Source organism: Acinetobacter sp. WC-743 (assembly GCF_000335555.1).
Classification (GTDB): Bacteria; Pseudomonadota; Gammaproteobacteria; order Pseudomonadales; family Moraxellaceae; genus Acinetobacter; species Acinetobacter bereziniae.
The window spans coordinates 1-57,671 of sequence record NZ_AMFQ01000139.1; the positions used below are offsets into that span (position 1 = coordinate 1).

Below are 57,671 nucleotides of genomic sequence, written 5' to 3' on the forward strand. Positions count from 1 at the left end.
GTGGTTATATCACGCTGAAAACAACCAAGTGACTTTGGGTATGATTGTCGATTTATCTTATGAAAATCCACATATGTATCCATTTGCTGAAATGCAACGTTGGAAAACACATCCACTGATCAAGCAATATCTTGAAGGTGGTAAGCGTATTTCTTATGGCGCACGTGCTGTTGTAAAAGGTGGTCTAAACTCACTGCCAAAATTGACTTTCCCAGGTGGATGCCTGATTGGTGATGATGCGGGTTTCTTAAACTTTGCTAAAATCAAAGGCTCTCATACCGCAATGAAATCAGGTATGTTGTGTGGTGAGGCTGTATTTGAAGCAATCCAAGCAGGTCATGCAAAAGGTGGTGATTTAGCCATTGCTCGTATGACTGAGGGTGAAGACTTCTTTGCGAAAGAGTTGACGGCATATACAGACAAATTCAACAACAGTTGGTTAAAAGAAGAGTTACATCGTTCTCGTAACTTTGGCCCTGCAATGCATAAATTCGGTTTATGGATGGGGGGTGCATTTAACTTTATCGACCAAAACATCTTTAAAGTTCCATTTACTTTACACGATCTTGTGCCTGACTTTAGTGCCTTGAAAACTGTAGATGCTTCTACCTTTAAACCGAACTATCCAAAACCAGATGGTAAATTGAATTTTGACCGTTTGTCTTCTGTATTCGTTTCTAACACGGTACATGAAGAGAATCAGCCAGCGCATTTAAAACTGACTGACCCAACGATTCCTGTAAATGTCAACTTACCAAAATGGGATGAGCCTGCTCAGCGTTACTGCCCTGCTGGTGTATATGAAATCATGGAAAATGATGATGGTTCTAAGCGCTTCCAGATTAATGCTGCAAACTGCGTTCACTGTAAGACGTGTGATATTAAAGACCCTTCTCAGAACATCACATGGGTAACACCGGAAGGTGGTGGTGGACCTAACTATCCCAATATGTAATTTGGATGGCTGGTCTAGAGCTTTAGGGTTCTTTTACCCCAATTTGTTGAGTGCATAAGCGCTTCATTTTTAATTATTTAGGTAAGCTTAGTTCCTGAGGGAGCTAAGCTTGAAATGAATCTAATTCGAATTGATTCCTCGTTTTTTAAAAATTATAGAACAATAAAATATTTAACAAACCTCTCCATCCGAGATCATCTCCTTGAGCAAAAGAATTTGCATTGCCACCAATAAATGGATCATTTTTACTTAATAAATATTCAGCTGCTACAGAAAAATGACTTTTATCTGCTTGGATACCAAAGATATTTCTGTTCGATCTTTCAAATTCACGAGGTTGTTTTTGCAGTGCACTATAAGTGAGATAAGGTGTGAGTGACCAACCATAAAGCACATCTTTCATCGGATAATTTACATCAAAAGTATAGAAACTTGCTTCATTGGCTAAATTGTAGGAACTATCAAAAGACCCGACCACTGCATAATCTCTCCCTAAACTGTCCAGATGAGTCACCTTGTTTCTACCGAGAGTTAATGTGACATTGGCATTTTTATAATTGATTTTACTAAACGCAGACCATGCATTGCGGTGTCCAGTCTGTGAATCATTTTTATTTTCAATGTTAGAATACCAATACGAAGATCCTAATTTTAAATTTAGATCAGGTTGATTCGATAAAGGAATTTCTTTTATCAAACGTGCAAGAAGCATTTTTTTTTCTTTTACATAGGGCTGATTTTTCTGATCTGGTTTAACATAATTTGCTGAATAATGGGCTGAATCTAAACTTTTACCTGTATAATTCCCTGCATCACGGGTAAAAAATGCCCCGTCAAATTTGGTTGTCGAATTGATATTTGAAGAATAGCGAATACCAAGATTATGCACATCTTCTAAGCCTGCATTAATGACCATTCCTCCAAACCAACTGGTTGACCAGCCCCGACCTGGACCAAATGGAATTTCCTGAATACCAAAGGTTATCGTATTGTCTTCACTTAACTTATAGCCGAGATTTGCATCTACTAAAGACGAGAAATCACATAATGTGTTGAATTGATAACAACGATATTCTAGCGCGCCGAAAATATTTTTAGCCTCATATTTGATGGCTAATTTTGCGGCATCAAATTTCAAATTATGTTCACGATCATCTGTGTAATCTTTATCCATGATGTTTGCTCTCAGCCATCCTGAAATAGTCACTTCGCCCAAATCCGAATGTGCATCGCCAAAACGTAAATTCTCAGCGAAAAGGTCGGGTGAAAATGTAGATAAAGCACCACCAAGAAAAATATAAATTTTCCATTTTAACATTCTAAAAATCCTTTAATATCAGTGCTAGGCTCTAAATATATTGCTTTTAAATGAACGTAGCGTTTGATTGAAACTATTTTTGTTTTTCGCCTATGCAATGCATCGCGACTTTTTTATTGCTTTTGATTTGTAGCCAAAGATGTAGCCTGAGCTTTTTTCAAATCTACGTATTCTTCCCAATAGGTCGCATTTTTAATGTCGACTTTTCTTGGGTCAAAGACAGGGTCTTTGCCTGACTTACGTTGAATATCATAGTCTTTTAATACTTTAAGCAATGGCTTAGTTAATAAGATCAAAGCAATTAGATTTACATATGCCATACTTCCAAAAGTAATATCGCCCAACGCCCACATCGTTTCAGTGCTTGCAATACTGCCCATAAATAGAGCCGCTAAACTTGCAATTTTAGCAATGGTTTTAAAGATCGGATATTTATTCTGACGATCAAAATATGCAATTCCAGACTCAGCGACATAGTAATATGTCATCAGTGTCGTAAAGGCAAAAACTAAAATCGCTAAAGAAATTAACCACGCTCCCCCTTGCTGAAAGACTGTCTGTAATGCCAGAGAAGTCCATTCTGCACCGGCAGGAATCCCTGGAACATATTCGACTAAGGGGGCGCTACTGCCTGGAGGGGAAACGTTATACATTCCTGTAATGAGGATCATTAAACCTGAACTGGTTAAAATCAATGCTGTCTCGAAGAAAATTGAAAATGCCTGAATTAGACCTTGTTTGACTGGATGAGAGGTCATGGCAGCAGCAGATGCAAAAGTAGATTCACCCGCGCCAGCTGCACTTGCAAAGACAGCGCGACGAACTCCCCAATTTACAGCTTGTCCAATAATGGCGCCAAATACAGCATCCATACCCAGTGCGCTTTTTACGATTAAAACAAAAGTTTCAGGAATTTTGTCATAGTGAAAAATCAAAAGAATAACGGTTGCCAGTACATACATTGCAGACATTGTTGGGACAATCTTCTCAGCAGCGCGAGCTATGCGTTTGACACCACCCCAAATGATTAAGCCAATGCCTAAAGTGACAACAATTCCTGAAACATAAGGTGGTATTTGAAAGGTAGCTTTAAATGTCGTCGCAATGGTATTCATTTGAATACCAGGCATCATCACTGTATAAGAGATAATAAGTACCCCAGCTGCAACAGCTGCGAATGGTTTAAGCTTTAAGCCACGATCTATATAAAAATGCACACCACCATAGTATTGATCACCTTCTTTGAATTTGTAGAGCTGGGCAATGGTCGATTCACAAAATGCTAATGCACCAGCAAGAAAGCCCATCACAATCATCCAAAAGATTGCACCAGGACCGCCCATGCCAACTGCTAAGGCAACGCCTGCAATATTACCAACACCAATACGACCTGCTAATGCCATAAAAAGTGCTTGTCGTGGGGAAATTCCTGAATGATCTTCTTTCTTCTCACGAATCACATGAAACATTTCACGAAAATATCGGAATTGCACTCCTCGTGTGATCAGCGTGAAATATAGCCCTACGCTGAGTGCGAGATATACCAATGTATTACTCCATAGATAGCCTACTATGGTATTTATCAGTTGTTCCATAACTGTTACCTCATCCTTTCTATTTTTTATAAATTAAATAGGTTTTGTTTTTTCAAGATGCAGAAATCCCTACATAATTTATGTATATTGATTTGTTTTACAGGTCGTGATATTGATGTTTTTTGAATATCTGACGTGTAAATCGCTAAATGTTTATAATCAGTGTTCTATTGCGAATTAATTTATTGTATTGCGTGTTTTTAATTCTGTTTGCAAAATGAATATTCAAATCAGCGTATGTTAGGCTTTCATATCCTTACATTCAGAATTTCCTTTGTTACGACCATCTAAATACAATAAATTCTGTTTCATAGTTATTCCTTTCAAGATTGATACAAGCATTCAATAAACACATTATTTGGACTAAATCCGTGGCTTGAAACTCAGCATAGATTTAGCGGCTTTAGATGCTTATACACAGTTATTTTATAGTCAAAATAAATATTGTGTACAATATTGCATACATTAAAAATATATTCATATCTCTAAATTGTCAACTATAAAAGTCACAAAACGACCAATAAATATTTTAAATAAGATGATGATTTAAAAATAAAAAAAGCCCAAAAAATCATAAAAATGACTTTCTAAGGCTTATTAAAAAATAAACTCAAAATTGTATTTTGTTTAATTTGATACACTAATTTGATCGATTAAATTTTCTTTCATATGCTCAATAAAACGATCTCTAAATAATAAAGTATGGTGATGTGCTTCCTGTTCTGCTTTGTCCATATCTTTATTGGTAATTGCTGCAATTAGCTCTATATGATCTCTTTCCAAATGACTGTAATTTTCTGATTTGGCTAAATGATCAAAGTGTAGATAAAACAGCCTTTGTCCTTCTTCCAATAAACGCTCATAATATTCTATTAAAAATGGATTTCTCCCCGCACGCGCAATGTCCATATGAAGTTGCTTATTTTGTTCAAGCATGAGGCGATAGTCGCCATCACGAGCAGCCTGAACATAAATTGCGTCAGTTTGTTTAATTTTTTCAATATCTTCGATCGTACAATTTGCTGCTGCCAATCGAGATACTGCGCGTTGTAATAAATCTAAGGCGCTGATGTATTTAGAAAAGTCCTGAAGGTTGAATGGTCGAACTATGGTGGTTCGATTCGCCAACGTCATGGCTAAACCTTCAGCAACTAAACGCGCCAGCGCATCACGTACAGGTGAACGGGAAACTGCAAAGCGTTCAGCCAAAGAAATTTCATCCAACTGAGTATTTGGTTTCAACTGTAAAGTTAAAATCTCCTCGCGGAGTTGATCATAAACATATTTCCCGTTGTGCCTTTTTTTCGATCCATCCGTTTCTTTTTTTACTACACTATTCATAGGCTCGGTCTTACCCAATTTTAAATTCAACCTATTATATAATACCTTGCCCCCATGTATCACTTACCATAAAACCTTCTGCTAAAGGATCTGTTGGATCAACAGCCAATTGATGAAAGCCAAATAGCCATGCGCGACCTGTAACGTTTGGAATAATGGCTGGATATTCCCCAATTGTAGTATTTCTGACATATTTCACTTTAAACTGTCCGCCAATAATGGATTGTGAAATTAATTCATCCCCCAGTTGCACAAGCCCTCTTTTCACCATCGTTGCTAAATTAGCGGAGCTACCTGTACCACAGGGTGAACGATCAACTCTTCCAGGGGGTAAAGTTGTACAGGTCTGAACAGTTTTCTCATCTAAGCGATTTCGGAACATCACATAGGTAATTTCATTGATATCCGGATATATAGGATGTTGCACTTTAAAATTGTTATTCATCAACTTTCTCAGTGTTATGCCCAATACCGCAAGTTTGTGTGCATTTTCAGGAGAAATCGTCAAGTTGACTTGATCAACATCAATGAGCGCATAATAAACACCACCAAAAGCAATATCGAATTGAATTTTTCCCAACCCATCAACCTCGATTTCAGCATCCAATTGTTCAACAAACGCTGGCATCATCTCTAAGCTAACGCTTTCACAGCGCCCATTTTTACAAGAAGCCTTTGCAGTCACAAGTCCAGCAGCAGTATCTAAAACAACAGAGGTAATCGGTTCTTGCATACTGATGATACCCATTTCCAATAATGCGGTCGTGACACAAATACAATTACTTCCAGACATAGGATGTGTTTTGTCTGCTTGAAAAATCGCAAAAGCAGCATCTGCATGAGCGACTGTGGGTGGGAGTAATAAATTGACTGAAATTTGTAAACATCCACGCGGTTCTTGAATGACAAAACGTCTTAAGCTGTCATCCACTTCATTGAGATAGTTTACTTTTTCTGCCATCGTTAGACCCGGAATATTGAGTACACCACCCGTAATCACTTTCCCTACTTCGCCTTCACAATGCACATCGACAAGTTGTATCATTTTTTGCCAACGCATAATTCATTTCCTTATTCAATATACCAAGCCCACGGTTCAGCGCTGTCATAGCGTGTAATTTGTTTCACTTCTAAATAGTTTTCTAATCCCCAAACACCAAGTTCACGTCCGATCCCACTTTGTTTATACCCCCCCCAAGGTGCTTCGCTAAATGTGGGTTGAGAACAGTTGATCCAAACGATGCCGGCTCTGAGTTTTCGTGCGACACGATCACAACGAAGCAAATCTTTCGACATGACGGCGCCAGCTAAGCCAAATATCGAATCATTTGCAGATCGAATCGCTTCCTCCTCAGTAAGAAATGAACGAATGCAAACCACTGGACCAAAAATCTCTTGTGTCCATAAAGCATGATTTTCAGGTACATCAATAAAAATAGTAGGTTCGATGAAATAACCGCTTGAATGTGAATCAGGTCTTTTTCCTCCAGTTAAGAGATGAATGTTATCGTCTACTCCTTGCTGAATGGCATCTATAACATGTTGATATTGCTTCTTATTGACCAATGGTCCTAGTTTGATTCCTGTTTCAAAGCCATTGCCAATCTTTATCTTTTTAGTTTCCTCTACTAAACGTTTTAATAATTTTGGATAAATTTCATCTTGAACTAAAACACGAGAGGTCGCTGAACAGACTTGTCCTTGATTCCAAAAAATACCAAACATGATCCATTCTACAGCTGCCTCTATATCACTATCTTCAAAAACAATAAATGCAGATTTTCCGCCCAGTTCTAAACTTATATTTTTAATATTTGTAGCAGCAGCACGCATAATTTGCTTGCCCACTGGCACACTTCCAGTAAAGGCAATCTTATCAATTTTAGGGTGTTCCGTGAGGTAAGGACCAATTTCATGCCCATAGCCCGTTAATATATTGAGAACTCCTTTCGGTAATCCTACTTTTTCAACAATACGACCAAGTTCAATTGCTGTGAGTGATGTCACTTCAGAGGGTTTTAAAATCACAGTACAGCCTGCTGCCAATGCTGGAGCAATTTTCCACGCTGCCATCAATAATGGATAATTCCATGGAATGATTGCGCACACTACACCTACAGGTTCTTTGACCGTTACACAACTAAAACGCTCATCACTCAACGCTATTTCAGTTTGTGCATGCTCATCAAATTGCTCTGCTAAATTTGCATAAAACTCAAAACAGCCTGCTGCGTCAGCGATGTCCCACTCCGCTTCTGCGTAAGGTTTACCATTATCTCTGACTTCAAGTGTCGCGATTCTTTTTAAATCTTGGTGTATTTCTTGGGCGATTAATCTCAGATATTGTGCTCTTTGTTTGCCAGACAATTGTGACCAATCAGTGTGATCAAAAGCTTCTCTTGCAGCTTTTACAGCCAGTTCAGCGTCACTTATTGAAGCACGAGCAATCCGTGCAATTTCCTCTTCAGTACTTGGATCTATACTGCTAAAAGTTTCGCCCTTGAGCGGTTTAACCCATTGCCCATTGATAAAAAGTTGATCGTAATACATATCTTTTTTCCTAAAGTTCAATTATGAAAATCGGGTTGCTTTAAATGGTTCTAAGTTAAAGGTTGATGACTGTTGTAATAATAAGTCTGTCACTAAACGCCCTGTTGTTGCCGCTAATGTTAAACCCAATTGACCATGACCAAAAGCCAAAGCAACATTTGAAAAACGTGGACTGATATCAATGATAGGTTTGGTGTCAGGCAAAAAAGGTCGATAGCCAACACCATATTCAACACCCTCTAAACCTAATTCAGGGACAAGCTGTTTTGCCTTATTTAAAATAATCTCAGCACGTTTCATATTTGGTTTAGATCCACTCGCTGCAAATTCAATGGTTCCACCAATTTGTAAACCTCTGGTCATTGGAGAAAAGCAAAAACCACCAGAGGCATAAATAATCGAGTGCTTAATTTCTACTTTTGGTTGTGGTAATACCACTTGATAACCAGCAATACCGAGCAGTGGCGGATTTATACCCAATTGTCTGGAAAACAAGCGAGAATCAACTCCAGCAGCGATGACAACATAATCAGTATCTAAAATTTGTGTATTACTGAGCTTAACTTGCTTGATTAGATGATTATTTTCTTTTAATTCAATTGCTTCAGCTTGAATTCTTTGACCTCCTTTGGCAATAAAGCAATTGCTTAGCGCAACAATAAATCCTTTGGTATCTTTAACAGCAGTCCAGTCATTAAACAAAAGTCCATGTTTAAACTTTCCAGCAAAAGTAGGCTCCAAATCTGTAATTTCTTTTTCGTTTAAAATTTGATGTTTAAAACCAAAATGTTGTCTCAGTTCCAAATATTCTTTTTCATGTTCAATGTCTTGTACATCATCAAAAAACTCAAGCACTGGTCGACGACCTAATAGATTTTGATCAGCACAATCCTTTAAAAGCACAGCATAATCGTCATAAACATGCTGAGTCAATGATGCGAGTGAACTGGCAATTTCTTCAATTCTAGATGTTCGAGCACAGCTTAAAAATTGTAAAAACCAAGGGATAATTTGTGGAAACGCAGATGGGCGAAGTGCAAGAGGACCTTGTTGGTCAAGTAACCAGTACGGAATTTTTTTCAAAATACCTTTTTTTGAAAGTGGAATAATTTCACTGACCGCCATTTGCCCACAGCTCCATTTGGCTGTACTTTCGCCTGCCTCAGATGGATCGATAACCGTCACATTAAGCCCTTTCTTTTGTAAAAAAAGTGCGCAGCATATACCTACGATTCCACCACCAATCACCACTGCTGTTTTGGTATTTTCTTTCATAGATCACATTCCATTGATGAGCATGAAACTTTTTATATATCTAAAAGCTATAAGCATTTCATTTTTTCATTTGAAGTACATTCCAATAGTATTTTGATTGAAGCTATTCGATTTGGTTTAGAGATTTATTTCATCTGATCAAATGCGTGTTTAAATTCCGCCTTTTCAGTATCTGTTAATGGTAATAATGGCATTCGGGCATTTCCCACTTCAAATCCAGCCAGCTCACAACCATATTTTACTTTTTGAATAAATTTTCCTGATTCCATGAGGGACATAATCGGGAACAATTGTCGCATAACATCTTGAGCTCCACGAATGTCGCCAGTGTTGTATTTATTCATCATTGTCGTGACTTTATCAGGGAAACAATTTGCTGGGCCACAAATCCAACTCGAAGCACCCCACAAGAAAAAATCTAAAGCTTGGTCATCAGAACCACATGAAAGTTGGTAGTGATCTTTATATTTTTCACCAATTTCAATCGCACGTAGCAAATTACCACTACTCTCTTTAATACCTATAACACGCGGATGGTCTTTAAATGCCTCGAGTACCAGATAACCAATCTCTACATTGGTCCGTATCGGATAGTTATATAAAATCAAATTAATTTGAGGGAAAGTCTCTAAAATTGTATTGTAATGGGCAATCAATTCTTCTTGTGATGGTAAAGCATAATATGGCGGTGCAATCAGTAAGTTGGTGTATCCCATCTCCACTGCCTGTTGAACCTGTTCTAATACTTCACGTGTACATGACCCATTCGCGCCTGCGATCAGAACACCTTTATCTTTTACGGTTTCTTTGACAACTTTTAAGATTTGACGACGTTCATGATTAGTCAGTGCATAATACTCACCTGTTGAGCCTAGTATGACAAAACCTTGCACCCCTGCATCTAATTGATATTCGAGCATATCAACCAAGATTTTATAATTGACTTGGTTGGTGTCATCAAATGGGGTGATCAGTGCAGGAAGGATACCTTGTAGCATATTAAAATTCTCCAATAAAAATATTTTCGTCCCATTCATTCAAATTTTCACTGAACAATAATTCTATATATCAATGGTTAAGTTGAAATTATTGCTGAATGATTTTAAATCACAACTAATTGTGTACAATATTGCATACATTAAACATTATATTTAATTATTTGAGATGTCAATGCTTAGAAAAAACTCAAAAACAAAGAAAATATTTAATATTTTTCAAATATTTAAACTTATTTTTATTATCATTTTAGAAAATATCTTTTTTTATTTTTTCTAATTTTTTTAGCATGACTAAAAATTCAGATGGATTGACAGTTGATTAAAGTCAATATACATTGCATACAATAATGTATACAGAATTAGAATTACTAGCTTATATCAAGGAAAAAAGAAATGACTCAGTTTAATCATAAGACAGTGCTTGTGACTGGCGCAGGTGGAGGTATAGGCTCTGCGACTGCACAGCGTTTCGCACAAATGGGCGCAACAGTGATTGTGGCAGATATTATTAATACTGCTGCGGAGAAAACTGCTCAAGCGATCAATCTTCAAGGAGGAAAAGCTGAAGTTGTAGCTTTTGATTTAACCTCAAAAGATGCTTGCCAACAAGCCATTGATAAAATTGAAAAACGTTACCAACATATTGATATATTGGTGAATAATGCTGGTCTCATGCGTAGAGGTGAATTACTTCATCTCAGCGAAAAGGATTGGCTTTTAAGTCTGGATGTTAATCTCAACGCCTTATTTTATTTATGCCAAGCAGCATTACCTAAAATGATCGCATCTGGTGGCGGATCTATTGTAAATACTGCATCCCAATGGGGAGTCACCCCTGCTTCTGGTCATATTGCTTATAATGTCAGTAAAGCGGCGGTAGTTGCTTTTACCAAAAGTCTTGCACGAGATTATGCGCCACAAAAAATAAGGGTAAATGCGGTTTGTCCTGGTGAAATACATACACCTATGCTGGAAAAAGGGATTGCTGAGAAAGGTAAAACGATTAGCGATTTGGAAAAGTTAATCCCATTCGGTCGTATAGGTCGACCAGAAGAAGTCGCTGCATTGATCACCTTTCTCGCATCTTCTGATGCCGAATTCATTTGTGGTGCATGTGTTGAAATCACGGGTGCTCAAGCTGTGACATAGGATAAAACCATGGATAAGAATTTAACATCAATTCAAGATTTGCAAGATAAGGTCATTTTTGTCACTGGAAGTTTACGCGGGATTGGTTTGGAGACTGCACGACTTTTATTACAAAGAGGTGCAAAAGTTATTATGCATGCACGTAGTTCTGTGATGTTTTTTAATGATATGGCAAATCAATTTGGCAATAATGTGTCTTGGGTTATTGGTGATTTGAGTAATTTGAATTGTATAGAACAAATTTGGCAAAACGTTCTTGAATGTTATGGATATGTTGATGTTTTAGTCAATAATGCAGGAGCTTGGCTAGCCTCAGAGATTACGACGACAAAAACGTGGCAAGAAGGTTGGGCAAATAATATTGCTATCAATCTTACAACGCCAGCAGAATTATGCAGACTGGCATTGCTGCATTTTAAGCAACGTCATGGAGGGATCATTATAAATATAACCAGTCGTTCAGCCCATCGTGGAGATGATGCAAATCATTTAGCATATGGCGCGGCAAAAGGTGGTTTACTGGCTTTAACAAAAGGAATTGCACGTGGCTACGGGCATGACAATATTCTTGCTTATGCGATTGCTCCTGGATGGGTTGCAACAGATTTAGCTAAAGGGGAAATTGAAGATACTGTGCTAAAAAATTTGCCTTTAGGTGAAATTACGCCTGCGAGTGATGTTGCCGAAATGATTGCTTTCCTTGCAACAGGACGCTCCCGTCATAGTACTGGTGCGACAATTGACATTACAGGCGCTGATTACGTCCGTTAAAAATTTAATAGAATAAGCGAGCATAAATTCAATAAAATGAATTGTGTATCTAATTCGTAGATGAGATTATTCAGCCTTATAAACTTATTGATAAGGCTGAACTAAGATCATACAACTGAATTAAACTGACCGAGCGATATCATATTTGTGCCAAAACGTTGTAAATGTTCATCATTGACTCTTTACACGATATGAACAGACCAAATCACCTAATTAAATCCATGTTAAAAATAAGACTGTGTAGGGATATTACAATATTTTCAATCATTTAGTGTTCATTTTTTAACAAAGATTCTGCTTTTTCATTTATAAATATAAAAAAATAAATTCGTTATTTGCCCTATTCAAGACAGAATAAAATAAACTGAATATCTTTGATAAAAGCGTGACTTATCAATAAATAACTGACTTTATAGTTCATATATAAATAATAAGGATAATGATTCATATAATTTAATGAGAATCATTATTGATAATTAATATTTCACATGTTAACTTTTGTAACGCTTTAATCTGAGTCATAGAGCTTGAAGCAAAAGGAAGACAGAAAATCTGATCGCGCGCATTTTTTATTATGGAATTTATCTTATGTACAACCCCTCTCCCTTGCGACATGCATTCAAAGTACATCCTCTTGTACTTTCTATGGCTTTAACTATTCCGACACTTGTTTATGCTGAAGAAAATACTGAAACAGTCGCTTTACCAACCATCAAAGTAGAAGCGGAAAGCCTGCACCCTTCGGTCACAGAAGGCACTCAAAGTTACACTGCCAAAAGTACAAGTACAGCCACTAAATTAAATTTGTCGCTTCGTGAAACACCTCAATCAGTCAAAGTCTTAACACGAGAATATTTGGATGACCGAAATATTGATTCATTTCAGGATTTAATGAATACAATTACAGGTGTCTCCACTTCTCGTACCGATGAACGTCAATCCGTTTATGCACGTGGCTTTCAGGTGGATTACTACTTAATCGACGGGATGCCGAGTACCACTAACTTAGGTGCTGGTGACCTTGATTTGGATATTTACGATCGCGTTGAAGTGATTAAAGGTGCAAATGGACTGACTACAGGTGCTGGTAATCCTGCAATGGGACTCAATATGATACGTAAACATGCCAATGCCAAAGAGTTGACAGGTAATCTGAGCACATCATTTGGATCTTGGGATTCATGGAGTAGTTCTGCGGACATTTCAACTCCGCTCAATGAAGATGGCTCACTGCGTGGACGTATGTTTGTCAAACATTCAGATGAAAAGTCCTTTATGGATGATTATGAAAAAGAACGTAATGTATTTTACGGTGCGATTGATTATGACTTAACTGATAAAACCAGTATGTCACTGGGAGCAACCTATCAAGAGTTGCAACGCGATGGGATTCGCTGGGGAGGTACTCCAGCATTTTATTCGGATGGAAGTCGCACTAACTTTGATCGAAGCTTGACTGTAAGTGCGCCTTGGACTTTTTGGGATGTCAATACTACGGCTGTATTTGCCAATTTAAAGCAAAATTTATTCAACGATGTCAATTTAAATGTGGCGTATACCTTCCGTAAAGAAGATACTAATACCCAACTGCTTTATACAGGTGGGCAAGTCGATAAAGCAACCAATACCAGCCCTTTGAAAAACAAACCAGATCCTAAGACTGGTAAAATAACTGATAATGTTTCAGTCTACGGCTCTGAAGCGACAAATGAAGAAAACAATATTGATCTTTTCATCAATGCACCTTTTACATTGTTCAATCGTCCACAAGAAATTATTATCGGTGGCTCATGGAACAAAAATGAAAAAACCAAGGATATTTTTGGCGGCTCAAATGCAAATAATGAAATTGAAAAATATTTAGGTGGACCACTTAATTATAATAATATGACACAGCCCCTACTCCGATCAGTAGTATTAAATGGGGTCAATGTACTGAATGAAACCACCCAAAGCTCAGCATATATTTCTGGTAAATTTCAAATTCTTGATCCTTTAAAAGTGATTGCAGGGACGCGTTTATCAAATTGGAAATATGAATCTGCAAATGGTGTAGGCAACCGTGAATTTAACAATGAGATAACACCTTATATTGGTGCTATTTATGATTTTGCCAAAGATCACTCTGTTTATGTCAGCTATACAGACATTTTTAAACCACAAAGCCGTAAAGATGTGAATGATCAATACTTAGACCCAGCACAAGGTAAGAACTACGAAGCTGGTTTAAAAAGTGAATGGTTTGGGGGACGTTTAAATACCGCTTTATCACTATTTCGAATTCAACAATCGAATTTTGCTGAAGCAATAACAGGACAATTTATTGTACGTAATGGTCAGCTTACAAATGAACAAGCTTATCGTGGTGTAGATGGCGTTGAAAGCAAAGGTTTTGAGTTCGAAGCAGATGGTGAAATTAATGATCATTGGGGAATAAACTTTGGTATTGCTAATTTTGAAGCAAAAGATGCTAAAGGCGTCAAAGTAAACACTACAAATTCACGTACGACATCTAATCTATTTGTAAAATATAAATTAGATCAGTGGAGCGCTGGACTTGGCTTAAATTACAAAAGCAAATACTACACTGGTACTGGAAGCACACGTATAGATCAAGATGCTTTTGTACTTGCGGGTGCAATGCTGGGCTATCAAGTCGATAAAAATATTAAACTTCAGTTGAATGTTGAAAATATTTTTGACAAAAAATATTATGAAGGTATTGGTGCTAATTCTATGAACTGGGGAACACCAAGAAATGCAACGCTAAGTGTTCGTTATAATTTCTAATCCCACTCATATTTAATTTTCTTTTTAAAAACCTTCTAATCGTTTAGAGGGTTTTTTATCATTTTAAATGACTTAATAGTTATGTATAGACTCTTTAAAAGCCACTATATAGTCAATTTGTTGAAAACCCCATTCAGTAAATCATCTGATCTATACTTTAGAGTGATTGAAAAAGTTGTTGTAGCGTTTGGATAAACCAAGTTCGTGCATCCAAATCATCTCGATGATTGTACCAATTTACGCTGACATTAAAGGGTTTGACTGAAAATGGTAATTCAAAAATATTTACATCACTATTTCGCTCATACACTTTTGCAGCACGTGAAGGCAAAGTCACCAATAATTCAGAACTGTTCACCACATCTTGCAATACACTAAAATGTGGGAGTTCTAGCATAATTTTTCTTTTTAACCCCAATTCTTTAAGCTTCTGATCAATTTCAATATGCCCTGTCGAAGATTTAATAGCCGCGTGTTTTTCTTGTAAGTATTGTTCTAAACTCAGTTGCTCCCTAATCCGTGGATGGTTTTTGTCAGCAATGCACATATAGCGTTCTTCAAATAAGTTGCGAGATTCTATTTTTGGCATGACGGTATAGCTGCTATTAAATACAGCCGCATCTAAAAAACCCTCAACTAGCCATTCCTCGACTTTATCAGACTGAATTTCTTCAATTTCTATTTTAATAAATGGTGCTTCTTGTACCAGATGTTGAATCAATGATGGTAATAAACAAATTTCGCCTAAGTCTGATAGCCCTAAACGAAAAGCTCGCGTTGATGTTTTGGGATCAAATCGTTGTGAAGCGATAATTGCCATTTCAATATCAGAAATCGCCTGCCTAAAACTGGGATATAAACTTTGCGCAAGTTTGGTGGGTTTTACGCCAAATTTATCTCGCTCAAAGAGTGGATCGTTTAAAGATTTGCGTAAACGGTTCAAATTATAGGTGACTGAAGGCTGACTCAAATTCAGTCGTTCAGCCGCATGACTGATATTTTTAGTTTCAAAAATAATGACAAACACTTTGATAAGACTTAGATCAATCAATTTTAATCTCTCGATTCAATGAGGAAGGTTTTGCCTTCCCCAATCTAGCTTTAGACTTGTACCGTTTTAACCGCCAATTTTGTGTTTTTCAAACGTAGATGAATCATTGAAATACTCAGCACAGCAATCATACATGGGATTGAAAGCGCGATGAAATTATAATGAATCGGTAAATTTAAGCTTAATAACCAACCACATAAGATGGGTCCTAAAATCGCCCCCAAACGCCCTACACCCAATGCCATTCCTAAGCCCGTTGCACGGATATTTGATGAATAAAATTGTGACATATAAGCCAATAATAATATTTGCCCACCAATGGAAGCCGCACCAGCAACAGCAATACAAAAATAAAGAATAATCGTTGGTAAGTTAAAACTGAGTAATATAAATGCAGCAGCCCCACTTAAAAATAGCGTACATAATACTTTGACCAAATTAAACCGATCCGCTAAATAGCCTCCGCAAATTGCACCAAGCATTCCGCCGATGTTCAAGGCGAGCAGAAAAACCAAACTAGTCGACAGATCATAGCCTGCTTCTAGCATTAATTTCGGTAACCAGTTGCCTAAGGCATAGACCAAAACCAATGCCATAAATACACTCAACCAAAATAAAAGTGTAATCATTGCTCGATTGTCTGCAAATAAATCCTTGATTGGAGATTGAGAGGAAGATTGATTGTCTTGATCGAGACAAATTTTTGTTTGAGCTGTGTAATTAATATCGCGATTAATTTGTTTAAGAATGTCTGCTGCTTTTTCAGTTTTATTTCTGCGAACCAAATAATCAATTGACTCAGGTAATAACAGCCAAATGATAGGTACCAATAACAGTGGTATACCCCCAAGAATAAACATAATTTTCCAACCAAATTGTGGAACTAACCACATTCCCAATAAAGCTGAACACATTCCACCAACTGCATAACCACTAAACATGAGCGATATTAAAGTTGAGCGTAATTTTTTTGGTGCATATTCGGTCATCAGTGCAATGATGTTTGGCATCACGCCACCCAAGCCCAAACCTGCCAAAAATCGAAAGATTCCAAAACTTTGCGGATCACTTGCATAGCCGCAAAGTAAAGTAAAACCACTGAATAAACAGATGCATAAAATGATTAATTTTTTACGGCTAAAGCCATAGCGCTCTAATTTATCACTCAAACTTCCAAAAAGAATCGCTCCAAACATCATGCCAAATAAGGCAACACTACCTAAAAATCCTGCTGTGATACTGTCAATTTTCCATTCTGCCATCAGCTTAGGCAGCGCCACCCCATAAATCACTAAATCATAACCATCAAAAATGATGATCAATGCGCTGAGTAAAATCACTCGCCAATGAATCGCCTTTAATTTGGCATGATCAATGACTTCATTTGCATTTATCGTTTGCATAATAGACCTCCCTGGTCAGATTATTCTGTTTTATGTCTTTTTTTATTTAGCTATATATTTCACTTTGCTGTAATTGATTGGTCAATGCAGCTTGGGCTTGCTGAATATCTTGCTCAAGAGAATGCTGCCATAACCAATCAAAACGATGTGTTAAATGCTGTCCGATAGATTCAAAATCTGAATATTTCGATGAATACAATTCGTATATTTCACCTGATTCACGTGATGTGTTTTGAACTTTGACTGCACGTTCTAAGCGTATTTGCTGATATATTTCAGAAACAAACTGAATGGATTCATGTGTTAGTTCAGGGTTTTCTAATAATTTTGCAAGGATTAAAGCATCTTCAAGACCTTGCCCAGCTCCTGCACCTTGATGTGGCAACATCGCATGCGCAGCATCACCTATCAAAATCACATTATTGGTACTGTTTTTATAAGTCTCTAAAGGCTGAATTTCATGTAAAGCCCAGATTGTTGGCGAGTCAATCAGTTCCAATAAGGCTTTACAGCTTTCACTCCATTCTAAAAAATCAGCCAACATTTGTTGTTTTGAAACAGCCATTGTCCAAGGTATATTTTCAGCCAATACCGTTTGTGTACGATCTGACTTAAATGCCACAATATTGATTTCCTCACCCTGTCGAATTGGGAAAGTCAAAATGTGTTTATCTTTACCTAAAAACATTTGCGGAACATCTGCGATTTCCACATCGCGCCCTAATTTTTCAATCGCTTGTTTATAGTCTTGATACTTAATGATCCCCCGATATGCCCAAGTTCCAGAAAATTGAGGTTCACTACGTGGCAATTGATGTGAATCCAGCACATGATTTCGGACAACGGAACGAATACCATCACAACCAATTACATAATCAAAGGTTGCCTCTTGACCATCAATGAAGCACACCGTCACTTGATCTTCATCTGCTTCAATATTTTGTACACGTTTGTTGAAGTGTACATTTGATAACGGAACTAAAGGAATTAAGCTATCGAGAAAATCTGCACGATGTACTGAAGACTGTCCAACAGATGGAGCAAGAGATGCTGATAGATATTCGTCGGTATAGCCATTCCGCCATTGGAACCAAATATCGGTATAGGGCGCTTTGACCTGATCTGCAATAGATTGATATTCTTGGCTTAAACCTAACAATTGGATTGCTTTTACCGCATTTGCACCAAAAGAGATTCCTGCACCAATTTCTGAAAATTCAGCAGCAGACTCAAATAAATGTACATCTAAGTTTGTATTTTTAACCAATTGGGTCATGAGTGCTAGTCCAGCAATACCTCCACCAATGACTGCAACTCTAATTTTTTTGTCCATTTTAGCATTCCTTACTAAATTACTTAGAATTCTATAATTGGTTATTTTTTAAGATAAATCCAATTTATATTTTTTGGTTCATACTATCTATTTTTTTGATATTTAGTTCAGGCTCTGCTTTTAAATCTGCTTTTGTTTTTTATTTATTGTTAATAAAATCAATCACCTAATAAATTTCATTGGATCATGATATAAGGCTAATAATTTTGAAAAATTGCCGAATAACTTAATTTATGCGCTTAACGTAAAGCAATGAGATTTTGTATTTCTGACATGTATCACTCATTTTGAGTGATACATGTCAATCTGATGATCAGTTTAAATAAATACAAATTAGCAAAAGACACATCCTAGAAACTTACAGTCCAAGCAAGTTGCGCTGTCCGTGGTGCGCCAAGAAATAAATAATCATCGCCTAAGAAATTTCCGGCATCTCTCCAATACTGTTTATTGAAAAGATTGTCGATATTGAATCGAAGTGTATTGTCATAGCCATAAGCTCTGAAATTATAAGCTGTGCCTAGATTAAATACGGTATAACTCGGCACTTTGACTGTACCCATTTTATTGGCATATTTACTGCTGCTGTATTGCATACCTGCCAATAAGCGTAACCCCTCTATTTGTGCCACTTGATAAGAGAGATAGTTTGCAAAACGAACTGATGGCACATTTTGTGTCTGATGCCCTTGATATTCAGTAACTTGGATGTCCTTTAAACGTGAACGTGTCAGTGCCAAAGTCGAGACCAAATCCAGATTTTGACTTAAACGCCCTTGCACACCTAACTCTAATCCAAGGTTATGCTGTTGACCTTCAGCAATAAAATCTCGTTCAGTATTGGTATATTGATTGTCCTGTTTTAAATCAAACACTGCTGCCGTAAACAGCAAATCTTGCCACTGTTGTTTAACACCTAACTCATACTGAGTTGAATGTACAGGAGCTAAAGTTAGACTTGGATTGTTGGCAAACCACGGAGCTTGTCCACCATCACTTATGCCTTTGGCATAAGAAGCATAAATGTTGGTATGTTCCCAAGGATGATACATCAGCGCAAATTGGGGTAAGAAACGATTAAAATTGGTGTCTCGAATCTTATTTGACTCGACATTGTAGGCTCCCTCATTGAGATGAATCAGTTTGCCACCCAAAGAGACTGACCATTCTGGATTAAAAGCAATTAAATCAATGATATTCAATGCTGTTTGTTGACTATCTAATGATTTATAGTGTTTACCCAAATGCTTATCTGTGGGGATATAGCTTTGCGGGTCCTCACCTATATTTCCTGTAGACTCAGCCCCTTCAACTACAGGTAAATTAATTGCATCATATTGTGTATGACGTTTAGCAGTTTGAGATAATTCTAAACTTAACTGATGCTGCAAAAAACCAGTGCTGAATGCCCCATTCAATCCGATTTTAAATTGGTTGGTTAAGTAGCTATCATCTGGACTGCGAAAATCATAAATATCGTAGTTGCCATTTTGATCAAAGCTATTCCCTAAGCCCGTCGTTTGACAAATACTGCTATAACATCCCCAAGGAAATGCAGCGTAATCATCTATCACCACACGACTTTGTGATGCTGTAAAATTTGCTTTCCAATGATCATTGAACTGAAATAAATATTTTAAACTGGCATTTAAACTGTCGCTGGTTACGGGTTTACTCCAGCTTTGATAAGCAAGTAAACGATCCCATTTCACATTTTGGGGAAGTGTCGTTCCATCCAATAACTGATATCCTGCCACTGAACGTTGACGTTGTCGCTGTGATTCTAGATCAAATTCTAACTTTGAACGTTCAGAAATATTCCAATCCAGCGCCATAGAACCAAACAAGCGCTTACCATCGGCATGTTCAACGTAGGAATGAATATCTTCTGTCGCAAGATTGATGCGATAACCAAACTGTTGGGTGTCTCCAAACAATCCACCTAAATCCGTTGCCACGCGAAAACCACCATAACGGTCGGTTTCTAATGTCATTGAACGAATATCTTCAGGTCGTTTGGTGACATAATTGATCACACCACCCGGTGTTGACATTCCACTTTGAATGGCACTGATGCCCTTTAAAATCTCGACCTGAGCTTTATTCTCAAGCGCAATATTTTGTTCGCCACGGACTAAGTTGCCATTCAGTAAATAGCTTGATCCAAGATTTAGCCCAAAACCACGCATCATAAAATTAGAATAATAACCAATAGGTGCATAACCATCGCCAATAGCTGCATCGTTCTTAACCACATCAGATAGTGTTTTTGCATGCTGATCTGCTAAACGATCTGCAGTAATGGTGTGGATTGAAGCTGGAATTTTAGCAATATTAGACTGACTAAAACCTGATAAATTGATCTTGGGTTGATAATAAACCGTTTGTGCTGCTTCGGTTTGAACGTCGACTTTAATCGTTTTAAGCTGTTGTGTATTTTTTTCCGTTTCTGCATGTAGCAGTACTGGACTCAATGCCAAACATGAAAATGAACCAACTGCCAGCAACGCTTTTTGTAAACGAGAAAATGGATACCTTTTCACTGTAATTGCCTAACCCCAAGATAATTTTACAAGCTAAATTTTAGCGCATGAGTATTCACAATTTTTTCTCAATGAACAAGCATTTCTATGCCATATTTAAGAATAATTCATGCTTTTATTGTGCAAGAAATCCATAATTTATTTATGTATATTACGATAAGCTATCTTTCTGTTTGCGTTATTTTTCAGCAGTTTTTTATTAAGTACTTTAGACCTTTTACGAAAGTCATTTTAGAAATAAGGGACATGTCACTGCGCGACTAGACGCTTGAAGTCAATATCATTGAATTTTGTTATTTTTTATATTTCATAAAACTATTAGACCTCTTGCGTTAGTCAAAATTTGAGCAGCTGTGATCTTTCTTATATAGTCAATCTGTTGAAAAATTCATACAGTAGAATATCATTTCTCTTGATCAATAAAATTAAAGCGATCAATATATTGTTTGATGATATAAAGCTTGCATTGCCACGCTTTAGCTCTAAAGTTTAAATTGTTTTGCGTAGGCGATACTCTACTTTTCAGAGATGAAAAGTAACAAAAATCTTCCGTTGAGCGAGGGGTACATCCTAATACCCCCGCTCAACATGGCGACATCCATGTCGCCTCGTGATAGCAAGACTGTTTATGATTCAAAAGTACAAAATAAATGAATCATCCAAATCACTTGTATGAATAATCAGGTGGTTCGACTATATAAGGTATTGCATATAGCTAAATGACCCAAAAATCTACTTTTGCAAGAGGTCTATTATAAAATAGTTTATACTTTCGCAAGAAATATAGTGTTTTTAATTTTATTTTAATTTATGTTAAACAGTAATTAAATTTATATTTTTAGAGTAAATTAATGATAAACTATATTCGAACGTTTTATATTGAATCTAAAATTAAAAAAACAGTAGATTTGGAGCTAAACAAATACAATTACTTTAATTTAATAAAAAAATTTAAAAATGAAAATTTTATTAGCGCAAAAGAATTACTAAGATTAGATATTTTATTGGATTCATATACATATTCAGTAAAATTAAGACCTCTAGATGGCAATCTTACAAACAGTAGAACAGAACTAGAAAAATATCTGAAACTTCTTATAAAAAAAGATCTTGAAAGAAAATATATTAATTTAAGAGATGTCGGCTTTTTATCATGCTCACGAGATGAAGGCCTTTTTTCAGATTATACTAATATTTCTAGTTGGTGGCTTGCAACATTGTTTAAAGGAAAGAAAAGCTTATCAGATGAAAAACGCGAAAAATATCTAAAATTTAATCAAGAACAGATATCAGAAACTATTATAGACAAGGAAAACCCATCACCTGATAGTTTTACAGATAATCATCAGGATTTTTATAAATTTCAATGGCATAATAAGATTATGGCTAATAATGGTGGTGGCTCTCACCGTTTAGGACGCGTTATAACGCTATGTAATGAGTTTGATCATAATGAATTTTATGAGACTAATCTTCATAGCTTTTATATAGATAATTTAATTTTAGATACATTATTTGAAAAATATTGCCTTTTTATAGTTTTTAAAGATGAATCAATTATTCATTTTATAAACTTTATTTACTCAAAAAAAATTGAAGCATATACGCTTGATTTAGAAAATTTTCAAATTTTAATAATTAAAAAGGATAATACTTCTTCAAGCATATGTGCGATTTTAAATAATCAGCAGAATATTAAAGAATTTCTGGAACAATTTATGATCTGAATAGTCATTAAAAAAACGAGATATACCTAATTGTTTATTTAAGCTGATTGATGCAAAAGTTTGTTTAATCACTTCATTATGGATTTTCGAATTTCTCGTGGTGTCATTCCAAATAAAACTTTGAATTGTTCTGTAAATCTTGATTGGGATTGATAACCACATTGATTAGCAATGTGACCAATATTCAATTGAGTCGTTTGCAACAAATGTAATCCATGACTTAAACGTGTTCTACTCCGAATATCTTGAATATTCTCACCTTCATTTTTTAATTTACGTCTCAAGGTCGAACTACTCATAAAAAGATCTGCTGCAATTAACTCAGCAGTCCAATCCAAAGTTAGATTATTTGCAATCATGCGATGTATTTTTTCACTGAACCGATGGGTTTGATTGATATTGGAAACATCGCGATATCCAAGATGATAAAGAATGCTTAACAGTTCTTTTTTTCTATATTTCATCACTCCTGCTGAGGACATTATTGCGAGTTGCATATATTGTAAAAGTGCAGTTTTAAGGATTGTATTGATATCCCCCTGTAGATATTCAACAGGCTGCTGAGGGTTCATTGACAAGTCAGTAAAATCCTCTTGCTCAAAATCGATCAGCACAGCAAAATATTCCTCTTGATGGGGTATATTTCTCATATCTATACGTGAGCTATTCGATAAAAATACAAAAGTTCCTGATTGGCATGTGACCAATTCCGATGTACCTAATTGTTTCTCACCATTTAAAATAAAGATAAGCAATGGCTTTATAATTGGTACGTTACTAATCATTTGTTCTTTATGGGAACAATAAATTGAAAAGGGTAAATATTGCTGTTGATTGATCGCTGTTTTAGCTATAGCAATGAGGTCATTCATGATTGAATATTTGGAATGTAATCATGATTTTAATTACATTCCACTCCGTTCAAATTAGATTATTTAATAGCCCCCTATCTTTGATAAAGAGCTTCGATTGTACTTGATGCAAGACTATGCGCTTTAACCATGTAGCCCGTTAATGCACTTGATGCATCTTTAGGTAGATCTAGCTTCTCAGAAAGTGCGTAGACCGTAAATTGATAACGATGAATCCCATGACCTTTTGGTGGGCAAGCTCCGCCAAATCCAGTTTGTCCAAAATCATTTGTTAAATTTATGACTCCTTTAGATTCTAATTTTCCATGACCTGATGGAATCGAAGTGACTTCGGTGGGTATATTGACTGCTTGCCAATGCCACCATCCACTGCCTGAGGGAGCATCTGGATCATAAACCATAATCGCATAAGCTTTGGTTGCTTTTGGCGCCCCACTCCAAGACAGCTGTGGAGATTTGTTTTCACCTGAACACCCAAAGCCTTGGTATTCATGTTTCTTTTTCATGATTTCTCCCTGCGTGATGTCTGTACTTTTGAGCTTGAACTCATCCGCATAGGTAAAGCCTGAAAAAATACTGAGCAACGGAAATATAAATTTCACAATGTTTTTATTCATTAAGTTTATCCTGTCTAAATACAGCATCTTAATGTTTTTAATAAAATTTAATTCTCTCTAAGTTGCCATTTTTTCGCCTAAATCAATCATTCTTAATTATATTGGAAAATATATTGAAAAATATGTCGATAAGTAACTGATATGAAATTGATTACAATCAAAAATGTACTCATCAATGATGCTCTAAATGACTGCTAATCTAGCAATACTATAAAACCCATCTTTATACTGATATTATGATGGATTTCAAATATTACATTAAAACTTTGTTTTTAAATGATTTATTTCAATACAAGATATTGATTTAAATTTTGTAGGGCAAAATTGGTGACGGATAAGTTGCCGCAACTATTTTTGCGTGTGAATATGATCCAGTCAGGGATGATGCTGAGCGTTATGCCGAAAGATTAAAAAATGCAGGTATTGATGTGAAATTACATCTGTTAACTGGAATGATTCATGGAGCAATTCATATGACGGCAATCACCTCAGAAGCCCGAAAAATTTATCAAAAAATTGAGTGAGCTATAGACTAAGGCTGAACCAATACGACAAGACTTAAGCAAGTTCAAAAGGTCAGTCTCTCAATATTTTTGTTTTAAATGTTTCATACAACCCAAACAGCCTGTTATTCATCGAACAGGCTGTTTTGAACGATATAGCTATATCAATTTAAGGTGTTGTTACTTTACTTGCATCTTCAGCAAACTCTCTAAAATCAGCTTTTCGAATTTTAGCGTGAATACCTTTGGTTTTATCGACGACTTGAGACACTTCAAAATCAGTTGCAGCACTTAAGTAAGCATAAGCAATTGCTTCATCGATGCCATATTCTTTATTTAAGAAACGAATTGCTTCTCGTGTAGACTTTTTCATCGCTTCGTCAAGGTCAGGGTCTAAACCGGGTGTGATCCAAAACTCAGCATTTTCTGCTAAGGGTTGTACAATCTCTTGCCCCGGAATCTTATCCTTACCCGCTTTTAACAAAGTAAACTTTAAGGTCGCACGAGCAGAAGCCTCTAAAGCAGTTAAAGCGACTTCACCATCACCTTGCGCAAAATGACTATCGCCTGTGTAAAACAAAGCCCCTGCAACCTGAACAGGATAGTAAGCTGTAGACCCAGCGCCTAATTCATTAATATCAATATTACCACCATACATGGCAGGTGGGACTGAATGAACGGGTTCTGAAGTATTCGGTGCTACACCCATGATGCCCATGAACGGGCTCAACGGGAATCGAATTGACTTACCTGATTCAGTTTTTAATACACCTTCATATTCACCTTTGGCATTTTTTTCGATGGGGGTAAATACTGAAACATTACCATAGCGTTCAGGATGTTCGGGTGAAGCATCCGCCTGTTGCGGTTTTTTAGGAAACTCACCAACCAAAGCACCTTTGCCATGACGATTTGAAATCACCCCATAAGGCACACGAGGTTCAACTTTAATCACTTCTACTTTTAAAATATCACCGGGTTGTGCGCCTTGAATTGCAATTGGACCAGTCACGATGTGTGGTCCATCTTTATGAAAATCATGCTTTAGATGAGATTTGGTAATAGTTTTTGCTTCATCTAAAATATATTCATCTGGAACACCCTTAGACTTAAAGAATTTTTCTGCATCTCTTCCTTGATCTTCAAGCAAGCCTTCATGTGAAACCGTATCGAATGTCACGGTACTTCCTGATGGCACCGAAAGTACAGGTTTAGCATCTTTATTTGGTAGGTATCCCCACGTTATCGTATTCAAGGTCGAAGGAACATAATAGTTACCTTTATATTCACCTTCTTTAAGCTGAACGGGTTTAGTGGAAAGCTGTTTAAGAACATTAAAATTATCCGCTTTAGCGACTGAAGAACCGAGAGTGGCAAAAATAAATAAAGACAAAACCGTGTGCTTAAACATATAACAGCCCCTTAATCATTGAAAAATAAAAATATTGTGCATGTGAAGTACAGCAAGTTTCATGCCATAGCAAAAAATCACAGGATTTAGAGGTTTTCAATTGAAAATGTGCTGTTTAAAGCCACAGTGATGAACCAATAACGGGCATTTTTTAATTATTGGTAAAAAAAACAGCAACATGAATTTAGCATAAGCTGCCCATGTTGCTGAGGATTTTAAATTTTATGAGGATTTAATTTCTTTTTGTGCAAAAGACTTTGCTTTGTTTGGAAATACATCAGGCTTTAAGAATGATGATGCAATGATGGCAATCACAGCAAAACTGACGATATAAGTGATGACCAAATGTGTGCTACCACCACCGATACTTAAAAGTTTTGTCGCAATCAAAGGAGCTAAACCTCCACCTAATACACCCGCAAACTGTACAGAGATCGAAATACCACTATAACGAATTTCAGCAGGGAATTGACGCGCAAAAAGCTGAGATTGTGGTGCATACATAATTGGGAATACAACGCCAATTGCCAATACAATCGCAGTCCACACCAGCACAGGATCTTTGGTATTCAACATGGCAAAGAATGGATAGCTATACAGTGCTAAGACGCATAGACCAAACCTAAACATATTCCGTTGACCGACCTTGTCTGATAAATGTCCACACAGTGGGGTCATGACCATAATTACCCCTGCACCACAAATCGTCGCAAATAATATTTCTTGTCGTGCGATACCTAATTGTGTCGTGGTGTATGCCAAGGTAAAAGTTGAAGCAAGATAGAACCACGCATTTTCAGCCGCACGTGACAATATAATAGTCAGTAATTCCTTAGGATGATTTTTAAATACTTGCAATGCAGGGACTTTAATTTCTTCAGCCTGTTGTTTAACTTGCTCGAAATCTGGAGATTCTGGAACTTTAACTCGGATATACCAACCTACGCCCAATAACACAATACTGGCTAAAAACGGTATTCTCCAACCCCAGCTAAATAGTGCTTCTTCGGGTAACATTGAAACTAGCCCTAAAGCAATTGAAGCCAGCATTAGACCACCACCAGTACTGGCTTGTGGTAAGCTCCCCCAAAAACCCTTATTACCTTCAGGTGCATGCTCGACAGCCATCAGCACTGCTCCGCCCCATTCTCCACCCATTGCCATACCTTGGATAAAGCGCAAGATAATTAAGCAAATGGTTGCCCAATATCCAATCGACTCGAATGTAGGTAACAACCCAATCATGACGGTAGGAATACCCATTAACATTAAGGTCACCAACAACATTGATTTACGACCAATTTTGTCACCAAAATGCCCAAATACGATCCCACCCAATGGTCGTCCAATAAAACCAACAGCATAGGTTGCAAATGCCGCAAGAACACCTGTCAAAGGGTCTAAGTTGGGAAAGAATAACTTATTAAAAATCAGTGCTGCTGCTGCACCATAGATAAAAAAGTCATACCATTCAATGGTCGTCCCCACCATACTTGAAATACCTGCTAAGCGGTGTGATGACTTTTTATTATTCGGATTTGTTCCTTGTACATCCTTCATTGCTCTATTCCTTCTTAACCGTTTTTTACATCCATTGAGATATATTCCATATATCTTGTATGATCCTTGGATTCACTTAAAAAATTTCTCTGATTCTCCCTTCATTTATTTGAATGAACATATTGTTTTAGCATCAGTGTGCTTTATGGCTAACCCAGTTCAGCCAATATTTTTTCTAAAACAGGATTGCTTTTTTGCCACTTTGGTTGCTTATCTTTATCAATGATTAGGGCACGAACGCCTTCTAAAATATCACCATGCTCAAACCAAATATCCTGCAAATCTCGTTCAAGTTGCATGCATTGCTGTAAAGAAAGCCCTCGACCTAAATATTGCAGTCTTAAACTGGTCTGCTTGGCCAATAAGGAACGTTGCTGCAAGGTATTTAAAACTTGAGTTGCCCATGCTTGATGTTGTTGATCTGATTCATTGGCAAGGCTTTGTTCAATTTCATCTAAGTTCTCAAAACCAAAATGCTTACGAATATTGTCCACCCATCCACTGAGTTCACTTTCTACAGGTCGAGTGATAAATTTTGAAATGATCTGATCAATATGATCTTTGCTTAAATAATCTGTTTGGCTTAAAGCCTCTTCTAGTGCAGGAAACTGTTGACTGGGTACATGGTAATCTATCAAATCTAGATATAGGGCATCGCTACTAGTGATCTGGTCACCTGTAGTCGCCAGATACACCCCAATATCATCCAAACGTGATAAGAAATGTGTGGCTGCGACATCTGGAAAGAAACCAATCGCTGTTTCAGGCATCGCAAAACGTGATTTTTCACTGCTGACAATAATATGGCATGCCTGAGCCAAGCCAAAACCGCCCCCCAAAACATAGCCATCAAGTAATACCACAACCGTTTTTTGTGAGGCACGTATACAGTTCAGCATGGCATATTCAGCAATGAAGTACTCCTTATGACCCGCTGTGCCATTTTTAAAGTGATCATAGAGGTAACGAATATCACCACCTGCACAAAAAGCTTTTGGACTGTTGGATTTAATCAATATCGCCTGAATAGTTGTATCATCTTGCCAAGTTTCGATTTGCTGATGAATACCATTGATCATATCCAAGGTCAGCGCATTCAGACTCGATACACGATTTAATACAATGATGCCTAGAGCACCTTTTTGTTCAATGATTAAATGATTTTCGTGGTCCATGATTTAATCCTCTTATTATTGATTTTTAAATTGCGCTTGGCGCTTTTCTACAAAGGCTTGCATACCTTCTTTTTGATCTAAAGTCGCGAATATTGAATGAAAACTACGACGCTCAAAAAGTAAACCTTCGGCTAAACTCACTTCAAAAGCACGGTTAATCGACTCTTTGATCATCATTGTCGCCACTAAAGATTTTTCAGCGATCTTTTCAGCGGCTTGTAAGGTTTCAGCTAAAAGTTGATCTTTAGGGAAAATACGGGCGACTAAACCACTGTGTTCAGCTTCAATTGCCTCCATTTGTCGAGCAGTCAGACACATTTCCATCGCTTTGGCTTTACCCACCGCCAAAGTCAAGCGCTGTGTTCCGCCTATACCAGGAATAACCCCAAGCGTTACTTCAGGTAAACCAAACTTGGCATTGTCAGCACAGTAGATAAAATCACACATCAACGCCAATTCACATCCACCACCTAATGCGTAGCCACTGACTGCGGCAATTAAAGGTTTACGGCGCTGAGCAATTCGATCGGCAAGGTTAAAGAAATCATCAAAATAGATATTGGGAAAGTTTAATCCTGCCATTTCTTTAATATCAGCACCTGCTGCAAAGGCTTTTTCTGAGCCAGCCAGCACCATACAACCAATATTTTGATCTTTTTCTAAATCGTCCAAAGCTAAATTTAATTCATCAATCAACATAGAATTCAATGCATTTAATGCCTTGGGACGGTTAAGCGTAATCAAACCTACGCCGTTTTGCTTTTCCAATAAAATCGTTTCAAATTGCATATTTCAATTCCTAATCTGTAGCTACGCAGTGTCTTGTGGTACGACTTATAAACTTCGTGCAATGACCAAACGTTGGATGTCACTGGTGCCTTCATAAATTTGACAAATACGAGCATCACGATAAATACGCTCAATAGGAAAATCTTTTAAATAACCGTAACCACCAAATACTTGTAGCGCTGAAGAACAAACACGTTCAGCCATTTCTGACGAAAACAGTTTTGCCATAGATGCTTCGTTCAAACAGGGTTTACCAGCCTCTTTCAACCGTGCAGCATGGTGAACCAACTGTCGTGCAGCTTCGATTTCTGTCGCCATACTGGCTAAACGAAATGCAATCGCTTGATGTTCAAAAATAGCTTTCCCAAAGGTAATACGTTCTTTGGCATACTTGCTCGCTTCTTCTAACGCTGCACGGGCTAAACCTACTGCTTGGGCTGCGATCCCAATACGTCCGCCTTCAAGATTAGACAAGGCAATCTTTAAGCCTTCGCCCTCTTTACCCAACATCAAGCTTTGGTGTACACGAACATCTGTCAATGCAATTTGGCAAGTATCTGAAGCATGTAAACCCAGTTTTTCTTCTGTACGAATGACTTCATAGCCGGGTGTTTCACGCGGTACAATAAAGGCACTGATCCCTTTTTTACCTGCTTGAGGATCAGTTACTGCAAAGACAATAATGACACCTGCATTATGTCCAGACGTAATGAACTGTTTAGCACCGTTAATTACCCAATCATCACCATCTTTCACTGCGCGTGTTTTCAGTGCTGCGGCATCAGACCCAGTATGCGGTTCAGTCAAAGCAAATGCGCCAATCATTTCCCCTTGCGCTAAGGGCATTAAGTATTTTTGTTTTTGTTCATTCGTACCAAATTTAGCGATTGGCACACAACCCACAGAATTATGTACACTCATGATGGTTGAAGTTGCACCATCTGCTGCTGCGATTTCTTCTAATGCAAGCACATAAGCCAAATTTCCTGTATCAGAACCACCCCATTGTTCAGAAATTAACATCCCCATAAAACCCAATTGTCCCATTTGAGACAATGCTGTTTTTGGAAATACACTGTGTTTATCCCATTCTGCTGCATGCGGTTTAATTTGTTCTTGAGCGAAATTTTTCGCCATATCCTGAATCAATAATTGTTCTTCAGTAAATTGCATTTTTCATTCCTTGATCTGTTACATCACCTGCATAAAGCCTGCTCAGCTTATGCAGGATTTATACTAACCTGCATTCTTTTCTAATTGTTGTTTGGCAATCTCTTGATTACGCAATAAAAACCGTTGGATTTTGCCACTAGGTGTTTTTGGAAGCTCTATCACAAACTCCACTTGTCTTGGATAAGCATGTGCCGATAAGCGCTTTTTAACAAATTGCCCCAGTTGTTCTGCCAAACTGTCAGAAGCAATTTGATGCTCTGCTAAAATCACAAAAGCTTTGACGATTTCAGTTCTTTCCGCATCAGGAACACCGATTACAGCTGCTTCAATGACCGCATCGTGTTCAAGTAAAGCACTTTCTACATCAAAAGGACCAATTCGATAGCCTGAGGTGGTAATCACATCATCACTACGCCCAACAAAACTCATGCTGCCATCTGCATGCAGTTCAGCAGTATCACCGGTTAAATAGTAATGTTTTACAAAAGGTGATTTACGGCTTTCTTGATAGCCACCGAACCACATCATCGGTGATTGCTGGATATCCACTGCTAAAATTCCAGGTGTATCTGCTGGAAGCTCGTTGCCTTGTTCATCAAGCACAGCAACACGGTATCCTGGACTTGCAAAACCAGCAGCACCAGCACGCACCTCATGCTCCAAACCATGATGGTTACACACCACCATGCCAACCTCAGTTTGTCCATAATGATCGAAAATAGGTGCATCGAGTGCCTGTTTAAACCAGCGGAAAACTTCAGGATTTAGAGGTTCACCGGCACTACTGACTACACGAAATTTACCTTTCAGTTGCGCCATTTGGGCAGGATCTGCAGCCATCATCATACGATAAGCGGTCGGTGCGCCTGCCAAATTGGTTATTTTATAATCCTCAATAATTTGACATAAACTTTCGATGCTAAAACCGCCTTCATAAAATAAAGTTGCATGCCCCAACAGCAATGGTCCCGTAATGCCATAGTACAGACCATATGCCCAACCCGGGTCAGCAATATTCCAAAAGTTATCTTCTTCACGTAAGCCAATGGCATCTTTCATGTAATTACCGAAAGCAATTAAGGCTTTCAGTGGTACTTCTAAGGGTTTCGCAGGTCCAGTGGTTCCCGAGGTAAACATCAACAAAAATGGAGCTTGAATATTTTGCCTGACCAAATCACAGTGTTCAGACTGTTGTTCGACCTTTTGCCAAAAATCTAAATCGCCATCCATAACACCATGACCATGCTGATCAGCAACCGTCATTATTTGTGGACATTGTGCGATTTCATCCAATTTGCTTCGATTCGCTGTATCAGTTACGACCAATTTACTTTTTGCCAATTGAAGACGATGTTCAATGGCTTTGGGACCAAATGCAGTAAAAAGTGGCTGATAAACTGCACCAATTCGCCAAGCTCCCAAAATCACAACCAGCAATTCTGGTGTTCTTGGTAGTAAACCCGAAATACGATCGCCTGTTTCGACACCTTGTGATTTTAAAAAGTTTGCAAACTGACTCGACCACTTTTTCAGTTGGCTAAAGGTATACTGTTGTTTGCGTCCATCTTTGCCTTGCCAATATAAGGCAATTTTTTCGCTATCAGCATCTGCATGCCGATCGCAGCACTCATAACATGCGTTCAGTTGCTCGACTGAACCCGATAACATTGCTTTTACTGCACCGTCTAAATTAAATGAATTAGCAACTTGATGATAATTCGACATATTATTTACTCCAGTCTGGATTTATTGTTATTCATGACACGAGTGAATCTATAGCTTTCACCATCCTTTGATGGTGAAATGGCTGATATTTGGATTAAGCTTCTTTCGCTAAGTATTGTTGGATAATGCTAGAAAAATCGAGCTGGGCATTTCCTTGCATACACAGTTGCTGATACAACTGCTGAACCAAACCACCTAAAAGAACAGGTTGTTTGACTTGCCCTGCTGCTTCAATGGCTAGACCAAGATCTTTCAACATCAATTGTGTGGCAAAACCATCACTATAGCCACGCCCAGCAGGTGCATTTGCAGAAATACCCGGCCAAGGGTTACAGACTTCAGAACTCCAGCAACGACCACTTGAGCTATTGATCACCCCTGCTAAAGCTTGTGGATCAATACCGAGTTTTGCGCCAAGTGCCATGCCTTCAGCAACGGCTGCCATCGAAATGCCTAAAATAAGATTATTGCAAATTTTCGCAATTTGACCTGCACCCACTTCGCCACAGTGCACGATATTTTTGCCCATTGGTTTGAGTACAGATTGAACTTGTTCAAAGGTATTTAAGTCTGTACCGACCATAAATGTCAGTGTTCCTGCTTGTGCACCAATCGTACCGCCTGATACTGGTGCATCGCATACTTGAATCCCTTGCTCTGCGCCTACGACTGCAATGTCTTTGATGGTTTGTGGATCAATGGTACTGCTGTCTATGCATAAACTACCTTTTTTGAGTACTGCAAGTACGCCATTTTCACCCAAATAAACCTCTTTGACATGTTTTGCAGCTGGGAGCATAGTAATCACCACATCGGCTTGTTCAGCAGCAGCTTGTGGGTTGGCATGTGCAATGCCTCCTGCTTCAGTAAAATGAGCAATGGCAACTTCACTCAAATCAAAGCCATGTACCTTTAAACCAGCTTTGAGGAGATTATGAGCCATCTTACCGCCCATATTACCTAGACCAATAAATGCAATATTCATCCTTGAACTCCTCGATTAACGCAAGCTAATGGTGGTATTCACTTCACCTTTTTCTTGTGTATCTTCAAACCAACGGCTCGTAATGGTTTTGGTTTGCGTATAGAACTGCACGGCTTGCTTGCCATAAGGTCCTAAGTCTCCGAGTTTCGAACCTCGTGAACCTGTAAAGCTAAAGAACGGAACAGGTACAGGAATTGGAATATTAATGCCGACTTGTCCTATATCAATGTTGTTTTGGAAAGTGCGGGCAATCGCACCGCTTTGAGTGAACAAACCTACGCCATTTCCAAATGGATTTGCATTGACCAACTCCATAGCTTGTTCAAGCGTATCAACATGAATAATGGCAAGCACAGGTCCAAAAATTTCTTCTGTATAAATGCGCATATCGGTTGTAACTTGGTTGAAAATAGTTGCTCCCACAAAATTACCATGTTCATAGCCAGCCACTTTTACATCGCGACCATCAAGCAATAATTGAGCGCCTTGTTCAACACCACTATTGATTAAATCTATAACACGGGCTTTGGCACGTGGAGAAATAACAGGACCAATATCGGTTTGAGGTTCATGTCCTGCATTGACTTTTAAGGTCTTGGCTTTTTCGACTAATTCATCAACCCAGTTTTTGGTTTCACCCACCATCACCGCAACAGAAAGCGCCATGCATCGTTGTCCAGCAGCACCAAAAGCAGCACCGACCAAGGCATTTAAGGTTTGTTCTTTATTGGCATCTGGCATTACCACAACATGGTTTTTTGCCCCCATCATAGATTGCACACGTTTAGCATGTTGACCTGCTAAGTTATAGACATGTGTGCCCACAGCAGTTGAACCGACAAAAGAAATTGCTTTAATGTCTTGGTGTGTACATAGACGATCCACTACTTCTTTACCGCCATGAACAACATTCAATACACCTGCTGGAACGCCTGCTTGCACAGCCAACTCAACCAACATCATGGTCGATAATGGATCTTGCTCAGAAGGTTTAAGAACAAAGGTGTTACCGCACACGATTGCCATTGGAAACATCCATAAAGGAATCATGGCAGGAAAGTTGAATGGAGTGATACCTGCACATACGCCCAGTGGTTGTTGCAAGGTATAGGTGTCTACACCACGTGCCACACCTTCGATATATTCACCCATTTGTAAAGTGCCAATTGAACAAGCATGTTCAACTACTTCTAAACCACGTTGAATATCACCTTCTGCGTCTGCCAAAGTTTTGCCTTGTTCAGCAGTCAACACACGGGCAATATCTTTCATGTTGTCACGGATTAAATCCTGTAACTTGAGCATAATGCGCATGCGTGCTTGGATTGGTGTTAAACGCCAAGTTTTAAAAGCTTCTTGTGCAGCCGCAATTGCAGCATCCACTTCATCCAAAGTCGCCATAGGTACACGACCCAGAACTTCCTGTGTTGCAGGATTTAAAATATCTTGCCATTCGGTTGTATTGGATTCGGTAAATTTTCCATTAATTAATAATTTAGCCGTCGTCGAATGAATATTTGACATCGTGTTCATAACCTCTCCATAGGCACTATTTTTTGTTGTTACTTTCTTAGAAAATAGCCAAAAGCACTATTTTCATCAGCTCTGTTTCAATTCAAACTAACAAAGAAAATATAGATGACCAATAGAAATTAACGCACAATGAATGTGCAAATATGCACAAGGACGTCATGAACAATGAAAGTAGATTGGGATCACTTACAGTTTTTTTTGGTGCTGGCTCGCGCAAAAACGCTTACCAATACAGCACGGATCATTGGGGTTGAACACAGCACAGTATCTCGACGAATACAGGCTTTAGAGCTTGCTTTAGGTACACCATTATTTAGAAGAGAAGCAACGGGCTATGAACTTACACAGGAAGGTTTAGCACTTGTACCTCGTGTCGAACAGATGGAACAAGCCTTTTTGCAAATTGAAAAACCGAACTTACCTTTGCAGGGACATGTGCGAATTGGCACACCAGAGGGCTTTGGTACTGCTTTTTTAGCTCAGTTATTGGCAGAATTATCCAAGCAATATCCACTGCTCACTATTGATCTCATCCCTGTGCCTAAAATGATTAAACTTTCGCATCGTGAAGCTGATATTGTCATTTCAATTGATCGTCCTAAATCTGGTCCGTATATTATTACCCGCTTAACGGATTATTGCCTTAAAATTTATGGCAGTAAAACCTATTTAGAATGCACCCAACCTATTAAAAAACTTGAAGATTTAAAAAATCATAAATTTGTGAATTATATTGATGATTTAATTTACAGTCCTGAACTGTATTGTTTAGAACGTTTACCTTTACAACTGAATGCTAATTTTCGAAGTAGCAGTATTTTAGCCCAACAGATCGCTGTCAGTGCTGGTGCTGGATTGGCAATTTTGCCCAAATTTTTAGCGGACAATAAACCTGAACTTGAACAGGTTTTAGCAGAAGAAGTTCGCTTTATTCATACCTTTTGGATGCTGACTTTGGTTGATTTACAGCACGAACCCCGTATTAAATTGGTCTGGGATTTTTTAAGAGCACAGGCGGACAAATATCAGAATTTATTGATGGATTGACCAATCTTTCTAAATCACAAAGCTTTATTTGAACGGTGTATGACCAGCAAAGTTATTTGGTGGTCATACTTTTCAAGAACACATTGTTAGTTTGCTAGACCCACCGCTTTAGCACGTGCCTTATGCAATTTTTTATAACTGTCAATCAAACGTAAATGACGGTCTAAACCCTCTAGCTTCATGCTAGTTTCTGTCAAACCATAAAAACGAATGCTTCCCTCTAGAGAGCCAATCACTGCATCCATACGCTCATCACCAAACATACGGCGGAAATTCGCTTCATAGTCATCCAGATCCATCTCGTCATCCAGTTCGACTTCGAGCATGACATTCATACACTGATAGAACAAACCACGTTCAACGGTATTGGTGTTGTATTGAAGGAACTGTTCCACCAAATCTTTGGCTTCTTCAAACTGCTGTAAAGCAAGATAAATTAACAGTTTTAACTCAAGAATAGTGAGTTGTCCCCATACCGTATTATCATCGAATTCAATACCAATTAACGTCACGATATCGGTATAGTCATCAACCTCAACTTCTTCAAGAAGCTCAACCAAAGCTTCAAGCTGTTCATCATCCAAACGATGTAAATTTAAGATATCTTCACGAAACAACAAGGCTTTATTGGTATTGTCCCAAATTAAGTCTTCGACCAAATAAATTTCAGAATAATCTGGCACGATAATACGGCATGCAGTTGCACCTAAATGCTCATAGACCGCCATGTAAACTTCTTTACCCATTTGTTCAAGAATGCCCATCATGGTTGCAACTTCATCAGCATTGGCATTTTCACCTGTACTGCTAAAATCCCACTCGACAAAGTCATGGTCAGCTTGAGCACTAAAGAAACGCCAAGACACCACACCACTTGAATCAATAAAATGTTCAACAAAGTTATTCGGTTCAGTCACGGCATTAGAGCTAAAGGTCGGCTTAGGTAAATCATTTAAACCTTCAAAGCTTCGACCTTGTAATAACTCAGTCAAGCTACGCTCCAAAGCCACTTCAAGCTTAGGATGCGCACCAAACGATGCAAATACGCCACCTGTACGCGGATTCATTAAGGTGACACACATCACTGGAAATTCACCACCCAACGATGCATCTTTAACCAAGACTGGAAAGCCCTGTTCTTCTAGACCTTTAATACCCTCAACAATACGCGGAAACTTGGCTAAAACATCTTCAGGTACATCAGGAAGAGTAATTTCACCTTCCAGAATTTCTCGTTTAACTGCACGTTCAAAAATCTCAGATAAACATTGGACTTGCGCTTCGGCTAAAGTATTTCCAGCACTCATACCATTACTTAAATATAAGTTTTCAATCAAATTAGAAGGAAAATAAACCACTTCCTGATCAGACTGACGTACAAAAGGCAACGAACAAATCCCGCGTGCAGTATTGCCTGAGTTGGTGTCATAGAGATGCGTTCCCAACAATTCATTGTCTGGGTTATAAATCTCTAAAGTATATTCATCTAGAATTTCTTTAGGGAGTTCACCATTTGGACCTGGTTGAAACCATTTTTCATTTGGATAATGCACAAACTCAGCATTGGCAATCTCTTCCCCCCAAAACTGATCGTTGTAGAAGAAATTACAGTTTAAACGTTCAATAAATTCGCCCAAAGCAGATGCCAAAGCGCTTTCTTTGGTTGCACCTTTACCATTGGTAAAACACATAGGTGACTGTGCATCTCGAATGTGTAATGACCACACATTGGGAACAATATTTCGCCAAGAGGAAATTTCTATTTTCATACCCAAACCTGCCAGAATCTCTGACATATTGGCAATGGTTTCCTCTAAAGGTAAATCTTTACCTTCAATATAAGTTGAACTTTCTTTTGCTAAGTTTGGCATCAGCAAAGCTTGCGCATCAGCATCAATGCTTTCAACTTCTTCAATGACAAATTCAGGACCTGTTTGAATGACTTTTTTAACTGTACAACGGTCAATCGAACGTAAAATCCCTTGGCGATCTTTGTCTGAAATATCAGCAGGAAGTTCGACTTGGATTTTAAAAATTTGTTTATAACGATTTTCTGGATCAACGATATTGTTTTGAGATAAACGAATGTTATCAGTCGGGATATTTCGTGCAGCACAATAAACTTTAACAAAATAAGCTGCACATAACGCAGATGATGCCAGAAAATAATCAAAAGGACCCGGTGCAGAACCATCACCCTTATAGCGAATTGGCTGATCAGCAATAACGGTAAAATCATCGAACTTCGCTTCTTGTCGAAGATTATCGAGATAATTAACCTTGATTTCCATGTGGGCACCTAAAGAATCTTATGTGTGAACACGGACACATAAATTTAAATATTGAAAATAAGTCAAATAACACACAACAAATTGACTTAAAAAGAAACTAACATCAACGAATATTAGTCAGAATGGGCGCTATTATAGAATTATTTTATTAAATTGATAATGCTTGTCTGGCGTTAATCGAAAATCTATCTAAATCACCCTGTGTGAGCATCAAATGTTTATCTGCTCAATACTGCATAGATCAGTTGAATTTTTTATTGAATAAGAAACCAATAAGTGATTTTTTCCAAAAATATTTTTTGTAATTTCCATCTGAAAGCTAGACCTAGTGTGCCTTTTCATCGAATGTTTAAGTTATAATTACTTACATTATTTTACCTTTCATAAAATTCTGTATCAATAAGGGTCTGTTGAGTAATCGTCTATGTTTGTGACTACGCCTGTTGTTTAGGTGATATTCACACTGAATACGGAATCTAGTCATGCTATATGCTGAGGTGCATTGTTTAGCAAGCTAACAACGTTGTGACAAAAATACCACTCTCCCCGCTGTGGCTTGCGTTGTAAATAAACAACGAAAGCCTTTTATGAAAAATCAACAGCCCCTAAAATCTGAAGTTTGCTATGTCAAAAAATCTCGCTACACTGATTGGTTTCAGTGCAATTTTGCAGTGGTCATCCATCGTAGGTTTACTGAAAAAAATCAGTTTTAGTATGGGCGCAGATTTAGCAGTACTACTTATGTATAGCTTAAGCACATGTATTTTATTGCTCTTCTTTAAAATTCCAAATTTAAAACTTATTTCAAAGAAATATTTAATCTTTTCAACTTTGCTCTTTGTGATTTATGAGTTGTGTTTTTCTTATGCAATCGCTCTAGCACAAACGGCTCAACAAGCGATCGAAGTCAGTTTAGTAAATTATCTTTGGCCTGGCTTAACGGTTGCCATGTTGATTCTATTTAAAGAAATCAAATTTAATATTTTTGTTGTGGTTGGTTTAGCTATTAGTTTAAGTGGCATTGTCATGATTCAAGCTGGACAAGGCGCTTTAAACTGGACAAATATTTTATCCAATATTCAAGCCAATCCAACCAGCTATATTCTTGCTTTCCTTGGTGCATCGTTGTGGGCGTTATATTGTGTTATTACCAAAAAATACAGTGATGGACACAATCCGATTTCATTCTTTTTTGTGGCGATCAGTTGTGTACTATGGGCAAAATATTTATGGTCACATGAATTTAGCTTTAATGTAATCCAGCATTTTGAACTGTCTACCTTTGCGCTGTTAGCGATGGTGTCTTTTGTGATGGCAATGGGTTATGCTGCATGGAATATTGGAATTATCAAAGGCAATATTACTATTTTGGTGACCTTGTCTTATTTTAGTCCAGTCATTTCAACCGTGATTTCCATGACGATTTTACAAACCCGTTTACCTACAGAATTTTGGTATGGTGTGATTTTAGTGACAGCAGGTTCGCTGGTATGCTGGGTTTCAACCAACTGGCAACAACTTAAAGATAAATTCCTCGCAGTCCTTAATTAAAATATTTTTAAATTTTTTGATTTAATAATGCATACCCATTTGGCAGAACCAAATGGTTTATAAGATTATTTCTATAATTGGAAGAAAGTTTAATAAACTGACACCTAAGCTGAAAGATTTTATAAAAGATACTTAAAAGATTATAAGGCATTAAAAAAGCACCCGAAGGTGCAAAGCACAAAACATTAATAATTAAATAATATAGCGTTTACTTAAGCCCCACTCAGCGAGAATCCGACGGTACATGGTAGAAGAGCGGTCTGCTTCAAAGTGGGCTTCCATTGAAATATCTAATGGAAGTTCTTCAGGTTTTTGACTTTCGATCATGTCCTGATCTTCTGCAAAAATCTGAGCGTTGAAATCATAAACCGCCTGTAAATCTCCTGTTGTGTCGAAGTTACGTGTGAGTGGGACAAATAAACGGGTTTTGTTAGATGAAACAGGACAACATGCATTTAAAATTTTTAATACACCTTGTCGTGGAAATTCAACTTTTAACACCGCCGAAAATGGTGGATAAACATCAAAAATACGTTTCCACAAAAATCCTTCTGGTGCTAAATGTTGTAAGCCATGTGGATAATTACTCACACCGCTGACATATTCAGTGTGTAAACCATAATATGTTCGTTCAGTGGTGTATTTAGGAACGATCGGATTATTTGCATCTGCAAAAGATTGGTGATGCACCCATGCAAAATGTGCAACATCAATAAAACCTTCCAGTTGACGACCACTAGAGCCTGCAATATCAACAAATGGAGGCAATATTGCCTGATGCTCTGGATCATCCCATGTATCTAAAACAGGAAAATTTGCTAGCTGTTCATCACGGCTAAATAAACTGGTCCAGACCAAACCATACTTTAAAACCACAGGAAATTTTGTCAGGCTAAAACGCTCAGAAATTTTACTGAGTTCGGGCTGTGCTGGAATCTTGGTACATTGTCCTTTGGTGTTGTAATGCAAGCCATGATATGGGCAAATAATCTCCTCACCCTCTACCCAGCCTTTGGTTAACGGTACGCCACGGTGCGGACAAATATCTCGAACCAATTGAATTGCACCACTTTCTGTTTGGTAGAGTGCCATTTTCACATCTAACAACTGCACTTGTTGAGGTTGCATTGAAACATCTTGAATACGTGCCACTGGATACCAGTGTTGAGCAAGTATCTCCCAGTCTTTAGGTTCAAATGTACTACATTGCGGTTGGCTAAATAGTTGAAGAACTGGAATGGCGTTCATACTAAACTCACAAATTTTATATTTAACTTCATTAACCTATGCCATGATGCAGTACTGAATTTCAGTTAAGTGCTTAAGGCATACTTTAAAATTACAAATTTAGTTAAATTCTGTCTATTAGAAAGTTTAATGTCGATCATTCTAAAAATTAGAACACATTGAAAGAATATTATTTTTATTTTAGAACGAAAAATTGGCATAGAAATCGCTTAGCTTTTCACTGACCTTGTTATTTGCTTAACTGAAAGAATGAGCAAAATGTCATCCGTATCACCATGGACAGCGTTATATGCCAATAAATATGACTTTTTCTCGATTCTCTGATTATTTTATCGCTGTTGCAAAAACAGGGAGTTTAAGAAAAGCTGCGGATCAGCTGTATATTTCTGTTTCTGCAATACACCGTCAAATTGCTTTAGCTGAAGAAGAATTTGGAATCGATCTATTTGAACGCTTACCCAATGGCTTAAAGCTCACCCTTGCTGGAGAATTACTCTATGCAGATTTAATCAAATGGCAGAAAGAATTCCAACTTACCCGTAATCGTTTTGATGAAATACAAGGGCTTTCACGCGGAACCATTGACTGTGGGCTGATTACTGCGCTCAGTGATGGTTTTGTTCTCGATTCTATTCAATATATGTATGAGAACTATCCTTGGATCAATTTTAACTTTCATATTCAAGACAGTGAAAAAGTTTCAAATATGATTATGGACGCTGAGATTGATTTTGGCATTTTGTTGAATCCTAAAGGACATCACCAACTTGAGGTTTTAGCATTTGTTGAAATTCCAATCGGGTTTGTTTTACCTAAAGATCATCCACTCACTAAAACTGAAAAAATCCATTTATCAGATACCTTAAATGATCAACATTTAATTCCAAGTGCACCATTAATCATTCAGGATTATGTGCAAACACTGTATAAACATTATCAACTTGTACCGCAACACCAGTTAGAATGTAATGACATCCGAATGATAATGTCATTAATTCAGAAAAATTTAGGTATAGGTTTACTTTCTTATATCGATGCCTATCCTTATTTAGAACGAGATGAACTTTGCTTTAAACCAATTCGTGAAAAAGGTTTGTACCCACTAACACTAGCCTTATGTGTTGCACCAAAGCGACAGCTTTCTCGTGTTTCACAAGTCATGATTAAGCATTTGATTGAACAAATAGAGCGATTTAAGCTCAAATTGATTGATTATCAATAAGCGCTGTAGGGGATGAATCTGATATACATTTTCTTATAAGATACGCAGCAGTCTGAAGCACATCTTGTCGCATATTGAAGTTAACGTCCTTGTCAGCACTCAATAAAAGTTGATAAACATCTAAGATGTCATTAATCCAAATCAACTTTGAATTAAACCGATATAACCATATATCAATCCAAAGGATTACCGACAATATTATTAATAATGCCACGCATGATATGAGGACCTTGTTCGCGACGCAAATCTGCATACCATTCTTTGGTTACAGTCTCATCTTTCATATGCGTGACATCACAACGTTTTCGCGCGCGCAATACCAATTCATTGGCACGCTCATTGCGTTTATTTTGATAACGTTTTAATGCATCTTCTAAACCTAAAGTATTGATCTGCAATGCTCTTGCCAAATAGATCGCATCCTCCATGGCTTGACAACCTCCTTGACCAATATCAGGAGTGGTACTGTGTGCAGCATCGCCCATGATCACTACACGCCCTTTATAAAATTGGGTAAAAGGTTCAATATCATGAATTTCTACACGATTGGTGGTTTCTACATCTATTGCCTCAATTAGGTTTTGTACAGGGGCACACCAATGCTGAAAATATTGCTTAAATAAAGTTTTATATTGGCTTTTGTTATTGTCTAAACCTACAGGCAATGGAACATCAAAGAAAAAGTAAAAGCGATTTTCAGCAATCGGCATCAACGAAACTCGTTTTCCATCACCAACAAATGTTGTCCATTGATCTGCTTGTGCCAATTGATCAGAAATTTCAACCAAACCATTCCAGTTGACATATCCCGCATAGCGTCGTTCAACCTGCTCACCCAAAACATACTGGCGTGTCAAGGAATGTGTGCCATCAGCACCAATCACCAGTGCTGTAGTAATTTCAGTTCCATCTGCAAATGTAACCTGAACATGTTGATCGATTTGTTTTAACGCCACCATTTTTTTTCCAAGGTGAATATCGTCTCGACCAAATTCATCCATCAACATATTTTGTAAATCTGCACGCGAGACTGGATACGGACGTTGTCCAACCTCTTCAATTAATGGCAATAAACTAAATTGCGTCATTTTATCGCCAGTTAAACCATCGAAATAGGCCAAATGATCCATTTGACCACCAAGTTTGGCAATTTGTTCCGTTAAGCCCAAGTAATTTAAGCACTTCACACCATTTGACCATAACGAAATTGCTGCACCTACAGCCCTGATCTGCTCAGTTTGTTCGTAGATGGTGACCGTATGACCGAATTTTTTTAGTGCAATACCAGCGGTTAGTCCTCCCATACCTGCACCAATAATTGTAATCTCCATCTATTTCTCCTCTGATTGTTTTCTCGCACTGTTGCCTAAAATGCTAAAAACGTGCCATTTATATAAAAATCCATACATTTTCAGAGAAGAATTGGCATAGGCTGTGCATGATAAGTGTCATAAGATATTGTTTTTATGAGTGCTTATAAAATATTTGTCACTGATAACAACGCTTCTATTAATGTGAATAGTAATATGAATGGTAAATAAATATGGCAACTTTACTTGCACCAAGTTTTGAACTTCCTGCACATTTACAGCGATATACAAATTTGGCAGATCCCCGAATTGGGGCAAAAGTACTTGAATGTTCAGATGATTTTTTTGCTGAGGCTTCACGAATGTTGCAATTCGATGCGCCTGTTTTTGTCGAAGATAAATTTGATGACCACGGTAAGTGGATGGATGGTTGGGAAACCCGCCGTAAGCGTCATTCAGGTTATGATTGGGCAATTATTGAATTGGGAGTTGCAGGTAAAATCAGTGCCTTTGACATAGATACTACTTTTTTTACCGGCAACTACCCTGCATCGGCTGCTATAGAGGCATGTTATGCACCAAATGGGAACCTGAATGATGCACTGTGGCACCCCATTTTAGCCAACTCTATACTTGGACCTAGCCAACATCATCTCTTCAATGTGAAAAGTGAAGATATTTTTACACATGTTCGATTAAATATTTTCCCAGATGGCGGCATTGCACGTTTTAGGGTTTATGGTGAAGTGAGTATTCAGATTCAAGACCAAACACAAACTTTAGATTTATTGGCATTGGAAAATGGTGGGCGGGTAATAGCTTATAGTGATGCCCATTTTGGGCATCCTCGTAATTTGATCAATCCAGGACGTGGAATCAATATGGGAGATGGCTGGGAAACAAAACGCCGTCGAACCCCTGGCTTTGATTGGTGTGTTTTAGCACTCGGCAAAAATGGTTTGATTAAAAAAATTGAAATCGATACTGCACATTTTAAAGGCAATTACCCTGCTCAAGTCTCCATTCAAGCCACTTATATTGAAAATGCGACAGACCCGCAATTAATTCCACAAAGTATGTTTTGGACGTATTTATTACATCCCCAAGATATGCAAATGGATCATATCCATCTATACATCGATGAAATTTTAAAACATGAAAAAATTTCTCATATCCGCGTCAACATGATTCCAGATGGGGGCATCAGTCGGATTCGTCTATGGGGGAAAATCATTGACTGATCTCATGAACTATATCCAAATTCAACCACTCAGCAAAGATGCTTTTGCACCTTTTGGTGACGTGATTTCCTGTGAAGGCAATGATTTTTTTCCGATCAATAATGCGCTAACCGAACGATATCACGCCTTAGCTTTAGCACAGACCAATACAGGACAAGTCGGTTTAAGTATTTTTCGGAATATTCAAAAAACAACTGTTCCCTGTACAATCAAAATGCTTGAACGCCATCCTCAAGGTTCACAAGCCTTTATTCCGATACATGGTCAATCTTTTTTAATTGTCGTTGCAGCACAACTTGACCAAAATACGCCTGATCTAGCGCACATTTATGCATTTATCAGTAATGGAAAACAAGCCATTAATTATCATAAAGGAACTTGGCATCATCCATTATTGACGCTCGAAGCACCGAGTGATTTTGTCGTGGTCGATCGTATTGGAGAAGGTCATAATTGTGATATCTTTCCATTCGAAGAAAATATTGTGTTAACTTTTTAATCATCGGCTTATTGCTAAACCATTGGGTTCAGTAATAAGCCAAAGTAACATAGATTTATGCGACACAAACGCTATAAAACCATAATTTAATTATCATAAAGACCAGTATCATCGATTCCTTTTCTCAGGCTTCAATGCATTTAAATCATTAAAAATGATACTTAATCAATGCACTGACATTATTTTCATCTTTGCCTGAGATCCCATATTTATTATTCCAAACCGAATATTCAACACCTAAATATAATTTAGTATTGGGTGAAATATGTTTGCCCGCATTCCATTTCCATTGTGTGGTCCAGTTTAACTCACTGGCATGGTCATCTTCAGCAGTTGACCAATCCAGAAAACCATCAATCAAGAAATCTTCAGATGCAATTGTAAATGGCACACCAAAAACGAAAGTCAATTGATAGTCATCATCTGTATTTTTATAATTATCCGCCTTATAAAAATTTAATTGGGCATATTGAAAATATGGAATCGCCAAATCCACACCGATCCCATATAAGTAATTATTAAAACCTTCTCCACCTTCCCAAGTAGTTGCAATCAAAACATCTTTAATAGGACCAACCTCTAACTTTCGCCCTGAAATCGCCCCTAAGCTCAAGCGTGGTGAAACTTCAAAATAAGTTTCATTACCTGAAACGTCATTATTGGTGCGGTCAGCAAATGCAAAAAAATCACCATATTTCAATTTTGCCGCATATTCAAAAGTAATCGTAGACTGGTCATCTTCTCGAGCTATCAATTCATAGTTTTTACCATATAGCCCTGTAATACTAAAATCTTGCCAGATTGGAGCAGCTTGAGTGCCAAGTGCGGTACATAGCAAAGTTGTGAACGCAGCAAACTGTGTCAATTTCATTTTATAAATTCCCCACAAGAAACAAAGATAAACACCGCAATAGATAAGCAAAAACAAAGCCAATATTTTTATAATTGGTAAAAAATATATAAAAAAGCTCAAATAAATGAGCTTTAAGTCCTTGATAAAATGTATTTTATACTTTAGCTTCCCCGATAAGTGGAGTACGCAAAAGGACTGATTAATAAAGGAATATGATAATGCTGGTTAATGTCATTTATAGAAAAGTAAATCACGACTTTAGGAAAAAAAGTATCTAAATCAAAGCGATTAAAATAATCAGCAGTATAAAATACTAAATGATATTGCCCCGTTTGTATCTCACTTAAATTAAAATCTGCAACACGCCCGTCATTATTCGTTTTAGACTCAGCAATCAGTTGCTCTTGTGCATCAAATAATTTGATCACAACATCTATTGCAGGTTTTCCCAAATGTGTATCTAAAATATGGCTACTAATCATCGGATTTCCTTTATGACTCAAATTCTAATGTTCAGACAATGCCTGAGTTAAACGTAAAATTGCGATTTCACTCAACTGCTGTTTCACGATGCGTTGTTCTGTTTCAACATCATTCAACAAACGGTATTTCAATGCCTGTAAGATTTCATTGTGATCCAAACCTAAAGCACGAATCAAAAACAGAAATCCAAACTTTTTTTCATAGGACAAATTGCCTTTTAATAAAGCATCTTCTACTTCGCTGCTGTGTTTTATTGCAGATTGTTCACGATTGGAAAATTCATGTTCTTGTTCAGTCAGATTCGCTTTAGCCTTTTTTTCACCAATTCGAGGATGATTGTTTAACGCTGTTAAAATCTCATCCCAAGTCCAAGATAATGCCTGTTTTTTGGCATAATCCAAAAGGTCGTCTAAACTTGTAAATGGACGCATAGAGACAATATCTTGTGTCCAACGTGGAATCTGTACACAATGATTAAGCATTGCTTGAGCTTGTTGTTCTGAAATTTGATTAAATTCATTTAAATTCACAAGTTATACCTATCATTCAAAACGACTAAAGATTGAAGCGCTTTTTTAAAGCTTTTCTGCTCATTTTTAACATTGCGTTGATGCCTCTTGCGCTGAATGGTATTTAAACCAATGTTCTGCAATATCTCCACGCCGACAGACCCAAACCTTGTCATGTGACTGAACATAATCCAAAAAACGTTGGAGTGCTTTAAAACGTCCCGGGCGCCCTAATATACGGCAATGCATGCCGATCGAAAGCATTTTTGGCGCTGTTTCGCCTTCCGTATAAAGCACATCAAATGCATCTTTGAGATATTGATAAAACTGTTCTCCGCTATTAAAACCTGCTGGTGCACAGAATTTCATATCATTACTTTCTAAGGTATAAGGAATAATTAGATGAGGTCGGCTTTCGCCATGTGCATTGGTTAAACTCGTCCAAAATGGCAAATCATCGCCATAATAATCACAGTCATATTTAATCTGCGGAAATTCGGTCAATAATTGCCGTGTGTTGGGGCTATCTCGACCTGTATACCAACCGATTGGGGCTTGTCCAAATAATGCTTCAATCACACTGATCGCTTGATCCATATGTTGACGTTCTGTGTCTATATCGACATTTTGGTAGTTGAGCCATCGTTGCCCATGTGAAACCACATCATAATTGGCATTTTTGATCGCATTGACAATATAGGGATTGCGCGCCAATGCCATCCCGACTCCAAATATGGTCATGGGTAACTTTCGTTTTTGAAATTCATGATGAATGCGCCAAAAACCTGCCCGAGAACCATACTCGTACATTGAATCCATAGACATATGTTTATCTGGAAAGCTTGCAGCACCGACAATATCGGACAGGAACTGTTCAGAGCCAGCATCCCCATGTTCAATATGGTTTTCAGCGCCTTCTTCGTAGTTCAATACAAACTGTACTGCCAGTCGAGCTTGGTTGGGCCATTCCACTTTAGGAACTGAACCGTGATAGCCAATCAAATCCCGTGAATAAGAAGCATTTTGAATTTGATCAATAAGTGCTTGACCACGTAAATAAGTTTTATTCACTGCAACTGCCTTAAACTTTTTCAATCATCATTTTTTAGTGTGAATGATTAAGCAGTTTTTATGCCAATTTCCGTGATGCGCTATTGTATGGGTTGAGAACTTAACTGCAAATGCTTTTTATCTCCACTAAAAATATATTGGTGTTTCCCAACTTGAAAACTGTAATTGCTCTGCTGATTTTCAGCCAATTGATTCGGTACCATTTTTGAGTTATTTTCAGTGAATTCTTTGACTAAAAATTGATAAATTTTCTCAGCCATTTGTGGATCTAATAATTTATTCACGATTCTATTTTGAAGATATTGATCTAAGCGCTGAGTAAATATTTCAATTAAATCTTTATCACCTGAATTAAAAATAGTTTTAAATTCATTCAATGTAGCAACATGCTTATCGAGTATTTTTAATCCTGTTGTTTGTATGGCATTCACTTCAAATTGATCTGTACGCTCAAAAACTGCATTTAGACTTTTTTCAACATCTGTAAAATTTGGATCCTGATCAGAATATTGCCGATAAATCTCGTCAAAAAGCTGCTGATATGTATATGAAATCGAAGCATAATCAGACAATCTAAAATATTGCTTTTGGTTTAAATACACTAAATCATCTGAACATTTCTTTCCACATTGTGCTTTCTGTTGTTTGCTTATTGCATTTGTTTGAAGATACTGCTTATAAAGATGATCGGCATCATCGAGGTATTGTGGATTGTGCGTCCATTTGTATTTCACCAAACTTGCTTCGCCTGCGGCAAGATAAGTTTCATATCTCACCACTTTTCTATCCTTAGCTAAGTTTTTCTCCCATAAATCACGATATTGGTTCAAGATCTTAACGCCAGCAATGGTAAAGTCAGAAGCAGCTAAGGCACAATTTTTATTGTCTAGATAACCTAAAAAATCAGAAACAAAAATAACATCCATCTGATAAACATCTATTTTTTCTGAGTTATCACTTTTTAAAAATTCACCCAACACTTTAAGAGGCAAATAATCAATTCCCTTACATTGTGTTTGCAGTGGTTGGGCAAGTTGAGTTAAATCCGCCTTTAAGGTCACAATATCTGCATATGTGGACAGCGATATACCACCCAGTAATCCTAATAAAGCTATTTTTCTCATCATAGATTTCATGATGTTCTTCTCATATTTTATTTGTAAATAAAAAACTCGGCATTGCCTAATTGATTATTGAGTAAATCATAGCGAAATTCACGCATCAATGTTAAGCTCAATGCTTGCTTGTGTGCCATCATGATTTTTAACAGTTGTAGAAACTGACCGTGACTAAAGACCAGCAAATGTTGATCGGTGTAATGCGATTTAAGTGCATCTAAATGTTGCATAAAATCTGTCACGCGGTGATAAAAATTGGCAAAAGATTCAGCATCATCACTTGTGATTAGATTAACATCGGCACGACTCCAATAGTCATCTACCCATGGTTTACGTTCTTCTAAAGTGGTGTTTCTACAACGTCGATCTGATAAATATGAAAATTCTTGAATATTCAAAACTTCAGGCGTAATTTGATCCCGAAGTAAAACAGGTTCGGCAGTCAGTCGTGTTCGCAAAAAAGGTGAAATATAGATTTGCTTGGCTTTTGGTAGAGTATTCGCCAGATTTTGAGCCTGTTGATGTCCATATTCTGTCAAAGGAATACTGGCATGCGATTCTACTCTTCCATTAACGTTTCCTAAGCTTTGCGCATGGCGAATTAAATAAATACTCATTTAAACTTTGCTCTACTTTGTTTTATTATAAAAAGTACTTCATATTTTTTGATGTTCAGCATTTAAGCAAAAACATTCAATCAATGTTTTAAAAATAACGCTTTCTCGACCGCTCTACGGTTGACTAAACCTTGTACAGTTTTTCCACCTGCTTTAATCCATACATCGAATTGCTGAGCTGCACCAAGATATTCCAATGCATTTAATCGTTTCAATAAAGTCGAATTTTGAAAAGCATTGATTCCAATGTTATACGCCAATGATACCAATGCATCAAATTGATTTTGACTCAATGGCACTTGAACAGCACGACTCACGGCTTGTTCAAAGCGTTTCAGGTCAAATTGCATATAGCTTTTAGCTTGTTCAATGCTACATTGATCACCATATTGAACAGCTTTTCCATTCGGATAACGGGTTGTGCCATAACCAATTGTAATTACACCGACTCCATCATCATAAGCTTTCAACTTTAAGCCCTCAAAGCTACAAATCAGATCAACACTTTTGGAACTTATCCGAGTGATTTTATCTTGGGCAAAACCAATCACATTGGTATCAGAATCAAAAGCAATACCGATATTTGAATTAGAGTAATCAGCCTTAGGTTTATTCGATTTATGCTGTGTTTTGTTAAATAAGACTTGAAACCATTTGGACCAAAAGTGAGACATGGAGAAGACTCTGAAAATTGATGAGACATAGCTTTGGTCTACATTCTATACAGAGCTTTGTGCTGAAATATAGTGGTGTTTGGTTGTCATGTTTTTTTAAAACTCCTTTTTGACTAAAAAGGAGTTTTAAGCTTTTTACCCATAATGATTAAAACAGAAAATAACGCTGTGCCATCGGTAAAACTTCCGCAGGCTCACAAGTCAAATGAACTCCGTCTGCACGAACTTCATAAGTTTCAGGGTGTACATCCATGACGGGACAATAACAATTATGTTTCATGTCATTTTTACTGATATTTCGGGTATTTTTACAGGGCGAAATCAGCTTTTTCAGTTGCAACTTTTCTGCAACACCCTGATCAATCGCAACCTGAGATAGGAAAGTAATACAGGTATTATGAACACCTCTTGGATATGCGCCAAACATCGGACGATAATGAACGGGCTGTGGCGTAGGAATTGAAGCATTAATATCGCCCATTGGCGCAGCAGCAATCATTCCACCTTTAATAATCATCGATGGTTTGACCCCAAAAAATGCAGGTTTCCACAACACTAAATCTGCCAACTTTCCTTCTTCAACTGAACCTACCTCATGGCTTAAACCATGAGTAATCGCAGGGTTTATGGTATATTTTGCAATATAACGCTTTACACGATTGTTATCGTGATATTGATTATCACCCTCCAATGGTCCACGTTGTACTTTCATTTTATGCGCGGTTTGCCATGTTCTTAAAATCACTTCCCCCACACGTCCCATCGCCTGTGAATCCGATGACATCATCGAGATAGCACCGAGATCTTGCAATATATCTTCTGCGGCAATTGTTTCCCGACGAATACGGCTTTCTGCAAAAGCAACATCTTCAGCAATTGCTGGATCTAAATGATGACAGACCATCAGCATATCTAAATGCTCATCAATGGTATTGATTGTATAAGGTCGTGTTGGGTTAGTAGAAGATGGCAAAACATTCGCTTGCCCAATGGCTTTTAAAATATCAGGTGCATGTCCACCACCTGCACCTTCTGTATGATACGTGTGGATTGTACGATTTTTAAAAGCGGCTAATGTTTCTTCAAGAAAACCACCTTCATTTAAAGTATCGGTATGAATCGCAACTTGTACATCATACTCGTCTGCGACAGTTAGGCAATTATCAATTGCAGCTGGTGTAGAACCCCAGTCTTCATGAAGTTTCAGCCCAACCACACCGGCTTGAATCTGTTCTGCAATGGGTGCAGGCTGACTCAAATTCCCCTTGCCCAATAAACCGATATTCATAGGTAAGTCATCTATCGCTTGTAACATCGTCGCAATATGCCACGGACCTGGGGTTACAGTTGTGGCTGAAGTTCCTGCTGCGGGACCTGTACCACCGCCAATCATTGTAGTCGTTCCTGACATCAATGCTGTTTCGACTTGCTGCGGGCAAATCCAATGGATATGTGTGTCTATTCCCCCTGCTGTTAATATTTGCCCTTCACCTGCAATAACTTCAGTTGCCGCACCTAGTGGAATGGTAATATCTGGCTGAATATCAGGATTACCTGCTTTGCCTATCTTCCAGATTCGACCATTTTTTAAGCCAACATCTGCTTTGATAATTCCCCACCAATCGACAATCAAAGCATTGGTAATCACCGTATCAGCAACCTGATCTGCCAACAGTTGTGACTGCCCCATACCATCACGAATGACTTTACCACCACCAAATTTAACCTCTTCACCATAGGTGGTTAGGTCCTGTTCAACTTCAATAAATAGCTCAGTATCTGCTAATCGAACACGATCTCCCAGTGTAGGACCAAACATTTCAGCATATGCGCGACGTGACATTTTCATTATTCATTATCCTGTTGGTCTAATTTGCCCATGATGCGACCTGCAAAGCCATATACTTCACGTTTACCTGCAAGTGCAACGATTTCAACATCACGACTTTGCCCCGGTTCAAAGCGTACTGCCGTGCCTGCGGCAATATTCAAACGAAAGCCTTTGGCACGCTCTCGATCAAATTGCAAAGCATCATTTGCTTCATAAAAATGAAAATGCGAACCGACTTGAATCGGGCGATCGCCTAGATTTGCTACACTTATTTTTAAGACTTCTCGTCCAACATTCATTTCAATATCACTATCAGGCGTGATCATTTCACCGGGTATCATCGTCTTACTCCCAAATTTAGAATTTTATTTTATTCAATCGGTTGATGAACGGTGACTAACTTTGAGCCATCTGGAAAAGTTGCTTCAACCTGTACTTCAGCAATCATCTCTGCCACACCATCCATGACATCTTCACGACTGAGTAATGTCGTACCATAGTGCATCAGTTCGCTGACCGTCATGCCATCACGTGCCCCTTCAAGCAATGCTGCGGAAATAAAAGCAATCGATTCTGGGTAGTTCAGTTTTAATCCACGGGCTTTACGTCTTTCTGCAACTAAACCAGCGGTAAAAATCAGAAGTTTGTCTTTTTCTGTAGGGTTGAGTTCCATGATTTATTCCTAAATATCTATAAGTTAATCTTCCATTCATCGATAATTTTTTGCGCTGCATAGATTTTAGAGACTTCTAATAATGCAAATAACATTCCAATCATGCATATACAAAGGAAAATTATAATAATTAAAAGATCAGGAATCGTTTCAGGGCGGTTGATGAACATTGATGTTGATAAAACAATTGAAAATATTGTGGCGAAAAAATAATAAGATCGCTTAATTTTGTTTTCTTCTTTGATCAATCCTGTCAAATGTCTATTATATTTTTTTTGGACTTTAATTTCTTTATTTTCAATTTCAACAAAGCCCTTAGCTTTTACATATAATAAAATAAAATATTTAGGGCTATTTAATCCCATTAAAAATAGTATTTCATCATATCTAATTTTTGTTGATCCCCACAAAGATTGAAATAATTCTTCCGTTAATAATCGATCATTATGGACATCTGATGAAAGTGATTTAATAAATTTTTCTACTAAATCCGATCTTTCCTTGTGTAAGGTAAAATTATCTCTCTTTATCGTTTGAAAATATTTATAAAATGTAAACCCAAGTGCAATTATTACTAAAACTGTAGCTACAATTGGATTCTCTATAAGTGATAGTATATCTTTAATCTCATTTATCATAATGATTACGTTCGCCAAATTCTTGGAAATTCTTCATCTAAATTAAACCAAAAACGTCTTAATTTGGCACGAATTGCAGCAAAAGCATCATGGCAATGTCGAACATCATCCCCAAGATAACGAGCACAGACCACATCACCCAGTAAGGTTAAAGTGACGGGTAGATTCATTCTCATGATCAATTCTCGGATTAAGTCGATGTGTTGATCCAAGTAAAAACTCGAACGAAACTGTTCAGGGGCTACAGCCCAAAAACTCCCCATCACCGCATAATGATTCATTCCTAGACTAGAACTTAACCAACGATCATCGCCTCTAAAATGCAATGTATCTGCGACCAATAATTGTTCATTGCGTTTCAGTTTAAATTGATTTTTATAAGCACCTGTTTGAAATTTTTCTTCACGTGCCTGTCGCCCAATCACCAACATATCCCAACCAATGAAACTCGCCCGTGAATCAAGTTGAATAATGGTTTCTGAGCGCGCATTCGCACCATCAAACAACATGGTTTCTTGTGGCAACCATTCAAAAACTGCATCATTTTCTACGTGGATAAAAATATGCTGGAATGCCTGTTTGGCATTGGTTCGGTACCATTTTCCTGCGCCCGGCGTAGTGACCAATGCATGTGCGGAAGCACCCACATGAATATCAAAGGTTAAATGATCTCCGCCTGCAATACCCGCAGGCGGATGAACAATAATGGCATGACAAATTCCTGTTCTTTCTGGCCAAAGCATTTTTTGAACACGTACAGGACCATAATGCTTGCGATGACTCAGTACGGTTCGATCAGCCTGTACCTTAAAGCCCAATTCTAATTTGGCATACCACAAAGAATCATGGCATGGTTGGGTAATTAAATTTGTCATGACCATTTATACATTTTATACATCAAAGGCTTTTAAAGGTTTATTGAACATCAAGCCAATCCAATCACAGCGACTAATGCTGCCAATGTGCCAATGATCTGCTTGCCATAAGGTACATATTTTTTAATCAATGCACCAATGCCTAATCCACCTGCATAAATCAGTGCCATTGCTGTGACCATACCCAAAACTAAAAGACTGGCATGACCAGATTGACCTAATTCTGTGCCATGTGCGACTCCGTGAAAACTTGCCAATAACACAGCTACAATAGGCAAGGCTTGATTGGATTTGGTCCACAATGCGATCGCCAATAAAACCAAAGAAGCGATAATGCCATATTCAGCAACTGATGACGGAATTAGATCTTGACTGCCAATCATAAAGCCTGCGACCATTGCGATGGCAAGACCAATCAAACCAAATAATTTCCAACGCTGGTTCGCTGTCCACATCAACACGCCAAAAGCGATTGCCATCATCAAATGATCCAAACCTGTAAATGGGTGAATAAAACCAGCCCAAAAGCCTGTGTGATGATCATGCCCAGGATGAGCCAAAGCCAAAACAGGGATATATGCGATCAGTGTAATCGAACTTTTCTGAATTAAACGCATGTTAATTCTCCTTCAATTTTTATTAACTTTTTACAATATTTAATCTATGAATTAAGCTTTAAATAAGCCCTGTTTTTCAATAAAATCAATGATTTGATTTAAACCATCTTGCGTTTTCATATTCGAAAACAAGAATGGTTTTTCACCCCGCATACGCTTTGCATCTTGATCCATGACGTCAAGATTTGCCCCAACCATCGGTGCTAAATCTGTTTTATTAATAATCAATAAGTCTGATTTGGTTATTCCTGGTCCGCCTTTGCGCGGAATCTTCTCACCGCCTGCAACATCAATTACATACAAGGTTAAATCTGATAATTCTGGGCTAAATGTAGCTGCTAAATTATCACCACCACTTTCAATAATAATCAGCTCCAGTCCATCAAACTTTTCACATAGATCATCGATTGCAGCAAGATTAATGGAAGCATCTTCACGGATTGCAGTATGTGGGCAGCCCCCAGTTTCAACACCTACGATTCGGTCAGGCGACATGGCTTCATGACGTGTTAAAAAGTTGGAGTCTTCTTTGGTGTAGATATCATTGGTCACCACAGCCATATTGTATTTGTTACGCAATGCTAAACAGAGATTTAAAGTTAAGGCTGTTTTTCCCGAGCCTACAGGTCCACCTATTCCGACACGCAAAGGGCTACGTTCTGTCATGATTTTTCCTTTTTTTGTGCATGATACTGAGTTATCAAAAAGATACTTTAATCAGTATGTGTTTAACTATGATCTAAATAATCGTGAATATTGCGTTTCATGCGACATACTTAACATCGCATAGTTAGGTAAAGCACTGCTCAATTCATCATCTTCAAGTTGTAATGCTCGTTCTATTGCTTGAGGAATTAAACTGTGTAGATGCCATAAAATTCTTTGTCCACTCATTTGTCCAAGTGGAACAGTCTTTACCGTTGCAAGAACTTGGTTTTCTAAAACAGTGAAGGTGTAAGCGGTCAGTACATCATGCAAATTCAGTTTTAGACTGCCACATAAATGTGCATAGACAGGGACAAAACCAAATTGCTTTTTCACTTCAACTTTTTGCAAAAGCACATCTCGAATCCATGCATTTAAGGAAAATGCCAATTGCTGTGATTCAGCCAACAATTCTTTGGATTCACGGCTGGCTCGATAAAAATTCGCCCAGACTAAAAACTGTTCATCATTCGAATAGTGTTGCATCAAGCGTTTTAAAATCGGCAATTCAAAACGCACCAACAACATCTCTAACACTTCATTAAAATAAGCAATACTTGACACTTCATCATGAATTAAGCCTTGCTCAATTGCACTTTCTACACCTTGCGAATAGCAATAGGTACCAATAGGCAAAGCTGTAGATGACAGCGTGAGTAAGCTGAGTAATTGCGTTGCATTAGTGATGGACATGATGCAAAGCCTTAATTGGGCTTAAACGATGATCATGCTGATGTTGTGCATAAGCCCCACTTTCAGGCTCAAACGGATGTTCAACTTCATTAACAGTCAGCCCTAGCCCTATAATCATTTCAGCGAGCACATGATCTGGTTCAAAGTAAAGTGCCGTTGGGGTCAGCATTAAAGGCACATGGCGATTACCTAGATGATAAGCCGCTTTTAATAAATCAAAACTATTCGCCGCAATAACTTGCATCAACTTTTCAGGTTTTGCATCTATTCTCAGCACTTCTCCTTGTTCAGTTGCGATATAAGAGCCACTACGCAAAATACCTGTTCTTGGTAAATCTGCACCAATATCGTGCCCATTATTCAAAGTTGCACGAAAACGGCTCTTTTGCCGAGTATCAAAAGTGAGCGCTACACTTTCTACTGTCTTATCTGGGTGTATGCTTTCTAAACGTTGTGTATAAATTTTCATGCTCATCCACTTTGATTAGACATCACATTTAAAATGTTCCAAATTGATGCCAAAAATTTATTCATTCATATTGCTTTGCATTAAATTAATGCATTTATCATGCCAATTTTTGTTTTGTTTAGATCAATGACAGCATATTTAAAACTTTAACGATAAAATGAAATTCATATTTTTTATAAAATTATCCAGTATTTTGAAATGAAAAGTTAAGATTACAAAATAAAACCATAAAAAAAATATGTGTATTTCACAAAATATTGAAATAACAGATATTTAATCAAATTTAAATGCAAT

The 57,671-nt window shown here is 37.7% G+C and carries 50 protein-coding genes and 1 pseudogene; 11 read left to right on the forward strand and 40 right to left on the reverse strand.

The features are described 5' to 3' along the window. Positions 1–955, forward strand: a 955-nt coding sequence (locus ACINWC743_RS20795) for an electron transfer flavoprotein-ubiquinone oxidoreductase (protein WP_009586895.1), incomplete at its 5' end; no start/stop codon positions are given. A gap of 145 nt (positions 956–1,100) precedes the next feature. Here ACINWC743_RS20795 and ACINWC743_RS20800 read toward each other — a convergent pair. The 7 genes from ACINWC743_RS20800 to ACINWC743_RS20830 form a co-directional block, all read right to left on the reverse strand. Continuing rightward, positions 1,101–2,273, reverse strand: coding sequence for a hypothetical protein (locus ACINWC743_RS20800; protein WP_009586923.1), 1,173 nt, complete (start codon positions 2,271–2,273; stop codon positions 1,101–1,103). 113 nt (positions 2,274–2,386) lie between these two features. After that, complete coding sequence (locus tag ACINWC743_RS20805; protein ID WP_009586882.1) at positions 2,387–3,868, reverse strand: alanine/glycine:cation symporter family protein; 1,482 nt, start codon at positions 3,866–3,868, stop codon at positions 2,387–2,389. A 627-nt stretch (positions 3,869–4,495) separates the two neighbouring features. Continuing rightward, a complete protein-coding gene (locus ACINWC743_RS20810; RefSeq protein WP_009586872.1) occupies positions 4,496–5,209 on the reverse strand; it encodes a GntR family transcriptional regulator in 714 nt (237 codons plus the stop codon). A gap of 34 nt (positions 5,210–5,243) precedes the next feature. Further along, positions 5,244–6,269: a proline racemase family protein gene (locus tag ACINWC743_RS20815; RefSeq protein ID WP_009586865.1), complete on the reverse strand. Its 1,026-nt coding sequence runs from the start codon at positions 6,267–6,269 to the stop codon at positions 5,244–5,246. An 11-nt stretch (positions 6,270–6,280) separates the two neighbouring features. Beyond that, the gene (locus ACINWC743_RS20820) at positions 6,281–7,759 is read right to left on the reverse strand and encodes an aldehyde dehydrogenase family protein (protein WP_009586871.1); all 1,479 of its coding nucleotides are present in this window, start codon (positions 7,757–7,759) and stop codon (positions 6,281–6,283) included. Positions 7,760–7,780: 21 nt separating this feature from the next. After that, complete coding sequence (locus tag ACINWC743_RS20825; RefSeq protein WP_009586907.1) at positions 7,781–9,034, reverse strand: NAD(P)/FAD-dependent oxidoreductase; 1,254 nt, start codon at positions 9,032–9,034, stop codon at positions 7,781–7,783. A 125-nt stretch (positions 9,035–9,159) separates the two neighbouring features. Then, positions 9,160–10,032, reverse strand: a complete 873-nt coding sequence (locus tag ACINWC743_RS20830; RefSeq protein WP_009586911.1) for a dihydrodipicolinate synthase family protein — start codon at positions 10,030–10,032, stop codon at positions 9,160–9,162. 393 nt (positions 10,033–10,425) lie between these two features. On the opposite strand from ACINWC743_RS20830, the gene ACINWC743_RS20835 reads away from it, so the two are divergent. The 3 genes from ACINWC743_RS20835 to ACINWC743_RS20845 all read left to right on the forward strand — a co-directional run bounded on the left by ACINWC743_RS20835 (position 10,426) and on the right by ACINWC743_RS20845 (position 14,742). Then, entirely contained in the window at positions 10,426–11,181 is a 756-nt protein-coding gene (locus tag ACINWC743_RS20835) for an SDR family NAD(P)-dependent oxidoreductase (protein WP_009586929.1), read from the forward strand. 9 nt (positions 11,182–11,190) lie between these two features. Next, positions 11,191–11,952 carry an SDR family NAD(P)-dependent oxidoreductase gene (locus ACINWC743_RS20840; RefSeq protein ID WP_009586927.1) on the forward strand — a complete coding sequence of 254 codons (762 nt, stop codon included), beginning with the start codon at positions 11,191–11,193 and terminating at the stop codon, positions 11,950–11,952. A 588-nt stretch (positions 11,953–12,540) separates the two neighbouring features. Beyond that, positions 12,541–14,742 carry a TonB-dependent siderophore receptor gene (locus ACINWC743_RS20845; RefSeq protein ID WP_009586936.1) on the forward strand — a complete coding sequence of 734 codons (2,202 nt, stop codon included), beginning with the start codon at positions 12,541–12,543 and terminating at the stop codon, positions 14,740–14,742. 157 nt (positions 14,743–14,899) lie between these two features. Here the strand turns inward: ACINWC743_RS20845 and ACINWC743_RS20850 are convergent, their stop codons facing one another. From ACINWC743_RS20850 to ACINWC743_RS20865, 4 genes are all read right to left on the reverse strand, one after another. Continuing rightward, positions 14,900–15,790 carry a LysR family transcriptional regulator gene (locus ACINWC743_RS20850; protein WP_035301544.1) on the reverse strand — a complete coding sequence of 297 codons (891 nt, stop codon included), beginning with the start codon at positions 15,788–15,790 and terminating at the stop codon, positions 14,900–14,902. 53 nt (positions 15,791–15,843) lie between these two features. Then, complete coding sequence (locus tag ACINWC743_RS20855; RefSeq protein ID WP_009586909.1) at positions 15,844–17,196, reverse strand: MFS transporter; 1,353 nt, start codon at positions 17,194–17,196, stop codon at positions 15,844–15,846. A gap of 46 nt (positions 17,197–17,242) precedes the next feature. After that, complete coding sequence (gene salA / locus ACINWC743_RS20860) at positions 17,243–18,529, reverse strand: salicylate 1-monooxygenase (RefSeq protein ID WP_009586919.1); 1,287 nt, start codon at positions 18,527–18,529, stop codon at positions 17,243–17,245. 350 nt (positions 18,530–18,879) lie between these two features. After that, the gene (locus ACINWC743_RS20865; protein WP_009586914.1) at positions 18,880–21,072 is read right to left on the reverse strand and encodes a TonB-dependent siderophore receptor; all 2,193 of its coding nucleotides are present in this window, start codon (positions 21,070–21,072) and stop codon (positions 18,880–18,882) included. A gap of 851 nt (positions 21,073–21,923) precedes the next feature. Here ACINWC743_RS20865 and ACINWC743_RS20870 point away from each other — a divergent pair. After that, on the forward strand, positions 21,924–22,799 hold the full coding sequence (locus ACINWC743_RS20870) for a DUF6685 family protein (protein WP_009586891.1): 876 nt from the start codon (positions 21,924–21,926) through the stop codon (positions 22,797–22,799). 68 nt (positions 22,800–22,867) lie between these two features. Here ACINWC743_RS20870 and ACINWC743_RS20875 read toward each other — a convergent pair whose 3' ends face one another. Beyond that, on the reverse strand, positions 22,868–23,671 hold the full coding sequence (locus ACINWC743_RS20875; RefSeq protein WP_009586883.1) for a helix-turn-helix transcriptional regulator: 804 nt from the start codon (positions 23,669–23,671) through the stop codon (positions 22,868–22,870). Positions 23,672–23,745: 74 nt separating this feature from the next. Continuing rightward, a complete protein-coding gene (locus ACINWC743_RS20880; RefSeq protein WP_009586926.1) occupies positions 23,746–24,288 on the reverse strand; it encodes a YbhB/YbcL family Raf kinase inhibitor-like protein in 543 nt (180 codons plus the stop codon). A 344-nt stretch (positions 24,289–24,632) separates the two neighbouring features. Between ACINWC743_RS20880 and ACINWC743_RS24120 the strand changes: the two are divergent. Next, a pseudogene (locus ACINWC743_RS24120) lies at positions 24,633–24,812 on the forward strand (alpha/beta hydrolase); the annotation flags it as partial. A gap of 148 nt (positions 24,813–24,960) precedes the next feature. Here the strand turns inward: ACINWC743_RS24120 and ACINWC743_RS20885 are convergent. From ACINWC743_RS20885 to ACINWC743_RS20920, 8 genes are all read right to left on the reverse strand, one after another. Next, a complete protein-coding gene (locus tag ACINWC743_RS20885) occupies positions 24,961–26,202 on the reverse strand; it encodes an acetamidase/formamidase family protein (protein WP_009586894.1) in 1,242 nt (413 codons plus the stop codon). Positions 26,203–26,424: 222 nt separating this feature from the next. Then, positions 26,425–27,762, reverse strand: a complete 1,338-nt coding sequence (locus ACINWC743_RS20890; protein WP_009586912.1) for an MFS transporter — start codon at positions 27,760–27,762, stop codon at positions 26,425–26,427. A 149-nt stretch (positions 27,763–27,911) separates the two neighbouring features. Then, the gene (locus ACINWC743_RS20895; RefSeq protein WP_009586900.1) at positions 27,912–28,937 is read right to left on the reverse strand and encodes an enoyl-CoA hydratase/isomerase family protein; all 1,026 of its coding nucleotides are present in this window, start codon (positions 28,935–28,937) and stop codon (positions 27,912–27,914) included. Positions 28,938–28,952: 15 nt separating this feature from the next. Continuing rightward, positions 28,953–29,726, reverse strand: a complete 774-nt coding sequence (locus ACINWC743_RS20900) for an enoyl-CoA hydratase (protein ID WP_009586938.1) — start codon at positions 29,724–29,726, stop codon at positions 28,953–28,955. Between the two features lie 45 nt (positions 29,727–29,771). Continuing rightward, positions 29,772–30,899 (reverse strand): acyl-CoA dehydrogenase family protein, encoded by a 1,128-nt coding sequence (locus ACINWC743_RS20905; RefSeq protein ID WP_009586940.1) that lies wholly within the window; start codon positions 30,897–30,899, stop codon positions 29,772–29,774. 63 nt (positions 30,900–30,962) lie between these two features. Then, on the reverse strand, positions 30,963–32,624 hold the full coding sequence (locus tag ACINWC743_RS20910) for an AMP-binding protein (protein ID WP_009586902.1): 1,662 nt from the start codon (positions 32,622–32,624) through the stop codon (positions 30,963–30,965). A 94-nt stretch (positions 32,625–32,718) separates the two neighbouring features. Further along, positions 32,719–33,609 carry a 3-hydroxyisobutyrate dehydrogenase gene (mmsB, locus tag ACINWC743_RS20915; protein ID WP_009586866.1) on the reverse strand — a complete coding sequence of 297 codons (891 nt, stop codon included), beginning with the start codon at positions 33,607–33,609 and terminating at the stop codon, positions 32,719–32,721. 15 nt (positions 33,610–33,624) lie between these two features. Further along, positions 33,625–35,142, reverse strand: coding sequence for a CoA-acylating methylmalonate-semialdehyde dehydrogenase (locus tag ACINWC743_RS20920; RefSeq protein WP_009586931.1), 1,518 nt, complete (start codon positions 35,140–35,142; stop codon positions 33,625–33,627). A 165-nt stretch (positions 35,143–35,307) separates the two neighbouring features. On the opposite strand from ACINWC743_RS20920, the gene ACINWC743_RS20925 reads away from it, so the two are divergent. Continuing rightward, on the forward strand, positions 35,308–36,189 hold the full coding sequence (locus ACINWC743_RS20925) for a LysR family transcriptional regulator (RefSeq protein WP_005031638.1): 882 nt from the start codon (positions 35,308–35,310) through the stop codon (positions 36,187–36,189). Between the two features lie 86 nt (positions 36,190–36,275). Here the strand turns inward: ACINWC743_RS20925 and ACINWC743_RS20930 are convergent, their stop codons facing one another. Next, on the reverse strand, positions 36,276–38,480 hold the full coding sequence (locus ACINWC743_RS20930; protein WP_009586861.1) for an OsmC domain/YcaO domain-containing protein: 2,205 nt from the start codon (positions 38,478–38,480) through the stop codon (positions 36,276–36,278). A gap of 624 nt (positions 38,481–39,104) precedes the next feature. On the opposite strand from ACINWC743_RS20930, the gene yddG reads away from it, so the two are divergent. Next, positions 39,105–40,031: an aromatic amino acid DMT transporter YddG gene (yddG, locus tag ACINWC743_RS20935; protein WP_009586867.1), complete on the forward strand. Its 927-nt coding sequence runs from the start codon at positions 39,105–39,107 to the stop codon at positions 40,029–40,031. Positions 40,032–40,223: 192 nt separating this feature from the next. Here the strand turns inward: yddG and ACINWC743_RS20940 are convergent, their stop codons facing one another. Next, positions 40,224–41,279: a Rieske 2Fe-2S domain-containing protein gene (locus tag ACINWC743_RS20940; RefSeq protein WP_009586890.1), complete on the reverse strand. Its 1,056-nt coding sequence runs from the start codon at positions 41,277–41,279 to the stop codon at positions 40,224–40,226. A gap of 289 nt (positions 41,280–41,568) precedes the next feature. On the opposite strand from ACINWC743_RS20940, the gene ACINWC743_RS20945 reads away from it, so the two are divergent. Next, positions 41,569–42,501, forward strand: coding sequence for a LysR family transcriptional regulator (locus tag ACINWC743_RS20945; protein ID WP_004830702.1), 933 nt, complete (start codon positions 41,569–41,571; stop codon positions 42,499–42,501). A gap of 173 nt (positions 42,502–42,674) precedes the next feature. Here ACINWC743_RS20945 and hpxO read toward each other — a convergent pair whose 3' ends face one another. After that, complete coding sequence (gene hpxO / locus ACINWC743_RS20950; protein ID WP_009586874.1) at positions 42,675–43,832, reverse strand: FAD-dependent urate hydroxylase HpxO; 1,158 nt, start codon at positions 43,830–43,832, stop codon at positions 42,675–42,677. A gap of 212 nt (positions 43,833–44,044) precedes the next feature. Here hpxO and alc point away from each other — a divergent pair, with 212 nt between their 5' ends. Together alc and ACINWC743_RS20960 are read left to right on the forward strand one after the other, a co-directional pair. After that, entirely contained in the window at positions 44,045–45,052 is a 1,008-nt protein-coding gene (alc, locus tag ACINWC743_RS20955) for an allantoicase (RefSeq protein WP_009586863.1), read from the forward strand. A gap of 4 nt (positions 45,053–45,056) precedes the next feature. Then, complete coding sequence (locus ACINWC743_RS20960) at positions 45,057–45,551, forward strand: ureidoglycolate lyase (RefSeq protein ID WP_009586935.1); 495 nt, start codon at positions 45,057–45,059, stop codon at positions 45,549–45,551. Positions 45,552–45,699: 148 nt separating this feature from the next. On the opposite strand, the gene ACINWC743_RS20965 is transcribed toward ACINWC743_RS20960, so the two are convergent. The 16 genes from ACINWC743_RS20965 to ureE form a co-directional block, all read right to left on the reverse strand. Beyond that, entirely contained in the window at positions 45,700–46,422 is a 723-nt protein-coding gene (locus ACINWC743_RS20965) for an outer membrane protein OmpK (protein ID WP_009586877.1), read from the reverse strand. A 143-nt stretch (positions 46,423–46,565) separates the two neighbouring features. After that, entirely contained in the window at positions 46,566–46,886 is a 321-nt protein-coding gene (uraH, locus tag ACINWC743_RS20970) for a hydroxyisourate hydrolase (protein ID WP_009586892.1), read from the reverse strand. A gap of 24 nt (positions 46,887–46,910) precedes the next feature. After that, the gene (gene uraD, locus ACINWC743_RS20975; RefSeq protein WP_009586896.1) at positions 46,911–47,417 is read right to left on the reverse strand and encodes a 2-oxo-4-hydroxy-4-carboxy-5-ureidoimidazoline decarboxylase; all 507 of its coding nucleotides are present in this window, start codon (positions 47,415–47,417) and stop codon (positions 46,911–46,913) included. 66 nt (positions 47,418–47,483) lie between these two features. After that, the gene (gene puuE / locus ACINWC743_RS20980; RefSeq protein WP_009586942.1) at positions 47,484–48,467 is read right to left on the reverse strand and encodes an allantoinase PuuE; all 984 of its coding nucleotides are present in this window, start codon (positions 48,465–48,467) and stop codon (positions 47,484–47,486) included. An 80-nt stretch (positions 48,468–48,547) separates the two neighbouring features. Next, positions 48,548–49,603, reverse strand: a complete 1,056-nt coding sequence (locus ACINWC743_RS20985; RefSeq protein WP_009586908.1) for a hypothetical protein — start codon at positions 49,601–49,603, stop codon at positions 48,548–48,550. A 17-nt stretch (positions 49,604–49,620) separates the two neighbouring features. Continuing rightward, the gene (locus ACINWC743_RS20990) at positions 49,621–50,202 is read right to left on the reverse strand and encodes a histidine phosphatase family protein (protein ID WP_009586906.1); all 582 of its coding nucleotides are present in this window, start codon (positions 50,200–50,202) and stop codon (positions 49,621–49,623) included. An 80-nt stretch (positions 50,203–50,282) separates the two neighbouring features. Further along, complete coding sequence (locus ACINWC743_RS20995) at positions 50,283–50,876, reverse strand: lysozyme (RefSeq protein ID WP_009586930.1); 594 nt, start codon at positions 50,874–50,876, stop codon at positions 50,283–50,285. Positions 50,877–51,024: 148 nt separating this feature from the next. Next, positions 51,025–52,725: an urease subunit alpha gene (ureC, locus tag ACINWC743_RS21000; protein WP_009586925.1), complete on the reverse strand. Its 1,701-nt coding sequence runs from the start codon at positions 52,723–52,725 to the stop codon at positions 51,025–51,027. Continuing rightward, positions 52,725–53,048, reverse strand: coding sequence for an urease subunit beta (locus tag ACINWC743_RS21005; protein WP_009586889.1), 324 nt, complete (start codon positions 53,046–53,048; stop codon positions 52,725–52,727). Before ACINWC743_RS21005 ends, ureC begins: the two co-directional genes overlap by 1 nt. 29 nt (positions 53,049–53,077) lie before the next feature. After that, positions 53,078–53,380, reverse strand: a complete 303-nt coding sequence (gene ureA, locus ACINWC743_RS21010; RefSeq protein ID WP_004830684.1) for an urease subunit gamma — start codon at positions 53,378–53,380, stop codon at positions 53,078–53,080. 17 nt (positions 53,381–53,397) lie between these two features. Beyond that, positions 53,398–54,018, reverse strand: a complete 621-nt coding sequence (locus ACINWC743_RS21015) for a hypothetical protein (RefSeq protein ID WP_009586905.1) — start codon at positions 54,016–54,018, stop codon at positions 53,398–53,400. A gap of 5 nt (positions 54,019–54,023) precedes the next feature. After that, positions 54,024–54,893 (reverse strand): urease accessory protein UreD, encoded by an 870-nt coding sequence (locus ACINWC743_RS21020; protein ID WP_035301548.1) that lies wholly within the window; start codon positions 54,891–54,893, stop codon positions 54,024–54,026. Between the two features lie 50 nt (positions 54,894–54,943). Continuing rightward, positions 54,944–55,510 (reverse strand): HupE/UreJ family protein, encoded by a 567-nt coding sequence (locus tag ACINWC743_RS21025; protein WP_009586903.1) that lies wholly within the window; start codon positions 55,508–55,510, stop codon positions 54,944–54,946. Positions 55,511–55,561: 51 nt separating this feature from the next. Continuing rightward, on the reverse strand, positions 55,562–56,176 hold the full coding sequence (gene ureG / locus ACINWC743_RS21030; RefSeq protein ID WP_009586876.1) for an urease accessory protein UreG: 615 nt from the start codon (positions 56,174–56,176) through the stop codon (positions 55,562–55,564). A gap of 66 nt (positions 56,177–56,242) precedes the next feature. Further along, positions 56,243–56,908: an urease accessory protein UreF gene (locus ACINWC743_RS21035; protein WP_005031668.1), complete on the reverse strand. Its 666-nt coding sequence runs from the start codon at positions 56,906–56,908 to the stop codon at positions 56,243–56,245. Further along, the gene (gene ureE / locus ACINWC743_RS21040) at positions 56,895–57,377 is read right to left on the reverse strand and encodes an urease accessory protein UreE (protein WP_009586934.1); all 483 of its coding nucleotides are present in this window, start codon (positions 57,375–57,377) and stop codon (positions 56,895–56,897) included. The genes ACINWC743_RS21035 and ureE overlap by 14 nt, the downstream gene beginning before the upstream one ends. Positions 57,378–57,671: the final 294 nt, after the last annotated feature.

Bases quoted from the DNA above. Each gene is read 5' to 3' on its own strand.
- ACINWC743_RS20875 (WP_009586883.1), bottom strand. From the start codon at position 23,671: ATGAATGACCTCATTGCTATAGCTAAAACAGCGATCAATCAACAGCAA.
- ACINWC743_RS20965 (WP_009586877.1), bottom strand. From the start codon at position 46,422: ATGAAATTGACACAGTTTGCTGCGTTCACAACTTTGCTATGTACCGCA.
- ureA (WP_004830684.1), bottom strand. From the start codon at position 53,380: ATGGAACTCAACCCTACAGAAAAAGACAAACTTCTGATTTTTACCGCT.
- ACINWC743_RS21005 (WP_009586889.1), bottom strand. From the start codon at position 53,048: ATGATACCCGGTGAAATGATCACGCCTGATAGTGATATTGAAATGAAT.
- ACINWC743_RS20895 (WP_009586900.1), bottom strand. From the start codon at position 28,937: ATGGACCACGAAAATCATTTAATCATTGAACAAAAAGGTGCTCTAGGC.
- ACINWC743_RS20995 (WP_009586930.1), bottom strand. From the start codon at position 50,876: ATGTCTCACTTTTGGTCCAAATGGTTTCAAGTCTTATTTAACAAAACA.
- ACINWC743_RS20835 (WP_009586929.1), top strand. From the start codon at position 10,426: ATGACTCAGTTTAATCATAAGACAGTGCTTGTGACTGGCGCAGGTGGA.
- ACINWC743_RS20810 (WP_009586872.1), bottom strand. From the start codon at position 5,209: ATGAATAGTGTAGTAAAAAAAGAAACGGATGGATCGAAAAAAAGGCAC.
- ACINWC743_RS21035 (WP_005031668.1), bottom strand. From the start codon at position 56,908: ATGTCCATCACTAATGCAACGCAATTACTCAGCTTACTCACGCTGTCA.
- ACINWC743_RS20815 (WP_009586865.1), bottom strand. From the start codon at position 6,269: ATGCGTTGGCAAAAAATGATACAACTTGTCGATGTGCATTGTGAAGGC.
- mmsB (WP_009586866.1), bottom strand. From the start codon at position 33,609: ATGAATATTGCATTTATTGGTCTAGGTAATATGGGCGGTAAGATGGCT.
- ACINWC743_RS20870 (WP_009586891.1), top strand. From the start codon at position 21,924: ATGATAAACTATATTCGAACGTTTTATATTGAATCTAAAATTAAAAAA.
- ACINWC743_RS20930 (WP_009586861.1), bottom strand. From the start codon at position 38,480: ATGGAAATCAAGGTTAATTATCTCGATAATCTTCGACAAGAAGCGAAG.
- alc (WP_009586863.1), top strand. From the start codon at position 44,045: ATGGCAACTTTACTTGCACCAAGTTTTGAACTTCCTGCACATTTACAG.
- ureE (WP_009586934.1), bottom strand. From the start codon at position 57,377: ATGAAAATTTATACACAACGTTTAGAAAGCATACACCCAGATAAGACA.
- ACINWC743_RS20840 (WP_009586927.1), top strand. From the start codon at position 11,191: ATGGATAAGAATTTAACATCAATTCAAGATTTGCAAGATAAGGTCATT.
- yddG (WP_009586867.1), top strand. From the start codon at position 39,105: ATGTCAAAAAATCTCGCTACACTGATTGGTTTCAGTGCAATTTTGCAG.
- ACINWC743_RS20920 (WP_009586931.1), bottom strand. From the start codon at position 35,142: ATGAACACGATGTCAAATATTCATTCGACGACGGCTAAATTATTAATT.
- ACINWC743_RS20820 (WP_009586871.1), bottom strand. From the start codon at position 7,759: ATGTATTACGATCAACTTTTTATCAATGGGCAATGGGTTAAACCGCTC.
- ACINWC743_RS20825 (WP_009586907.1), bottom strand. From the start codon at position 9,034: ATGAAAGAAAATACCAAAACAGCAGTGGTGATTGGTGGTGGAATCGTA.
- ACINWC743_RS20910 (WP_009586902.1), bottom strand. From the start codon at position 32,624: ATGTCGAATTATCATCAAGTTGCTAATTCATTTAATTTAGACGGTGCA.
- salA (WP_009586919.1), bottom strand. From the start codon at position 18,529: ATGGACAAAAAAATTAGAGTTGCAGTCATTGGTGGAGGTATTGCTGGA.
- ACINWC743_RS21025 (WP_009586903.1), bottom strand. From the start codon at position 55,510: ATGCGTTTAATTCAGAAAAGTTCGATTACACTGATCGCATATATCCCT.
- ACINWC743_RS21020 (WP_035301548.1), bottom strand. From the start codon at position 54,893: ATGACAAATTTAATTACCCAACCATGCCATGATTCTTTGTGGTATGCC.
- ACINWC743_RS20880 (WP_009586926.1), bottom strand. From the start codon at position 24,288: ATGAATAAAAACATTGTGAAATTTATATTTCCGTTGCTCAGTATTTTT.
- ACINWC743_RS20885 (WP_009586894.1), bottom strand. From the start codon at position 26,202: ATGTTTAAGCACACGGTTTTGTCTTTATTTATTTTTGCCACTCTCGGT.
- ACINWC743_RS20900 (WP_009586938.1), bottom strand. From the start codon at position 29,726: ATGCAATTTGAAACGATTTTATTGGAAAAGCAAAACGGCGTAGGTTTG.
- ACINWC743_RS20845 (WP_009586936.1), top strand. From the start codon at position 12,541: ATGTACAACCCCTCTCCCTTGCGACATGCATTCAAAGTACATCCTCTT.
- hpxO (WP_009586874.1), bottom strand. From the start codon at position 43,832: ATGGAGATTACAATTATTGGTGCAGGTATGGGAGGACTAACCGCTGGT.
- ACINWC743_RS20985 (WP_009586908.1), bottom strand. From the start codon at position 49,603: ATGAAATCTATGATGAGAAAAATAGCTTTATTAGGATTACTGGGTGGT.
- ACINWC743_RS20945 (WP_004830702.1), top strand. From the start codon at position 41,569: ATGCCAATAAATATGACTTTTTCTCGATTCTCTGATTATTTTATCGCT.
- uraH (WP_009586892.1), bottom strand. From the start codon at position 46,886: ATGATTAGTAGCCATATTTTAGATACACATTTGGGAAAACCTGCAATA.
- ACINWC743_RS20830 (WP_009586911.1), bottom strand. From the start codon at position 10,032: ATGCTACAAGGTATCCTTCCTGCACTGATCACCCCATTTGATGACACC.
- ACINWC743_RS20940 (WP_009586890.1), bottom strand. From the start codon at position 41,279: ATGAACGCCATTCCAGTTCTTCAACTATTTAGCCAACCGCAATGTAGT.
- ACINWC743_RS20905 (WP_009586940.1), bottom strand. From the start codon at position 30,899: ATGCAATTTACTGAAGAACAATTATTGATTCAGGATATGGCGAAAAAT.
- ACINWC743_RS21015 (WP_009586905.1), bottom strand. From the start codon at position 54,018: ATGATAAATGAGATTAAAGATATACTATCACTTATAGAGAATCCAATT.
- ACINWC743_RS20805 (WP_009586882.1), bottom strand. From the start codon at position 3,868: ATGGAACAACTGATAAATACCATAGTAGGCTATCTATGGAGTAATACA.
- ureC (WP_009586925.1), bottom strand. From the start codon at position 52,725: ATGAAAATGTCACGTCGCGCATATGCTGAAATGTTTGGTCCTACACTG.
- ACINWC743_RS20925 (WP_005031638.1), top strand. From the start codon at position 35,308: ATGAAAGTAGATTGGGATCACTTACAGTTTTTTTTGGTGCTGGCTCGC.
- ureG (WP_009586876.1), bottom strand. From the start codon at position 56,176: ATGACAGAACGTAGCCCTTTGCGTGTCGGAATAGGTGGACCTGTAGGC.
- ACINWC743_RS20990 (WP_009586906.1), bottom strand. From the start codon at position 50,202: ATGAGTATTTATTTAATTCGCCATGCGCAAAGCTTAGGAAACGTTAAT.
- ACINWC743_RS20890 (WP_009586912.1), bottom strand. From the start codon at position 27,762: ATGAAGGATGTACAAGGAACAAATCCGAATAATAAAAAGTCATCACAC.
- ACINWC743_RS20800 (WP_009586923.1), bottom strand. From the start codon at position 2,273: ATGTTAAAATGGAAAATTTATATTTTTCTTGGTGGTGCTTTATCTACA.
- ACINWC743_RS20960 (WP_009586935.1), top strand. From the start codon at position 45,057: ATGAACTATATCCAAATTCAACCACTCAGCAAAGATGCTTTTGCACCT.
- ACINWC743_RS20855 (WP_009586909.1), bottom strand. From the start codon at position 17,196: ATGCAAACGATAAATGCAAATGAAGTCATTGATCATGCCAAATTAAAG.